General features: G+C 59.7%; 38 protein-coding genes and 1 pseudogene. 17 read left to right on the top strand and 22 right to left on the bottom strand.

Annotated features, from left to right (window positions below; translation table 11 throughout):
• Window positions 1-66: 66 nt before the first annotated feature.
• From GE543_RS26455 to fadD2, 6 genes are all read right to left on the bottom strand, one after another.
• The gene (locus GE543_RS26455; RefSeq protein WP_046235735.1) at window positions 67-1,194 is read right to left on the bottom strand and encodes a GNAT family N-acetyltransferase; all 1,128 of its coding nucleotides are present in this window, start codon (window positions 1,192-1,194) and stop codon (window positions 67-69) included.
• Between the two features lie 39 nt (window positions 1,195-1,233).
• Entirely contained in the window at window positions 1,234-6,129 is a 4,896-nt protein-coding gene (locus GE543_RS26450; RefSeq protein WP_153222723.1) for an NEL-type E3 ubiquitin ligase domain-containing protein, read from the bottom strand.
• Between the two features lie 120 nt (window positions 6,130-6,249).
• Window positions 6,250-7,371 carry a beta-ketoacyl-ACP synthase III gene (locus GE543_RS26445; protein WP_003412820.1) on the bottom strand — a complete coding sequence of 374 codons (1,122 nt, stop codon included), beginning with the start codon at window positions 7,369-7,371 and terminating at the stop codon, window positions 6,250-6,252.
• A gap of 241 nt (window positions 7,372-7,612) precedes the next feature.
• Entirely contained in the window at window positions 7,613-11,524 is a 3,912-nt protein-coding gene (gene hrpA, locus GE543_RS26440) for an ATP-dependent RNA helicase HrpA (protein WP_153222726.1), read from the bottom strand.
• Window positions 11,525-11,947: 423 nt separating this feature from the next.
• Window positions 11,948-13,639 carry a long-chain-fatty-acid--CoA ligase FadD1 gene (gene fadD1, locus GE543_RS26435; protein WP_003418434.1) on the bottom strand — a complete coding sequence of 564 codons (1,692 nt, stop codon included), beginning with the start codon at window positions 13,637-13,639 and terminating at the stop codon, window positions 11,948-11,950.
• A 354-nt stretch (window positions 13,640-13,993) separates the two neighbouring features.
• Window positions 13,994-15,682: a long-chain-fatty-acid--CoA ligase FadD2 gene (gene fadD2, locus GE543_RS26425; RefSeq protein ID WP_153222721.1), complete on the bottom strand. Its 1,689-nt coding sequence runs from the start codon at window positions 15,680-15,682 to the stop codon at window positions 13,994-13,996.
• 368 nt (window positions 15,683-16,050) lie between these two features.
• On the opposite strand from fadD2, the gene GE543_RS26415 reads away from it, so the two are divergent.
• Both GE543_RS26415 and GE543_RS26410 read left to right on the top strand, forming a co-directional pair.
• On the top strand, window positions 16,051-16,521 hold the full coding sequence (locus GE543_RS26415) for a MaoC family dehydratase (protein WP_003314447.1): 471 nt from the start codon (window positions 16,051-16,053) through the stop codon (window positions 16,519-16,521).
• Window positions 16,522-16,691: 170 nt separating this feature from the next.
• Window positions 16,692-18,317 (top strand): type III helper protein HopAK1, encoded by a 1,626-nt coding sequence (locus GE543_RS26410; protein WP_153222720.1) that lies wholly within the window; start codon window positions 16,692-16,694, stop codon window positions 18,315-18,317.
• Window positions 18,318-18,535: 218 nt separating this feature from the next.
• Here the strand turns inward: GE543_RS26410 and GE543_RS26405 are convergent, their stop codons facing one another.
• Both GE543_RS26405 and GE543_RS26400 read right to left on the bottom strand, forming a co-directional pair.
• The gene (locus GE543_RS26405) at window positions 18,536-18,694 is read right to left on the bottom strand and encodes a hypothetical protein (RefSeq protein ID WP_011268687.1); all 159 of its coding nucleotides are present in this window, start codon (window positions 18,692-18,694) and stop codon (window positions 18,536-18,538) included.
• A gap of 100 nt (window positions 18,695-18,794) precedes the next feature.
• Window positions 18,795-19,136: an aspartate-semialdehyde dehydrogenase gene (locus GE543_RS26400; RefSeq protein WP_153222725.1), complete on the bottom strand. Its 342-nt coding sequence runs from the start codon at window positions 19,134-19,136 to the stop codon at window positions 18,795-18,797.
• Window positions 19,137-19,368: 232 nt separating this feature from the next.
• On the opposite strand from GE543_RS26400, the gene rapA reads away from it, so the two are divergent.
• Both rapA and GE543_RS26385 read left to right on the top strand, forming a co-directional pair.
• Window positions 19,369-22,215, top strand: a complete 2,847-nt coding sequence (gene rapA, locus GE543_RS26395) for an RNA polymerase-associated protein RapA (RefSeq protein WP_153222719.1) — start codon at window positions 19,369-19,371, stop codon at window positions 22,213-22,215.
• A gap of 350 nt (window positions 22,216-22,565) precedes the next feature.
• Complete coding sequence (locus tag GE543_RS26385; RefSeq protein ID WP_153222718.1) at window positions 22,566-24,857, top strand: bifunctional diguanylate cyclase/phosphodiesterase; 2,292 nt, start codon at window positions 22,566-22,568, stop codon at window positions 24,855-24,857.
• A 150-nt stretch (window positions 24,858-25,007) separates the two neighbouring features.
• Here GE543_RS26385 and GE543_RS26380 read toward each other — a convergent pair whose 3' ends face one another.
• Window positions 25,008-25,313 carry a DUF2288 domain-containing protein gene (locus GE543_RS26380; RefSeq protein WP_153222717.1) on the bottom strand — a complete coding sequence of 102 codons (306 nt, stop codon included), beginning with the start codon at window positions 25,311-25,313 and terminating at the stop codon, window positions 25,008-25,010.
• On the opposite strand from GE543_RS26380, the pseudogene GE543_RS26375 reads away from it, so the two are divergent.
• The 8 genes and pseudogenes from GE543_RS26375 to GE543_RS26340 form a co-directional block, all read left to right on the top strand.
• Window positions 25,312-25,563, top strand: a pseudogene (locus tag GE543_RS26375) (hypothetical protein); the annotation flags it as partial. The gene GE543_RS26380 and the pseudogene GE543_RS26375 overlap by 2 nt on opposite strands.
• A 75-nt stretch (window positions 25,564-25,638) precedes the next feature.
• Window positions 25,639-26,763: a branched-chain amino acid ABC transporter substrate-binding protein gene (locus tag GE543_RS26370; RefSeq protein WP_153222724.1), complete on the top strand. Its 1,125-nt coding sequence runs from the start codon at window positions 25,639-25,641 to the stop codon at window positions 26,761-26,763.
• A gap of 227 nt (window positions 26,764-26,990) precedes the next feature.
• Window positions 26,991-27,914 (top strand): high-affinity branched-chain amino acid ABC transporter permease LivH, encoded by a 924-nt coding sequence (gene livH, locus GE543_RS26365; RefSeq protein ID WP_003314436.1) that lies wholly within the window; start codon window positions 26,991-26,993, stop codon window positions 27,912-27,914.
• A complete protein-coding gene (locus tag GE543_RS26360) occupies window positions 27,911-29,176 on the top strand; it encodes a high-affinity branched-chain amino acid ABC transporter permease LivM (RefSeq protein ID WP_003412838.1) in 1,266 nt (421 codons plus the stop codon). The genes livH and GE543_RS26360 overlap by 4 nt, the downstream gene beginning before the upstream one ends.
• On the top strand, window positions 29,173-29,940 hold the full coding sequence (gene livG, locus GE543_RS26355) for a high-affinity branched-chain amino acid ABC transporter ATP-binding protein LivG (RefSeq protein WP_003314434.1): 768 nt from the start codon (window positions 29,173-29,175) through the stop codon (window positions 29,938-29,940). Before GE543_RS26360 ends, livG begins: the two co-directional genes overlap by 4 nt.
• Window positions 29,941-30,642, top strand: coding sequence for an ABC transporter ATP-binding protein (locus GE543_RS26350; protein ID WP_003314433.1), 702 nt, complete (start codon window positions 29,941-29,943; stop codon window positions 30,640-30,642).
• A 256-nt stretch (window positions 30,643-30,898) separates the two neighbouring features.
• A complete protein-coding gene (locus tag GE543_RS26345) occupies window positions 30,899-31,579 on the top strand; it encodes a COG3650 family protein (RefSeq protein ID WP_003412840.1) in 681 nt (226 codons plus the stop codon).
• Between the two features lie 97 nt (window positions 31,580-31,676).
• Window positions 31,677-33,290 (top strand): NAD(P)/FAD-dependent oxidoreductase, encoded by a 1,614-nt coding sequence (locus GE543_RS26340; RefSeq protein WP_153222716.1) that lies wholly within the window; start codon window positions 31,677-31,679, stop codon window positions 33,288-33,290.
• A 106-nt stretch (window positions 33,291-33,396) separates the two neighbouring features.
• Here the strand turns inward: GE543_RS26340 and GE543_RS26335 are convergent, their stop codons facing one another.
• The 5 genes from GE543_RS26335 to dinG form a co-directional block, all read right to left on the bottom strand.
• A complete protein-coding gene (locus GE543_RS26335) occupies window positions 33,397-33,861 on the bottom strand; it encodes a glycine zipper 2TM domain-containing protein (RefSeq protein ID WP_003412844.1) in 465 nt (154 codons plus the stop codon).
• 147 nt (window positions 33,862-34,008) lie between these two features.
• Window positions 34,009-34,656 carry a pyridoxamine 5'-phosphate oxidase gene (pdxH, locus tag GE543_RS26330; protein WP_153222715.1) on the bottom strand — a complete coding sequence of 216 codons (648 nt, stop codon included), beginning with the start codon at window positions 34,654-34,656 and terminating at the stop codon, window positions 34,009-34,011.
• Between the two features lie 296 nt (window positions 34,657-34,952).
• Window positions 34,953-36,089, bottom strand: a complete 1,137-nt coding sequence (locus GE543_RS26325) for an OmpA family protein (RefSeq protein WP_046235743.1) — start codon at window positions 36,087-36,089, stop codon at window positions 34,953-34,955.
• Window positions 36,090-36,242: 153 nt separating this feature from the next.
• Window positions 36,243-37,391: a serine hydrolase domain-containing protein gene (locus GE543_RS26315; RefSeq protein ID WP_100072415.1), complete on the bottom strand. Its 1,149-nt coding sequence runs from the start codon at window positions 37,389-37,391 to the stop codon at window positions 36,243-36,245.
• Window positions 37,392-37,500: 109 nt separating this feature from the next.
• On the bottom strand, window positions 37,501-39,645 hold the full coding sequence (gene dinG, locus GE543_RS26310) for an ATP-dependent DNA helicase DinG (protein ID WP_003402334.1): 2,145 nt from the start codon (window positions 39,643-39,645) through the stop codon (window positions 37,501-37,503).
• 107 nt (window positions 39,646-39,752) lie between these two features.
• Between dinG and GE543_RS26305 the strand changes: the two genes are divergently transcribed.
• The 3 genes from GE543_RS26305 (at window position 39,753) to GE543_RS26295 (ending at window position 42,418) form a co-directional block, all read left to right on the top strand.
• Window positions 39,753-40,217, top strand: a complete 465-nt coding sequence (locus tag GE543_RS26305; protein WP_003314423.1) for a CopD family protein — start codon at window positions 39,753-39,755, stop codon at window positions 40,215-40,217.
• Between the two features lie 180 nt (window positions 40,218-40,397).
• The gene (locus GE543_RS26300) at window positions 40,398-41,360 is read left to right on the top strand and encodes a nucleoside-specific channel-forming protein Tsx (protein WP_153222714.1); all 963 of its coding nucleotides are present in this window, start codon (window positions 40,398-40,400) and stop codon (window positions 41,358-41,360) included.
• 26 nt (window positions 41,361-41,386) lie between these two features.
• Window positions 41,387-42,418, top strand: coding sequence for a purine nucleoside permease (locus tag GE543_RS26295; RefSeq protein WP_003402328.1), 1,032 nt, complete (start codon window positions 41,387-41,389; stop codon window positions 42,416-42,418).
• Between the two features lie 66 nt (window positions 42,419-42,484).
• Here the strand turns inward: GE543_RS26295 and GE543_RS26290 are convergent, their stop codons facing one another.
• The 8 genes from GE543_RS26290 to GE543_RS26255 form a co-directional block, all read right to left on the bottom strand.
• On the bottom strand, window positions 42,485-43,243 hold the full coding sequence (locus tag GE543_RS26290) for a hypothetical protein (protein ID WP_003412857.1): 759 nt from the start codon (window positions 43,241-43,243) through the stop codon (window positions 42,485-42,487).
• Window positions 43,236-43,511 (bottom strand): DUF1145 domain-containing protein, encoded by a 276-nt coding sequence (locus GE543_RS26285; protein WP_003402324.1) that lies wholly within the window; start codon window positions 43,509-43,511, stop codon window positions 43,236-43,238. Before GE543_RS26285 ends, GE543_RS26290 begins: the two co-directional genes overlap by 8 nt.
• 242 nt (window positions 43,512-43,753) lie before the next feature.
• Window positions 43,754-44,701: a DMT family transporter gene (locus GE543_RS26280; RefSeq protein WP_153222713.1), complete on the bottom strand. Its 948-nt coding sequence runs from the start codon at window positions 44,699-44,701 to the stop codon at window positions 43,754-43,756.
• Between the two features lie 15 nt (window positions 44,702-44,716).
• Window positions 44,717-45,814 (bottom strand): arginine deiminase family protein, encoded by a 1,098-nt coding sequence (locus GE543_RS26275; protein ID WP_153222712.1) that lies wholly within the window; start codon window positions 45,812-45,814, stop codon window positions 44,717-44,719.
• Window positions 45,815-45,829: 15 nt separating this feature from the next.
• Complete coding sequence (locus GE543_RS26270; RefSeq protein ID WP_046235749.1) at window positions 45,830-46,993, bottom strand: acetyl-CoA carboxylase biotin carboxylase subunit family protein; 1,164 nt, start codon at window positions 46,991-46,993, stop codon at window positions 45,830-45,832.
• On the bottom strand, window positions 46,990-48,201 hold the full coding sequence (locus tag GE543_RS26265) for an acetyl-CoA carboxylase biotin carboxylase subunit family protein (protein WP_153222711.1): 1,212 nt from the start codon (window positions 48,199-48,201) through the stop codon (window positions 46,990-46,992). The genes GE543_RS26270 and GE543_RS26265 overlap by 4 nt, the downstream gene beginning before the upstream one ends.
• Window positions 48,202-48,215: 14 nt before the next feature.
• Window positions 48,216-49,103, bottom strand: coding sequence for a 2Fe-2S iron-sulfur cluster-binding protein (locus tag GE543_RS26260; RefSeq protein ID WP_371927276.1), 888 nt, complete (start codon window positions 49,101-49,103; stop codon window positions 48,216-48,218).
• Between the two features lie 24 nt (window positions 49,104-49,127).
• Window positions 49,128-49,805: a hypothetical protein gene (locus GE543_RS26255; protein WP_003412868.1), complete on the bottom strand. Its 678-nt coding sequence runs from the start codon at window positions 49,803-49,805 to the stop codon at window positions 49,128-49,130.
• Window positions 49,806-50,448: 643 nt separating this feature from the next.
• Between GE543_RS26255 and GE543_RS26250 the strand changes: the two genes are divergently transcribed.
• Window positions 50,449-50,946, top strand: a complete 498-nt coding sequence (locus GE543_RS26250) for a DUF6231 family protein (RefSeq protein ID WP_003314411.1) — start codon at window positions 50,449-50,451, stop codon at window positions 50,944-50,946.
• A 3-nt stretch (window positions 50,947-50,949) separates the two neighbouring features.
• A complete protein-coding gene (locus GE543_RS26245) occupies window positions 50,950-51,423 on the top strand; it encodes a YchJ family protein (protein ID WP_003412870.1) in 474 nt (157 codons plus the stop codon).
• The last annotated feature ends 348 nt before the right edge of the window (window positions 51,424-51,771 follow it).

Genomic DNA, 51,771 nt, shown 5'->3' with positions numbered 1-51,771 from the left:
GTACACCGCACTTGTGGGAGCTTGCTCGCGAAGAGGCCAGTGCAGTCGCTGAATGTCTTCTGGCCGTTACTCCGTCTGCCGATAAGGCAGCGCGCTGCGCGCATCCTCGGCATAGGCCATTACGCCGACTCGCTCCTGCTCCAGGAACTCGCTGACCGCGTCTTTCAGGCCTGGGTGCATCAGGTAATGCCACGAACGGGTGATCTGCGGTTCGAAGCCGCGGATCAGTTTGTGTTCGCCCTGCGCGCCAGCGTCGAAGCGTTGCAGGCCGTGGGCGATGGCGTAGTCCATACCCTGATAGAAACAGGTTTCGAAATGCAGCCGGTCAAACTCGGCCAGGCAGCCCCAGTAGCGCCCATAGAAACTGTCGTCGCCAATAAGGCTGAAAGCCATCGCCACAGGCCGTGAGCCCTGCAGCGCGATGACCACACGGATCGATTCGGGCATGCGCTCGGCCAGCAGGCTGAAGAACTCACGCGTCAGGTAAGGCGCCTGCCCGCGCACCTCGTAGGTATTGGAGTAGCACGCATACACGAAGTCCCACAGCACTTCGCTCATCTGCGCGCCTTCGAGCCATTCAAACTCGATGCCCTGCCCGGCCACCTGCTCACGCTCCTTGCGCATCTGTTTGCGCTTGCGCGAACTCAATGCGTCGAGGAAATCCTGGAAATCGCGGTAGCCGCGATTCTGCCAATGAAACTGGCAGCCGATACGTTGCAGCCAGCCAGGCTGGGTTTCAAGCAAGGCATCGGCCGCCGGATCGGTGAAGTTCACGTGCGCGCTCGACAGTCCCTCACGTTGCAGGTACGCCGGCAGCTCGCCGAGCAACTCGATGCCGCCCTGAGGCGTCGCGGACAGAATCCGCGAACCGCCGACCGGGCTGAAAGGCACGGCGACCAACAGCTTGGGGTAGTAGGCGATGCCAGCACGACGGCAGGCGTCTGCCCAGGCGTGATCGAACACGTACTCGCCATACGAATGCCACTTTCGGTAGGCCGGCAACGCCGCCACCAACTGATCGTTTTCGTAGTGCAGCACGTGCTCGGCACGCCAGCCTGATCGTGGTCCGAGACTGCCGCTGTCCTCCAGCGAGCTGAGAAACGCATGCCGCAGGAATGGCTGATTGCCAGGCACCAGCGCATCCCACTGGGCAGGCGCGACGGTGCCGAGGCTGTCGATTACGTGAACAGGCATGCAGGTTCCCCGATAGGCAGACAGGGTGAAGAATATCCCTTATTGAGTCGTCATGTTCATCGCCTCCGCAATCTGCCTGGAAAGAATGATCGCGAATTGGTTGATCGCCTGCTCACGCTCACGGGAGATCACGCCAATCTGCTCGAGGTACTGCTGATCGGATTGCTGGTCAGGCGGCAACTCATCCAAGGCCACCAGGCGCTGATTGAAAGGCTGCTTGATCGGCTCGAACTCCGGGGCGTAACGAATTTCCAGATAACTCATCCAGAACTCCCGGGCAATCATCGACTGGAAAAACTCAGGGGTGGCTTCGCGATCGATGATTTCGTTGTACGCCGCCTGCAAATCCGCTTCGCTCACCTTGGCAATAGCGCGGAACCACATGGTTCGCGGCTGGCCCGGCAGTTCAAGCCGCGCTTGCAAACCGACGCGGTAGGCCAGGCGTACTTCGACCTCATCGACCCTTTCGCCGCTCGCCTGACGAAACGCGATATCGCGCAGGGCAATTTTCTCCACCTGGTCCAGACGGTCCAGACTGCGGGTCATCCTGAACAGCTTGCGTGGCTGCGCGGCCGCCGGCGTGGATGACATGATCGAGAACAGCTGGACGCGCACTTCCATGTCGCCAAACACCAATGCCAGTCCATCGCCACACGTCTGCGGGTGCGCAGCAACATCGAAGAGCTGGGCACGCAGCTCGGCGTTGACCGACGCCGATTCGATCATCGACCAGACTCGCGCAATCAGCTCATCGCGGCTACTTGAGAAGTCGGCAGAGTGCGTCAGATCGTTCAGCATCTGAAAAAAATCCGCGGACCCGACACAGGCGCGCAGGTCTTGCCACAGCCTGATGCGGGTATTCACCTGCTCACGATTCAGGCCTGCAAGCCACGGCGCACTGTCAGGTCCGGCCTCAACCGGATTGACACTCTGGCTGACACCCCATCGCGGTCGCAGCCTGCCCTCGCGAAACAGCCTGATGCGTTCCAACGTGGGCGAATTCAACGGATTGCCGTTCAGATGCAGGTGCAGGCGCGAGGAACTGAGGGAGCGCTCGATGTTATCGAGCTCATCAATGGATATTTCCGAGATGCGATTGTCACGCACATCAATACGAATCAGCTCGGACCGCAGCCAGTTCCACGCCGGCAATGCGCTAATGCCGGTACCGCGCAGAAACAACAGGCGCAGCGAGTTCAGTGCAGTGATGGGGACGTCCGAGCCGAGCGAGCAAAAATTGAGGTCCAGAATTTCCAGCCGGTTCAGGTTCTGCAACGCGACGTTGGCGGACTCTGTCCAGATCAGCGGATTGTGGCTGATGGACAGCTCTGCAAGCTGAGGCATTTGCCCTATCGAGGTCGGCAAGGATCGCAGGTCATTGAAGTCCAGGCTCAGCGAACGCAGCCTATTGAAGTTTTTCAGCAATGCATTCGCTTGTGAATCGGTAAGCTGCATGGCGCGGACTTTCAGCACCGCCACATGATCGAAGTTGGCCGTGATATCCGGTAGCTCTCCGATACGCAGGTTATCCAGATCGAGCGCATACCCTAAAAAATCACCCTGAAAATTTCGGCACTGAAAGCTCAAGCGTTTCCAGCAGTCGTGAATGCGCGTCGCGGCGACCTCCCTCGGCCTGCGCAACGAAGAAAAGGGCGTTTCCGCAACCCAGGTGTCCAGGGTAACCTGAAGCGTTCGCAATTCATCGGCGAGGCCGCTCAGTCTTTGCCGGACGAAAGTCGACAACTCCCGCGCCGGCCCGGTGTGTTCGGCGCGTAACGCGCTCAGGAAGCCGGACACTTCTGCATCGGAAAAACCCGGGTACAGACTTCTTACCGCAAGTTCCGGCGAGTGCCTGGACGCGCCAATGCCCAGACGACGAAAGAAACCTCGCAACCGTCCGCTCAGCGGGTAGCCGATACGACCATGGGGCAAGCGTTGCGGCCATTTGATACCCGGCTTGATCGGCTGCAACTGCAAAAGGGCAGCCATGCGCTCACGTCGTTCCATTGCCGTATTGCGCAACAGACTGCGCAGTTGCTGCTCATCCGCGCCATCAGGCAGCTGAATGTCGAGCCGAACCTGTTCGGGAAGCGCCAGCAGCAACGCCCTGAAAAACTGCTGATCGATTTCACCGAGCGACTCACCTGACGGGTCGAAGCACTGAACACCCGCCTCGGTGCTGACCAGCAGCCGGTGCGCTGCGGCCTGATCGCTGTCGAGACTGGCGATTTCGTCGCCCTCCAGCGAATCCTTCAGCAGATCGATCGAAACATCACCCCGCCAGCCTGGCACGTACTGCAGCATGCCCAGCCCCGCCGCCTGCGTGTCCAGATTATCGGTTACCGCCCGATAGAAGCCTTCGTTGGCGCGGTTTATCCGCAGTTGCTGCTGGTACTCGCGGGCATGCTCGGCAAGGGTCAGAGGAATGCGTTCTTCCGTGGTCATCCGCGCTTTGTCAGCGTCGCTGGCCATGCCGATGAGTTCGAGCACCACGCTGCTCGGCAAGCTACCGAAGTCGCGCTGTATCAGCTGAACATGCGGGTCATCGCTGCGATCCTTGAGCGCCTGCACGTCATCCAGCAGGCGCCCCACGTGCGTCTGGGCGTAATCGGCCAGATAGCGCTTGAAGCCGCGCAGTTGAACGGCCTTGTCGGCACTGTCGCTCCCGGTCAGACGAGTGACTTCATCGGCGGGCAGACTTTCCAGCAACTGGCCGAGCACTTGACTGAGGTGCCCGGTCGGCCCTGTGACATGGGACGACAGCGTCATCTGCGATCCCGCGTTCCAGGATTCCAGCAGCGCCCCTTGGGCGTCGATGAGTAACAGGCCGCGAGGCTCATGCCAGCGCGGTGACGACACCAGCAGCTTCAGCCACGGCTCAAGATGAGAAACGTGGACCTCAGACACGTCGACGGCCTGAAGAGCGTCGATGCAGACGTGCAGCTGCCGTTCTGTTTCAACGCGCTGAATCGCGTCCTTCAGCAGGGCCGGAGGCTGGAGGTTCTCGACATGTATCTGGCGCAGCAAGGCCTCATGAGTGCCGGTAATGCGCAGGACTTTCTGAATGTCCTCTTCCGGGAGCGCATGACACGTCGGGTTCAGGCGCTTGAACGCCGTTACCTCGTCCCAACCCATCGGGTTTTCCCATTCATGGCGCCAGGCGCCGGCACCGTTGTGCTTGAGCTTCGGCGCGTACGAACGCTCATTCAGTGGATGTCTGATTTGCCATTGGGTGCCGGCGGCATCGGACTCGACGCGATACAGTTTGCCGTCCAGTGGCAGCCAGGTCTTGCCATCGTGCTCATAAAGCCCAAGGGCGTTGCTGCTCAGGTTGTCAGGCAACGACACCGCATGCGCATAGGCATCGATGCTCGGCTTGCCGAGACGTACGGCCCCGTCGACACGCCGTTGCACCAGGCTTTCGATGAACATCGAGGGTTGCAACCCGCTCACCGCACCCACGACGCCGCCTACCACCAGCATCTGTGCAACGTTTTCGCCGATGTTGTAGACATGTTGCATGGCGTCTTCGACTTCATCGTGCTTCCAGTCTTCGTAAGCAACGAACGCTTCGCTGGCGAGTTGATAGAGGGCGACCACGGACATGATTTCACCCAGCACCGGCACAAAGAACCCGGCCACGTTGAGCAGGTTCATGCCATTGTTTTCAAGGCTTTCGATCAGGGCATCGTGAGCCTGCTGGTCCACCTGAGCGGAAGGCACCGCGATAGCCTTTGAGTCGTCATAGGTTTTGGCCAGCAAATGGTCGTACAGCAGCTCGAATGGCGGTTTCGAGAATGGCTGTGCCTGCACGACCAGATCGGCGTCGGGGTCCAGCTTGCGATCCCCGGCCGGATACAGCCGCGCGTCCAGCTTGGCAAAAAATGCCGGAGCCTGGCTGAGGCTGACGAAACGGCTGAAGTAGCGTCGATAGTGTTCGCCGCCCAACGCCGTCACCAGCCAGGCGTTGAAGGCCCGCAACGATGCGAACTGCTTGATCGGATGCGAGGGCTCGGAAGGCAGGTAGACCAGACAAGGACCGTCATCGGGCCTGGCGCCATCTTGCTGTATGAGCAAAGCACCCCGTAACAGCGAGCCGGGGAACGTATAGGTGTCGAGCATGTGCAACTGGCAATAACGCACGCCCTTGCCATCCCATCGCGGCTGGTCAACGGACTTCACCATGTCCAGCAGGGTCTGGTACGCCGCTTCCGTGATATCGCCTTTCATCACGGCGATATGCGCAAGCACCTCGACGGCAGCCCGCTCGCTGTCCATGAATGCGCTGGCAACCGCTTGCGCAGCCGGGCCTGGCGGCTTGAACACGCTGTCCAGATGGGTCTGATACTGACGGCCCAGATCCAGCTCATGGCAAAAATCAGCGAACTGCTCGAGATCGATCGCCTGACGGTCGCGGTATTCCACCTTGTAGCGGCGCTGGGCGCTGTCGATCAGCCAGTAGCGCAGGCCACCTGTACGCAGGATTGCCGAGTAGGGATCGAAGCGGCTTCTGTTGCTCGGAGCGAAGTTCTGCAAGGCCGCCTGGAGCAAGGTCTGCTCGAGCGGGGCCGGGTTCCAGGTGCTGTCGTAGCGCCAGGTCATCAGTTGAAAGCCTTCAACGTCGAGGTCAAGCTGGAAACGTTCGACAAAGGCTTTCGACAGCAAGGGCGCTGCAAACTGCTGCGCCGATAACAGCCGGTTGCGCACCGGCTCCAGCGCCTGCGCGTAACGGCGCGCGCCTTGCTGGCTGGCATGCAGCGCCTGGCGCAGTGCCGTGGGCGCAGCCACATACCAGTCTGGCAGGTTGAGCCTGATGAACTCGGTGTTGGCGTGCTCCGCTTCGAACGGCGCAGAGTCCTGCGATGGAGGCGTTACAGAGGCGTGTGCAACGGACGATTCTAGTGTTTCAAAGGGGTTGTATCTGAGGGTGAACATGGTCGATACCGCTAATGGCTTTGTGAATAGCCAATACGATAAAGACCCAACGGCCTGCACATGACATAACGGGATATGACAGGTAGCGCCCGTTTCAAGAGCGCTACCCGTCGAACGCGATCAGCGCTTGCGCAGAATCACGCTGCCGATCGAGTAACCAGCGCCAAACGAGCTGAGTACTGCCAGCGCGCCTTGCGGCAAGTCATCCTGATAGGTGTGAAACGCAATCACCGAACCCGCCGAACTGGTATTGCCATAGGTGTCGAGAATCACCGGCGCTTCTTCGACGCTGGCGTCGCGGCCCAGCAGCTTCTTGACGATCAGATGGTTCATGCTCAGGTTGGCCTGGTGCAGCCAGAAGCGTTTGACGTCAGTGATGTTGATGCCGTTGTCCTGTAAATGCGCAGCGACCAGCTCGGCGACCATCGGGCACACCTCGCGGAATACCTTGCGGCCTTCCTGCACGAACAGCTTGTCCGGCGCACTCTGGCCCTCGTCCGAGGTACGGTTGAGGAAACCGAAATTGTTGCGGATGTTGTTGGAGAACTGGGTCAGCAGCCGGGTGCTGACGATATCGAACTGATAAGGCGATGTGGCAAGGTCGGCGCGCTCGACCACCACCGCCGTGGCACCGTCACCAAAGATGAAGTGGCTGTCACGGTCACGGAAATTAAGGTGCGCGGTGCAGATTTCCGGGCTGATCACCAGCAAGGCGCGAGCCTGACCCAGTTGCACGCTGTTGCAGGCTGCCTGAATGCCGAAGGTGGCCGACGAACAGGCCACGTTCATGTCAAACCCGTAACCAGCAACACCCAGCGCTTGCTGAATCTCGATGGAGATCGCCGGATAAGCCCGTTGCAGGTTGGAGCAGGCAACGATCACACCGTCGATGTCGGCCGCGGTTTTGCCGGCGCGTTGCAGCGCCTGTGTGGCGGCAGCTACACCCATCTCACAGAGGATCGACCATTCGTCATTGCTGCGCTCCGGAAGGTTGGGCTTCATGCGCTGCGGATCGAGAATGCCCTCCTTGTCCATGACGAAGCGGCTTTTGATACCCGAAGCCTTTTCGATGAAAGCGGCGCTGGACTCACTTAGCGCCTGCACGTCGCCACGTTCGATAGCGGCGGCATTATCGCTGTTGAACTGTGCAACATAGGCATTGAAAGACTGCACCAGCTCTTCGTTGGAGATGCTGTTGGCCGGGGTAAACAGGCCTGTGCCGCTGATGACGACGTTGTGCACGGTCGTTCCTCTCTTATTGAGTTGCAGGTAATGACCTGCTCACGCACGGAAACTGAAGGCCCACTGCTTTTTGGGACCTGCGTACCAGTGCGACTGTAAAAGCTGCCCGTAACCGGGAGCAGCATTTCATGACACGGTGAAGACAGGCGCGGAGTGTGCCACAGAGCCCGGTTTTGGCGCTATCGGGCCAATGAATATAGGCACGATAGACGCCTTTTACTTCGTGACAGGAAGCAGCGGATCAGCTCTCCACCTGACTCCACTGCTTGCTCAACCGTTTGTCCGACACCGGCATTTTGGTGCCCAGTTGCTGGGCGAACAGCGAAACGCGGTATTCCTCCATCCACCAGCGGTACAGCGCCAGTTCCGGGTCGCGCTTGCCTTCTTGCGCGTGCTTGTCGGCGCGTGCCTGGTATTGCGTCCACAGACCTGCCAGCTCGATGCTCCACACCCGGTCCTTCTGCACCTGAGACGGCAGTTTTTCCAGACGCATCTCGATGGCCTTCAGATAACGCGGCAGCTCCTTGAGCCATACCGCCGGGGTCTCGCGGACGAATCCGGGGTACACCAGCTTGCTCAGTTGCGCCTTGATATCGTTGAGCGCCACCGCCTGGGACAGGTCGATCTTGCCTTTGAAGCGCTTTTGCAGACCGTGCCACAGCTTGAGAATTTCCAGCGTCAGCTTCGCGAGCCGCTCGGCATGCTCGGTCCAGTCGGCGCGCTTGCGCTCAGCCAGCGACAGCAGGCCGGCACCGTCGCGCGGCAACTCGGCTTCACCTTCCAGCACGCAACTGTCGAGGCTGGCCAGCAGGATGTCTTCGATCAACGCATCGATGCGCCCCAGTTCGCGATGCAACAAGGCCAGCTCGGTCTGCCCCGGCAATTTGTTGCGCAGAAACTTGGCGGGTTCGGCCAACTGCTGCAACAGCAAACGCTGCAAGGCACGGCGATGCTGATACTCGGCCTCGGCCTGGGTCGAGAACCGACCTTCCTTGACCGCGCAGCCCTCTTCGACCAGCGCCGGATAAACTGTCATCGACAGCCCGGCGATGTTCTGCTGGGTTTTCTGCGCCACCGCTGCAAAGGCCTTGGCCTGTACTGGCTGCTGGCTTTTTGCGGTTTGCGGCACGGCCAGCGCGGCCTGGCTCGCCTCGGCAAAGCGCGCGGTCAGCTCGGCCAGATCACGCCCCTCACCGAGAAACTTGCCGCTGCCATCGACGATTTCCAGGTTCATTTTCAGATGGCCTTCAAGCTGCTGTGCCGCCTCGGCCCAGGCTTCGTCGCTGACCCGTACACCGGTCATCCGCAGCAGTTCACGGCCCAGCGCCTGAGGCAACGAGCCTTCGCCGAAAGTCATGCGCTGCAACGCCGCCTTGATGAAATCCGGGACCGGCACGAAGTTCTTGCGCACCGCCTTGGGCAGGTTGCGGACCAGCGCGATGCACTTGGTCTCGAGCAACCCCGGCACCAGCCACTCAAGGCGCTCGGCAGGCAGCGACAGCAACAACGGCGCGGGAACGCGCAAGGTCAAGCCGTCACGCGGGTGGTTGGGTTCAAAGTGGTAGCTCAGCGACAGGCTCAGGTCACCCAGACGCAAGGTATCCGGATACTGCGCGGCGGTGACTTCGCTGGCCTCGCGCGCCAGTACGTCCTCTTCGCGCATGATCAGCAGCTGCGGATTCTTCTGGCTTTCGGTCTTGTACCAGCTGTCGAAGGTGGCCGTCTGATGAATCTCGGCCGGAATGCGCGCTTCATAGAAGCTGTACAGGGTGTCTTCGTCAGCCAGAATATCGCGGCGTCGAGCCTTGGCTTCCAGCTCGTCGAGCTGTTCCAGCAAGCGGGTATTGGCGCTCAGGCACTTGGCCCGCGACAGGATATCGCCACGCACCAGGCCTTCACGAATGAACAGCTCGCGCGAAACCACCGGGTCGATAGGCCCGAAATGCACCGGGCGACGGCCCACCACGATCAGGCCAAACAGCGTGATCTGTTCGAACGCCACGACCTGCCCGCGCTTCTTCTCCCAGTGTGGCTCGAAGTGATTTTTCTTGATCAGGTGGCCGGCCAGCGGCTCGATCCAGTCCGAATCGATCTTGGCGACCATGCGCGCGTACAGTTTGGTGGTTTCCACCAGTTCGGCGGTCATCAACCACTGTGGACGCTTCTTGCCCAATCCGGAGGACGGGTGAATCCAGAAGCGCCGCTGCCGTGCGCCGAGGTAATCGCCCTCGTCGGTCTTTTGCCCGATCTGACTCAGCAGACCGGAAAGAATGGCCTTGTGAAACTTCGGGTAATCGGCCGGCTCCTTGTTGACCGTCAGTTGCAGGTCGCGACAGATCAGGCTCAATTGCCGATGGGAATCGCGCCATTCACGCAGGCGCAGGTAATTCAGGAAATTGCGTCGGCACCAGTTACGCAGCGGACTGGCAGTCAGGGTCTGGCGCTGCTCTTCGAAGCCGCGCCACAGATTGACCATCCCGGCGAAGTCCGAGTCGGCGTCCTTCCATTGCGCGTGAGCCTGATCCGCAGCCTGCTGACGCTCGGGCGGGCGCTCGCGCACGTCCTGTACCGACATGGCGCTGGCGACGATCAGCACTTCCTGCAGGCTGCCCTGCTTCGCCGCTTCCAGCAGCATGCGGCCCATGCGCGGGTCCACCGGCAGACGCGCCAGTTGGCGGCCCAGCGGGGTCAGCTGATTCTCGCGGTTGACCGCCGAGAGCTCCTGCAACAGGTTGAAACCGTCGCTGATCGCCTTGCCGTCCGGCGGCTCGATGAACGGGAAGTCGGTGATCTCGCCCAGGCGCAGGTGCAGCATCTGCAGGATGACTGCGGCCAGGTTGGTGCGCAGGATCTCGGGGTCGGTAAACTCCGGCCGACCGTTGAAATCCTCTTCGCTGTACAGACGCACGCACAGGCCGGGCTCGACCCGTCCGCAACGGCCTTTGCGCTGATTGGCGCTGGCCTGCGACACCGCCTCGATCGGCAGGCGCTGGACCTTGGCGCGATAGCTGTAGCGACTGATGCGCGCCGTACCGGTGTCGATCACGTAACGGATGCCCGGCACAGTCAGCGAGGTTTCAGCGACGTTGGTCGCCAGTACGACGCGACGACCAGGGTGCGATTGAAAGATACGCTGCTGCTCGGCCGGCGAGAGACGCGCGTACAGCGGCAGAATCTCGGTGTGCCTGAGCTGCGCCTTGCGCAGCACCTCGGCGGCATCGCGGATCTCGCGCTCGCCAGGCAGGAACACCAGCACATCGCCCGGGCTCTTGCGCTCGCTGCGCTCGAAGGCCGCCAGTTCGTCCAGCGTGGCCAGAATCGCCTGATCGACGGTCAGGTCCTCTTCAACGCTGTTGCCGTCTTCGTCCTGCTCGCTGGTCAGCGGGCGATACCAGACGTCCACGGGGAAGGTACGCCCGGACACTTCGATCACCGGCGCATCGTTGAAGTGCTCGGAAAAGCGCTGCAGGTCGATGGTCGCGGAAGTGATGATGACCTTCAGGTCCGGACGACGCGGCAGCAGGGTTTTCAGATAACCCAGCAGGAAATCGATGTTCAGGCTGCGTTCGTGGGCTTCGTCGACAATGATCGTGTCATAGCGCTCAAGAAAGCGGTCGTGCTGGGTTTCGGCCAGCAGAATACCGTCGGTCATCAGCTTGATCAGGGTATTGCTGTCGCTCTGGTCCTCGAAACGCACCTGATAGCCGACCAGCGCACCCAGCGGCGTACCGATTTCCTCGGCAACCCGGCTGGCCACGCTGCGGGCGGCGATCCGGCGCGGCTGGGTATGACCGATCAGACCGTGCTGACCGCGACCGATTTCCAGGCAGATCTTCGGCAACTGGGTGGTCTTCCCGGAGCCGGTCTCGCCGGCAATGATCAGCACCTGGTGCTTGAGCAGCGCCTCCTTGATCTCGTCACGTTTGGCCGCGATGGGCAGGTTATCGTCATAACGAATCGCGGGCACACTTTCACGCCGCGCCGTGACCTGCGCACAGGATGCCTGCACGCGCGCAACCCACTGCGCCAGCTTCGCCTCGTCGGGCTTTTTGCGCAGGTCGTGCAACTGACGGCGCAGACGATGACGTTCGCTGATCATCGCTTGGTCGAGGTTTTTCAGAAGTTGGTCGATAGAGGGCGATTCGTCGGTCATCAGGCGCGCAGGGTCTTTTTTCAAATGGCAGATGCGGATTGTCGCAGATTGCGGTGGGTCGTGACGATGGTCTGAGGTTCGGGCAGTACGCAGTATCATCCACTGGACTCCCCCTGGCGCTCAGATCCATGCACAAATCTGACTGCCTATCGTGCCAATGCTCCGCGTTGGCATGCAGTTCGTGACGCTCTGCGTCACAAATCTTCAGTCTGGCGAGACCGCGCGCATAAACGAAACTCTGGCTTTAGTGGTGCCGGCATCTGGTACAGCCCGAAGCAGGCGTCAGCGCTTTAGCGTGTGACGCAGAGCGTCACGAAAGGCATTCCCACGCGGAGCGTGAGGAACGAGAGGTGTCCGGGAGAACACTCTCGTGACGATGTGCCTGGCGTGGAAATGAACGTCAATCCGGGGTCTGGCCTGCCCTTACTTCTTCACACCCAGTTTCTTCAATTCTTCATCACGCAGCTCGCGACGGAGGATCTTGCCGACGTTGGTGGTTGGCAGCACGTCGCGGAATTCGACGCTGCGCGGCACTTTGTAGCCGGTCAGGTTGGCGCGCATGTGCGCCATGACCTGTTCCTTGGTCAGGGTCACGCCCGGTTTGGCCACCACGAAGACCTTGATGGTCTCGCCCGACTTCTCGTCCGGGACGCCGATCGCCGCGCATTGAAGCACGCCGGGAAGTGTCGCCAGGACGTCTTCCAGTTCGTTGGGGTACACGTTGAAACCGGAGATCAGGATCATGTCTTTCTTGCGATCGACAATCCGGATGTAACCATCAGGCTGGATGATCGCGATGTCGCCGGTCTTCAGCCAGCCTTCGCTGTCGATCATTTCGTCGGTCGCTTCCTGGCGCTGCCAGTAGCCTTTCATGACCTGCGGCCCCTTGATGCACAGCTCGCCGGTTTCACCAAATGCCAGCTCGTTGCCCGCATCGTCGATGACCTTGCACAGGGTCGACGGCACCGGAATACCGATGCTGCCCATCTGCACGTGCTGAGAGGGATTGACCGTGGCTACCGGACTGGTCTCGGTCATGCCGTAGCCTTCGCAGACCTGGCAGCCCGTCACCTGCTTCCAGCGCTCGGCAGCAGCCTGCTGCAAGGCCATGCCGCCGGACAAGGTGACTTTCAATGCCGAGAAATCGAGGTTGCGGAAGCCTTCGCTATTGCACAGGGCCACGAACAGCGTGTTAAGGCCGACAAAGCCGCTGAACTTCCATTTCGACAGTTCCTTGACCATGGCCGGCAGGTCACGCGGGTTGCTGATCAGGATGTTGTGATTGCCAAGCAGCATCATCGCCATGCAATGAAAGGTGAAGGCATAGATGTGATACAGCGGCAGCGGCGTGATGATGATCTCACAGCCTTCGTCCAGATTGGACGCCATCAGCGCGCGGCATTGCAGCATGTTGGCGATCAGGTTGCGGTGCGTGAGCATTGCCCCCTTGGCCACACCGGTGGTGCCGCCGGTGTACTGCAGCACGGCAACATCGGCGCTGCCAGGCGACACCTCGGTCACCGGCTGACCACGGCCCTTGCCAAGCACATCGTTGAATTTGACGGCCTTGGGCAAGTGGTAGGCCGGGACCATTTTCTTCACGTACTTGATGACGCTGTTGATCAGCAAGCGCTTGAACGGTGACAGCATATCGGCCACTTCGGTGACAATCACCTGCCTGATCTGCGTCTTGGGTACGACCTTCTCGGCCAGGTGGGCCATGTTTGCCAGACACACCAGCGCCTTGGCACCGGAGTCGTTGAACTGGTGTTCCATTTCCCGCGCGGTGTACAGCGGGTTGGTGTTGACCACGATCAGCCCGGCGCGAATCGCACCAAAAACGGCAATCGGGTACTGCAAAACGTTGGGCAACTGCACGGCGATACGGTCACCCGGCTGCAGGTCGGTATGTTGCTGAATCCAGGCGGCAAACGCGCCGGACAACTCATACAGTTCGCCGTAGGTGATGGTCTTGCCCAGGTTGCTGAACGCCGGCTTGTCGGCGAAGCGCTGGCAGGACTGCTTCAGGACCGCCTGGACGTTAGGGTACTCGTCGGGGTTGATATCGGCAGGGATACCGGACGGGTACTTGTCCTTCCAGAAGTTATCAATCATTCAGTCGGCTCCGTAGCGATAGCGAATTCTTCACATCGCCTGAAGCGATGATTTTCTTGTGCTTGGAATTATGCAGTAGACGCTTTTTCCGCTTTATGACTGATCAAAAAGCGCGCCGAGAGTAGCAGCTTTGCCAAAGGTCGACTAGAGGCAGAAGAAGGCCGCACAGTCACTAATGAGACTAAAAAATAACAAATGGTCACTTTAAATACACTTAATAAAACTTCATCAACACCTCAAAAGCACCGGACCAGAGCGGCCCCTCAGCATAATCGCCTTTTTCCGAAAAAAATCGACCCCGCTTGCAGCACTCTGCAAACGGGGTCAGGTACACAGATGGAGACGATTAAAGGGTCAGGCGATGTCCCGAAGCTCGCGGCGCAGAATCTTGCCCACCGGAGTCATCGGCAATGAATCACGCAAAACAATTTGCCTGGGCACCTTGTAGCCGGTGAAATTCTCTTTGCAGAAGGCATTGAGCTCTTCAATGCTCAGCCCCGGGTCTCGCGCCACCACGAACAGCTTCACGGCCTCCCCCGAGCGCTCGTCCGGCACGCCAATACAGGCGCAGTTGGCGACTTTAGGATGAGCCATGACCACGTCTTCGATTTCGTTGGGATAGACGTTGAAACCGGACACGATGATCAGGTCTTTCTTGCGGTCGACGATACTGACGAACCCGTCAGCGCCAATCACGGCAATGTCACCGGTCTTGAACCAGCCTTCGGCGTCCAGGCATTCGGCTGTGGCATCAGGCTGGTTCCAGTAGCCTTTCATGACCTGCGGCCCCTTGATGCACAGTTCGCCACGCTCGCCGAAAGGCAACTCGATGCCATTGTCATCGATGACTTTCATCGCGGTGCCGGGCACGGGAATGCCCACGGTTCCCAGGCGCGCCAGAGTGCCGTAGGGATTGGCACTGGCAACAGGCGATGTTTCGGTCAGGCCGTAACCTTCGACAATCGTGCAGCCGGTGATCTGCGCCCAGCGCTCGGCCGTGGCCTTGACCAGTGCAGTGCCGCCGGAGTTGGTGCTTTTCAGCGCGGAGAAATCCAGATTCTTGAATTCCGGATGGTTCATGAGCGCAACGAACAGTGTGTTGAGGCCGATCATGGCAGTGAACTTCCACTTGCCCAGTTCCTTGATGAAGCCGCCGATATCGCGAGGGTTGGTGATCAGAATGTTGTGATTGCCGCTGATCATCATGCACATGCAATTCGCCGTGAACGCGTAGATGTGATAAAGCGGCAGCGGCGCAATCATCACCTCTTTGCCTTCTTCAAACAGCGATCCGCCTTGCGGCCCTTGCTGGCGCATGCAGGCGTAGACCTGTTGCATGTTGGCGACCAGATTGCCATGGGTGAGCATCGCGCCCTTGGCCAGCCCCGTGGTGCCACCGGTGTACTGCAGAACGGCAACATCCTGCAGACCTCGCGGTACGGCCTGCATGCGGCTGTCGCGCCCCAGGCGCAGCGTTCGCTTGAAGCCGACGGCCTGAGGCAGATGGAATTCAGGGACCATCTTCTTGACCTTGTCGACAATGGTATTGACCAGCCAGCCCTTGGCAGCCGATTGCATGTCGCCCATTTTCACTTCGATCAGGTATTCGATGGCCGTGTCCGGCAGCACTTCCTGCACCAGCTTGCCGAACAGATTGAGGTAGACCAGCGCCCGGGCACCGGAGTCCTTGAATTGATGGCGCATCTCGCGCGCGGTGTACAACGGATTGGTGTTGACCACCGTCAGACCGGCACGCATCGCACCGAATACGGCGATCGGGTACTGCAGGATATTGGGCATCTGTACGGCAATGCGGTCACCCGGCACCAGTTGCGTGTGCTGCTGCAAATACGCGGCGAAGGCGGCGGAGTGACGCTCGAGCTCCGCGTAGGTCAGCGTCACGCCCATGTTGCTGAACGCAGGCCGGTCGGCGAATTTCCTGCAGCAGCGCTCGAACACCTCGACGACCGATTGGTAGGTCTGCAGATCCACCTCGGCGTCGACACCCGCCGGACGCTTGTCATCCCAGAAGTCAGCTTGCATTATTTTTATCCTTTTTCCCTGCATAGGTCTGGGCGGACGTTAGCAGTTAAAGTGCCTCAGGCAAATAATCGTCCGGGCCTCATCAGCAGCATGAATCTTGTCTCTGTTCAGACTGAAATCTGTCGTCGGCGATACACTGCTCACGGCAATCGGGCTGGTAAAGATACTTGCCCGATAGCGCAGTAGCCGTATTCACACGACGTTTGCTTATTATTTGCCTTGAATGTGATCCGGGGAGCGCCAGCAAGCGTCTGAATGATCTTGTCCGCGCATTGGCGGCGACAGGTCATCAAGTGTTACAAATCAAGGCCAGGTCGGATTGCACGAACCGGCGCGCTTCAATTCATTTTTATTGTCAGGACAGCCACATGACTCAAGTCACCAACACGCCTTACGAAGCCCTTGAAGTCGGTCAGACCGCCAGCTACAGCAAGACAGTGGAAGAGCGTGACATTCAACTGTTCGCCGCCATGTCCGGAGACCACAACCCGGTCCACCTGGACGCCGAATACGCCTCCAAGACCATGTTCAAGGAGCGTATTGCCCACGGCATGTTCAGCGGCGCACTGATCAGTGCGGCGGTTGCCTGCGAGTTGCCTGGCCCCGGCACCATTTATATCGGTCAGCAGATGACCTTCCTCAAGCCGGTAAAACTGGGCGATACCCTGACTGTGCGCCTGGAAATCCTGGAAAAACTGCCGAAGTTCCGCGTGCGCATCGCCACCCGCGTTTTCAATCAGAACGATGAGCTGGTTGTAGACGGCGAAGCCGAGATTCTCGCACCGCGCAAGCAGCAGACCGTCGACCTGACCGTATTGCCCGAGATCACTTTCGGCTGATACCGCGCACAGGCGTGTGCCACGCAGCGCGCACGCCAGACTCGCCAGTGGCCTGAACAAAAAATTCATGATGCAACCGGAACTGCTTTCCTGCGCTTTCCACTCAGGGAACCAGTAGCGCTCCCTATCCGGGTCACGAATTGTTCATTTCACAGGCGGGGAAATCAGCCATGAATACGATCAACAGAAACTATTACCCCGTTTCCGGGGTTTCTGCGCAGGATGCCCCGGCACAGACCGATCAACTGCAGCCTCAAGGCCAAGGCATCAAGCCGGGCCACAATAGCAACCTGATCGACTTCGGCCTGACACAGCAGGCCAATGGCCCGCACTCCTCGCTGAATACACTAGGCTCCAGAGTCCAGCCGACTGACACGAGCACGTCTTCAAACGCGATGGGGGGCAACGGTGAGCAAGTACTGAACAAACTTGTGCAAGCGATCCGCAACATCCTCAACAACCTGCTCTCGCTGCTGGAAGGCAATCTACACAACGGCTCTGGGCCTGCACAGCCTCAAAGCGAACAGACGCCGACGCTCGCTCAATCGCCCTCTTCCCCTTCCTCGTCGACGCCTTCAACACCTCAGGGCAACGCAGAAAAACCCTTTGTGGTGCAGAGCGATCACCCTTCAGAACAACCTGTATCACTGCAAAAAAATACAGAGCCGACGCCCGCTGCGCCGTCACAAACAGCACCCCGGACGGCCGAGCCAAGCAGTGCCACCCCAGACAAGACACCCGCCAGACCCGATGCGCTAAACCCGGCAGTGGTCCATGATCCTGCGTTGCCGAAAACTTCGACGGACACCACCGCCAAAACCGATAACCCGGTTAAAGCAGCAAAAACCGCGACCCCGGCGGCGCATGGCCAGGGTGCGGACATGTCCGGCATCGTGGGTTTCGCCAAAGAGGCCAACACCACCGGCGGTAACGGTGGCGAAGTCGTCACGGTCAATACCGTGGCGGACCTCAAGAAGTACATGGAGGACGACAAAGCCCGTACCGTCAAACTGGGGGCCAACCTGTCTGCCGACAGCAAGGTGACCATCAACTTTGGCGCCAACAAGACCCTGCTCGGCACCGACAAGGGTAACAGTCTGCACAACATCTACCTGGCCAGCGGCAAGACCGCCAGCAATGACATCTTCCAGAACCTGAACTTCCACCACGACAGCCGCTATCGCGAAAACGGCGACATGCAGATGTTCATCAGCAGCGGTCAGAAATACTGGATCGACCACAATACCTATTCAGGCACCAAGGATCAGAACGCCAAAGGTCTGGACAAGCTGCTCTATGTCGGCGGGACGGCAGACAACGTCAGCCTGACCAACTCGAAATTCCAGAACAACGAATATGGCGTGATTCTCGGTCAGCCGGACGACTCCGCTCAAGCCAAGGCCGAGTACAAGGGCTACCCGCGCATGACCATCGCCAACAACGTGTTCAGCAACCTTGATGTTCGGGCACCTGGCCTGATGCGTCACGGGCAATTTGATGTGTTCAACAACTCGATCGACGACTTCCACCTCGGCTTCACCGCGACGGGGGATGCGACGATCCTTTCGCAGGCCAACTATTTCGCAAAAGGCGTGGATGTTTCCAACAAGGCCAGCAACTCCGGCGTACTGGATGACTATGGCGATGCGCACTTCAAGGACATCGGCAGCAATGTCAGCTTCACCCAGAAGTCACCGGTGACCGCCTGGACGCCGAGCTATCAGCGCGACATCAAGACCGCCGAAGCCGCCAGAGCCTATGACCTGGCCCATGCCGGCGCCAACACCGTGAACTGATAACGCCCGACGCTCGATACAGGGCGTGGCATACAGACGAAAAAAAGGGCGACCGAAGTCGCCCCAAGTGCCTTGCGTGCTCATTGAATGCAGTCAGGCGAGTGTCCGCCTACAGCGCATCCGATGGAACAAGATTAAGGCAGCGTGCATAAGGGCGAGTTGATCCAGATCAGCTGTTGTAAAACCAGACTGATCAGATCAAGGGTGTGACGGCGGGATCAGCGCTTTTTAGGCTTTTTGCCGGACTTTTTCTGCTTGCCCAGCGGCATGGCCTGCTCGAAGGCATTGCGTACTTCATTGAGGCGCTTGTCATTCAGATCGTGGATACGCTTGGCGCGCTCGGCGCCCAGGTCGATCAGTTGTGCATCGTCGCTCATGGCTTGCGGTTCTCGAACACGGGAAATCAGGGCCAATAATGCTCAATCGCAGCAGCCCTGACCAGTCCCGTGACCCGTACAGACATGGGCGGTGCAGCGATCAGATCTGAATATCCACCCAAAGCCCCTGGCGCGGCTCGTCGTCGATGAGCGGTACGACGGGTACGGTATTGTCGGCGTTCAGCGAATCACCCGGGACCACCAGCCCCACGTATTCCTCGGCTTCTCCGCCGCCAGGAGCCTGCTGCTGTTGCTGCTGGCGCTGTTGCTCTTCACGCAACAGCAACGCGCTGCGCTCAGTATCTTCATTGTGCAGGTCGATGGAGGTCTCGCTGGAGCTCTGCTGCACCGGCGCTACAGGTGGGATGTCCGGCATGCGTTTGGCCGGATCCAGCTGTGATGTCACAGGTACCACACTTAACGGAAGCATAGGTTGCAGCATGGTTTTATCTCCTCTTACCGGGGTTTCGGCCGTGCACGAGGCAACTTGAACCGGGCTGAATAGCCAGTGGTGGTTTATAAGATCTTTTTTGACCCCTCTCAGTGAAATAAGTGTCATGGAACCAAAAATTCGATAGGTTCCGGCGCTGACCATGAGTTTTTTCACGCTGCCTTTGGCCTTCGGGGCGCGTTCCGTTAACATACTCAGCTTTTTCAAGCGGGAGACAGGCAGCATGGCGCAGCAGTATCAACCGGGGCAACGCTGGATTAGTGACAGCGAAGCCGAGCTGGGTTTGGGCACCGTTCTGGCACAGGACGGCCGCTTGTTGACCGTGCTCTATCCGGCCACTGGCGAAACACGTCAGTACGCACTGCGTAACGCGCCGCTGACCCGCGTGCGCTTCTCCCCTGGCGACGTGATCACGCACTTCGAAAACTGGAAAATGACCGTTCGCGAAGTCGACGATGTCGATGGCCTGCTTGTCTACCACGGCCTGAACGCGCAAAACGAAGTGGTCACGCTGCCGGAAACCCAGTTGTCTAACTTCATCCAGTTCCGTCTGGCGACCGATCGTCTGTTCGCCGGCCAGATCGACCAGCTGTCATGGTTTTCGCTGCGCTACAACACGCTCGAGCACACCAGCCGTCAATTGCAGTCCTCGCTCTGGGGCCTGGGTGGCGTGCGGGCACAGCCTATCGCCCACCAGTTGCACATCGCTCGCGAAGTCGCGGACCGTATCGCGCCACGCGTTCTGCTGGCCGACGAAGTGGGCCTGGGTAAAACCATCGAAGCTGGTCTGGTGATCCATCGCCAACTGCTGTCGGGCCGCGCCAACCGCGTACTGATCCTGGTCCCGGAAAACCTCCAGCACCAGTGGCTGGTGGAAATGCGTCGCCGCTTCAACCTGCAGGTTGCGCTGTTCGACGCCGAGCGTTTCATGGAAAGCGATGCCGGCAACCCGTTCGAAGATACCCAGCTTGCGCTGGTTGCCCTGGAATGGCTGGTCGAAGACGAAAAAGCCCAGGACGCCCTGTTTGCGGCAGGCTGGGACCTGATGGTGGTTGACGAAGCGCACCACCTGGTCTGGCACGAAGACAAGGCCAGCCGCGAATATTCGCTGGTCGAACAACTGGCCGAAGTCATTGCCGGCGTACTGCTGCTGACCGCGACGCCGGAACAACTAGGCCAGGACAGCCACTTTGCCCGTCTGCGCCTGCTGGACCCAAACCGTTTCCACGACCTCAAGGCCTTCCGCGCCGAGAGCGAGAACTATCGCCCGGTGGCCCAGGCCGTTCAGGAGTTGCTCGACAAGGGCAAGCTGTCCGCAGCAGCGCAGGAGACCATTCACGGCTTCCTGGGTGCCGAAGGCGATTCGCTGCTGGCCGCAGTGAATACCGGCGACGAAGAAGCCAAATCGCGCCTGATTCGCGAACTGCTCGACCGTCACGGCACCGGCCGCGTGCTGTTCCGCAACACCCGCGCCGCGGTGCAGGGCTTCCCGGAGCGCAAGCTGCATCAATACCCGCTGCCCTGCCCCGTCGAATACCTCGAATTGCCGGTCGGCGAGCACGCCGATCTTTACCCGGAAGTCAGCTTCCAGTCGCAATCGGAAGTCAGTGAAGAAGAGCGCTGGTGGCGCTTCGATCCACGCGTCGACTGGCTGATCGATACCCTGAAAATGCTCAAACGCGTCAAGGTGCTGGTCATCTGTGCCCACGCCGAAACCGCCATGGACCTGGAAGACGCGCTGCGTGTGCGCTCCGGCATCCCCGCGACGGTGTTCCACGAAGGCATGAACATTCTCGAGCGCGACCGTGCAGCGGCCTACTTTGCAGACGAAGAGTTCGGCGCCCAGGTGCTGATCTGTTCGGAAATCGGCAGCGAAGGCCGCAACTTCCAGTTCTCCCACCATCTGGTCCTGTTCGATCTGCCGTCGCACCCGGACTTGCTGGAGCAGCGTATCGGGCGTCTGGACCGGATCGGCCAGAAGCACACCATCGAGCTGCACGTCCCGTTCCTGGAAACCAGTCCGCAGGCCCGTCTGTTCCAGTGGTATCACGAAGCGCTCAACGCGTTCCTCAATATCTGCCCGACCGGCAACGCCCTGCAGCATCAGTTCGGCCCGCGCCTGCTGCCGCTGCTGGAAAGCGGTGACGACGACGAGTGGCAAACCCTGATCGATGAAGCCCGCAGCGAACGCGAGCGCCTGGAAAGCGAACTGCATACCGGTCGCGACCGTTTGCTGGAACTCAATTCCGGCGGTGCTGGCGAAGGCGAAGCGCTGGTCGAAGCGATCCTCGATCAGGACGATCAGTTCAGCCTGCCGATCTACATGGAAACCCTGTTCGACGCGTTTGGCATCGACAGCGAGGACCATTCGGAAAACGCCCTGATCCTCAAGCCGAGTGAAAAGATGCTCGACGCCAGCTTCCCGCTGGGCGACGACGAAGGCGTGACCATTACCTACGACCGCAATCAGGCGCTGTCCCGCGAGGACATGCAGTTCATCACCTGGGAGCACCCGATGGTGCAAGGCGGCATGGATCTGGTGCTGTCCGGTTCGATGGGCAACACCGCCGTGGCGCTGATCAAGAACAAGGCGCTCAAGCCTGGCACCGTTCTGCTGGAACTGATCTACGTCAGCGAGGTGGTTGCGCCGCGCTCGCTGCAACTGGGACGTTATCTGCCGCCTGCCGCGCTGCGCTGCCTGCTCGACCCGAATGGCAACGATCTGGCCAGCCGTGTGTCGTTCAACACGCTCAATGATCAGCTCGAAAGTGTGCCCCGTGCCAGCGCCAACAAGTTTATCCAGGCACAACGCGACCAACTGACCCCGAGGATCAACGCGGGCGAAGAGAAAATCACGCCGAAACACGCAGAGCGCGTCGCCGAAGCCCAGCGCCGCCTGGCAGCCGACACCGAAGAAGAGCTGGCCCGCCTGACGGCATTGCAAGCGGTCAATCCGACCGTGCGCGACAGTGAACTGGTAGCTCTGCGCGCGCAACGTGAACAGGGGCTGGCCATGCTTGAAAAAGCGGCCCTGCGTCTGGAAGCCATCCGGGTACTGGTCGCAGGCTGAAGACCGGTTACACACCCACCTGCCACGCCCATGCGCCGCATGGGCATGGCGCTCCTGCTCAGGCTATGACGCAGAGCGTCATGAAAGGCGTTCCCACGCTGGAGCGTGAGGAACGATGTGTCCCGTAGCGCCTAGATATCCGCAACCCCCCCTATCGTGCCCATGCTCCGCGTGGGCATGCCTTTCCGGACGCTCTGCGTCCTCCCAATCATGGAGCCTGAACACGCCAGCCATCACTTTGATGCCAAATTGGCACCTCGTGTATTGGCAGGTTGTAAACAGCTTCTATACTCAGCTTACAACGCCAGGCTTTCAGCCCTGGCGCCCTTGCAGTGAGAATAGGGCAAGCTATGGATTGGCTGGGTTTGAACGTATTCGCTGACCCACCAGCGGACGTGCAATTGTTGATCGACTGTAGTCACAACCTGTTTCTGGTCGCGCTGGCTTACGGCGTGGCCTGTGCTGCGTGCTTTGCCACGCTGGACATTGCGGACCGTGTCATCCAGGTCGACGCCCTCAAAAGCCGTCGCCTCTGGAAAGCGCTGGGCGCGCTATGCCTGGCCGGTGGCGTATGGGCGATGCACTTCATCAGCATGCTGGCCTTCCAGGCACCGCTCAAAATCGCCTATGACCTCTCCATCACGCTGACTTCCCTGCTGATCGTATTGATCACCGCATTGGTGGCCATGCGAGCACTGACTATCCCCGAGCTGACCTTGAGGCGCTGCCTGATCAGCGCGGTGGTAATGGGGATCGGCATCAGTGTCATGCACTACCTGGGCATGTCGGCCATGCGCTCCACTGCCACGCAGTACTACGAGCCGCGGATGTTTGCCCTGTCGATTGTGGTGGCGGTCCTTTCCAGCATTGCGCTCCTGACCCTGTCCCGGCACTTGCGTCAGTACAGCGGCATGTTTCATCAGATGTTCCGTTACGCGGTCAGCCTTCTGCTGGGCGCAGGCCTGTTGACCATGCACCTGATGGGCATGAAGGCGCTGCGGCTGGTGGTACCCGAAGGCACTGAACTGCACGGCCCCACCACCGAAAACAGCCTACAGCTGGGGCTTACCATCGCGGCCATCGCCCTGCTGATCATCGCCGGCAGCATCAGCGCGGCAATGGCCGACAAGAAACTGCAAGGCAAGGAGCATGATCTGCAGCGGGTCAATGCACTGCTTACCCAGCTGGATCAGGCACGCGTCTCGCTTCAGCAGGTTGCGCATTACGACCCGCTGACCAATCTGATCAACCGCCGCGGTTTCAATCAGATCTTCGCCGAGAAGCTGCAGGAGCACACCTACACCAAAGGCATGCTCGCAGTGATGTTCCTCGACATCGACCACTTCAAGCGCATCAACGACAGCCTGGGCCATGATGCGGGTGACGAGCTGCTCAAGGTGATCGCCGAGCGCATCCGCAGTGCTACCCGCGCCCAGGACGTGGTAGCCCGTTTCGGCGGCGACGAATTCTGCATTCTGCTGAGCATTCCGGACTACGAAGAGGCACGGCATCTGGCTCATCGGGTCATGCACAAAATGAAGGAGACCATCGCGCTGGCAGGCAGGCGCATGGTCATGACCACCAGTATCGGCATTGCCGTGTTCCCGCGTGACGGCTCGACCTGCGATGAGCTGCTCAAGCACGCGGACCTCGCGCTTTACCAGTCAAAGGACAAAGGGCGCAACGGCGTCAACTTCTTCAACCCGGCGCTCAAGACCAAGGCCAGTCTGGAGCTGCAACTGGAAGAAGAGCTGCGCAATGCCCTGCGCGAGGGCACGGGGCTGCAGGTGTATTACCAGCCTATCGTCGACATGCGCACCGGCCACGTTGCCAAGCTCGAGGCGCTGGTACGCTGGAATCACCCGCACCACGGCCTGCTGGTACCAGCACGCTTCATCGGCATTGCCGAGGCCAACGGCCTGATTGCCGAACTGGACAACTGGGTGCTGCGCCGCGCCTGTCACGACCTGCGCACTTTGCATCAGGAAGGGCTGGAACAGCTGATCATCTCCGTCAACTGCTCAGCGCTGACGCTGGGCCGCAACGAACTGGTCGAGGAGGTTGAGCGGGCGCTGGCCGATGCCGACGCAGCGCCTGGACGGCTGGAACTGGAGGTGACCGAAAATGCCTTGATGGGCAACATCAGCAACACCATCCTGATGCTCAAGCACATTCGCAGCCTGGGTGTTTCCCTGTCGATCGACGACTTCGGCACGGGTTACTCGTCGCTCGCCTATCTCAAGCGGCTGCCACTGGATACGCTAAAGATCGACCGTTCGTTCATTATCGACATCCCCCAGTCCCCGCAGGACATGGAAATCGTTCAGGCAATCCTCGTCATGGCGCATACGCTGCGCTTGAAAGTCGTGACCGAAGGCGTCGAAACCCAGGATCAGCTGGAGTTTCTCAGGCAGTTTGGCAGTGATTACGTACAAGGTTATCTGTTCAGCAGGCCCCAGCCGCTGGAGCGCATCCTGCCCCTTGCCAGACAGATGAACCAGCGCGAACCCACGACCCGCTGGTCTGCCCTGCCACAACAGCACAGCCAGGAGCCGGACAGCGAAACACCGGACATTCCGGATGTGTTTGCCGAACTGTCTGAGAATGACGATTTCGCCAGCCCCAGACCTGTTCGTACCTGAAGGCGCAGCGCACGGCGCCATCGTCGAAAGAAACAGTGCAGCCCGCGAAAACCGAGACCTCCACGGTGTGGTTTTACGCTACGCGGGCTGCCGAAGAGTTACCTTCCAACTCACTCCGGAAAGCCGTAAGGCACCTGACTGGTGCGCAAATCAGTCCTGCGCCCTGTTTTGAATCAAAACCCAAGGTGCCACTACCACAGCCCAGAGCAGCGGATCTGTCTCCACCAGCCCAAGCGCCTTGGTTTCAGACACCTTGCCAACCCGCCCCTCAGCCAGCCATGCAGACACCCTGGCTGCATCATTTTCGGCCACTGCCTCGGCGACTTCGATCAAATCCAGAGGCAACTCGACCCACAACAGGGCACCCTTGGCAAAGAATGGTTGCAATTCAGTCCAGGTAATTGAGGCGGTTTCGCCAAGCAGTTTGGCATAGAGGGTGCTAGGTTCTTGCGTCATGGGTTTCACCAAAAAGAAAATCGGCGCAATGATAGCGCTGACTTTCCCACCGGCAAGCCCAGAAGCAGGCGATTTATCGCAGGGAAGTGCAGATAACCTTATGGATCTGAAGTGATTTCAGACGCTCAAGCGGTTCGATTCTGTAACTTTCTTTCGATTAAGCGACACCCACAGGTTTGTCCCCAGACGCCCGGCTTTCCAAGCCAGCGAACCGCGCTCTAAACTGTTCCGGTACAGTTGGCGGCGTGGGACAACCGGTGATCGAATCGGTCCTGGAGCCTTGGCCATCAGGATTATAAAAACTACAACGCAAGAGTGGAGCATCATGACTAAGGGTACCAATAAGCTTTCAAGGCTGTTTGCCGCACTGGTTATGGCGGGGGTTGCCAGCCATTCGTTCGCAGCTGACACCATCAAGATCGGCATCGCCGGCCCCAAGACCGGCCCTGTCGCCGAATACGGCACCATGCAGTTCAATGGCGCCAAGATGGCCATCGAGCAGATCAACGCCAAAGGCGGCGTGGATGGCAAAAAGCTTGAAGCCGTCGAATACGATGACGCCTGCGATCCGAAACAGGCCGTTGCGGTCGCCAACAAAGTGGTCAATGACGGCGTGAAATACGTGGTCGGCCACCTCTGCTCCAGCTCCGCTCAGCCAGCCTCCGACGTTTACGAAGACGAAGGCATCATCATGGTGACCCCGGCTGCCACCAGCCCGGAAATCACCGCGCGCGGCTACAAACTGGTGTTCCGCACCATCGGTCTCGACAGCGCCCAAGGTCCGGCCGCTGGCAACTACATTGCCGACGTCGCCAAGCCGAAAATCGTTGCAGTCATCCACGACAAGCAGCAGTACGGCGAAGGTATCGCGACAGCCGTCAAGCAGACGCTGGAGAAAAAAGGCGTCAAGGTTGCACTGTTCGAAGGCATCAACGCTGGCGACAAGGACTTCTCCTCGCTGATCCAAAAACTCAAGCAGGCCAACGTCGACTTCGTCTACTACGGCGGCTACCACCCTGAACTGGGCCAGATCCTGCGACAGTCCAAGGAAAAAGGCTTGAACGCCAAGTTCATGGGCCCTGAAGGCGTCGGCAACGAGTCGATCTCGCAAATTGCTGGCGAAGCTTCCGAAGGCCTGCTGGTCACCCTGCCAAAATCCTTCGACCAGGACCCGGCCAACAAGGCACTGACCGAAGCCTTCAAGGCCAAGAGCCAGGACCCGAGCGGCCCTTTCGTGTACCCGTCCTACTCCGCCGTGCAGGTCATTGCTGACGGCATCGCGGCCGCCAAGTCCGAAGACACCACCAAGGTGGCTGCTGCCATTCATGCCGGTACCTTCAAGACGCCAATGGGCGAGCTGAGCTACGACGAAAAAGGTGACCTGAAGAACTTCCAGTTCGTGGTCTACGAGTGGCACTTCGGCAAACCCAAGACCGAAGCCGCCAAATAAGCTGCTTGCGTCAACCCTCAAAGCCCACTGCCAGCGCAGTGGGCTTTGTTTTACGAATCCAGGCCCGTACGCACGTTTCGGCGACCCGAACGGCATGCACGAGGCCCCCTGAAAATCTTAAAACCGTCAATAGCGGTTCCTTGGCAGCGCAACAGGCTACGCATCGACAGAATGCCACCCCGGCGCAGGTCAGAGAAATGCAGATCAGGTTTTTAGGAGCGCGGTAAATGCCCGAGTTATTCCACTACATGCAGCAGCTGGTCAATGGCCTGACCATTGGCAGTACGTATGCATTGATCGCCATCGGTTACACGATGGTGTACGGCATCATCGGAATGATCAACTTCGCCCATGGCGAGGTGTACATGATCGGTTCCTATGTAGCTTTCATGGCACTCGCCGGTCTGGCGATGCTGGGGATTCACAGCCTGCCGTTGCTGATGATTGCCGGTTTTGCCGCTGCGATCATCGTGACCAGTGCCTACGGATACAGCATCGAGCGCGTAGCCTACCGTCCGTTGCGCAACAGCAACCGTCTGATTCCACTGATTTCTGCCATCGGCATGTCGATCTTTCTGCAGAACTCGGTCCAGCTTTCCCAGGGCTCCGGCAACTTCGCCATCCCCAACCTGCTGCCCGGCAGCCTCTCGTTCGGGCCCGGTGGCGCAGAGGAAGTGCTGATTTCCTACATGCAGATCGTGGTGTTCGTCGTCACCCTGGTGGCCATGACCGGTCTGACCCTGTTCATCTCCCGCTCGCGAATGGGTCGCGCCTGCCGCGCCTGCGCCGAGGACATGAAGATGGCCAATCTGCTCGGGATCAACACCAACAACATCATCGCCCTGACCTTCGTGGTCGGTGCTGCACTGGCCGCCGTCGCCGCCATGCTGCTGAGCATGCAATACGGCGTGATCAACCCCAACGCCGGTTTCCTCGTCGGCCTGAAAGCCTTCACGGCTGCGGTACTGGGCGGTATCGGTTCGATCCCGGGCGCCGTGCTCGGTGGCCTGGTGCTGGGCGTCGCCGAAGCCTTCGGTGCCGATATTTTTGGTGATCAGTACAAGGACGTCGTGGCTTTCGGCCTGCTGGTCCTGGTGCTGCTGTTCCGACCGACCGGCATTCTGGGTCGTCCGGAGGTTGAGAAAGTATGAGCAAGTCTTTCAAACAGGCGCTGTTCAGCGCCGCACTGGTCTGGGCTGTGGCCTACCCGGTGTTCGGCCTGAAACTGGCCTTTTCCGGCGTCACCCTGCAAGTGCAGAACGCCAGCCCGCTGACCCTGACCATCATTGCCGTGTGTTCGGTCCTGCTGTTTCTGCGCGTATTGTTTGCCGAGCAGATCAGCGGCCTGCGTCGCGGCTCCGACAAACCGCTGATCCCGCAAAAGACCAGCGACTTCCTGACCCAGCCGAAAACCCAGCGCTGGGGCCTCGCGGCGCTCATCGTGCTGGCCTTCATCTGGCCATTCTTCGGGTCGCGCGGTGCGGTGGACATTGCCACGCTGATCCTGATCTACGTGATGCTCGGCCTCGGCCTGAACATCGTGGTCGGCCTGGCAGGTCTGCTTGACCTGGGCTATGTCGGTTTCTATGCGGTCGGCGCCTACAGCTATGCCCTGCTGTCGCACTATTACGGGCTCGGTTTCTGGATCTGCCTGCCGATCGCGGGGTTGATGGCGGCGCTGTTCGGATTCCTGCTGGGCTTTCCGGTGTTGCGTCTGCGCGGCGACTATCTGGCCATCGTGACGCTGGGGTTCGGCGAGATCATCCGCATCTTCCTGCGTAACCTGACCGATATCACTGGCGGTCCGAACGGCATCAGCAACATCGAAAAGCCGACCCTCTTCGGTCTGACCTTCGAGCGCAAGGCCGCTGAGGGCATGCAGACCTTCCACGAGTTCTTCGGCCTGCCGTACAACTCGATCAACAAGGTCATCTTCCTCTACCTGATCGCCCTGCTGCTGGCACTGGCGGCGTTGTTCGTCATCAATCGCCTGCTGCGCATGCCGATCGGCCGGGCCTGGGAAGCCCTGCGCGAAGACGAAATCGCCTGCCGCGCACTGGGTCTGAACCCGACCGTAATCAAGCTCTCGGCCTTCACCCTTGGCGCTGCATTCGCAGGCTTCGCGGGCAGCTTCTTTGCTGCACGTCAGGGTCTGATCACTCCGGAATCGTTCACTTTCATCGAGTCGGCAATCATCCTGGCCATCGTGGTGCTGGGTGGCATGGGCTCGCAACTGGGTGTGATCCTGGCAGCCATCGTGATGATCCTGTTGCCTGAGCTGATGCGTGAGTTCAGTGACTACCGCATGCTGATGTTCGGCGCGCTGATGGTGCTGATGATGATCTGGCGTCCACAAGGCTTCCTGCCGATGCAGCGCCCCGAAATGAAATTGAAAGCGGAGCTGCCGAAATGAGCCGCCCATTACTGCAAGCCACTGGCTTGAGCATGCGTTTTGGCGGCCTGCTGGCGGTCAATGGCGTTGCCCTGACCGTCAATCAGGGGCAGGTCGTGTCGATGATCGGCCCCAATGGCGCCGGCAAGACGACAGTTTTCAACTGCCTGACCGGTTTCTACCGGCCGAGCGCGGGCACGATTCTGCTCGACGGTGAGCCGATCCAGGGCCTGGCTGGCCACCAGATCGCGCGCAAGGGCGTGGTGCGTACGTTCCAGAACGTGCGCCTGTTCAAGGAAATGACCGCGGTGGAGAACCTGCTGGTTGCCCAGCACCGGCATTTGAACACCAACTTCCTGTCCGGCCTGTTCAAGACGCCCGCGTTCCGCCGCAGCGAACGTGAAGCCATGGACTACGCCGAGCACTGGCTTGAGGCGGTCAACCTACGGGAATTCGCCAACCGCCCTGCCGGGACGCTGGCCTACGGTCAGCAACGCCGCCTGGAAATCGCCCGCTGCATGATGACGCGTCCGCGCATTCTGATGCTCGACGAACCGGCAGCGGGTCTGAACCCCAGAGAAACCGATGATCTGAAAGCACTGATCGGCGTGTTGCGCAGCGAGCACAACGCGACGGTCCTGTTGATCGAGCACGACATGAAACTGGTGATGAGCATTTCCGACCACATCGTGGTGATCAATCAGGGCACGCCTCTGGCCGATGGCACGCCGGAACAGATTCGTGACAATCCCGATGTGATCAAAGCCTACCTGGGGGAAGCGTAAATGCTGCAGTTCGAAAACGTTTCCACCTTCTACGGCAAGATCCAGGCGCTGCACAGCGTCAACGTGGAAGTACGCCAGGGTGAAATTGTCACCCTGATCGGCGCCAACGGCGCGGGCAAGTCCACCCTGCTGATGACCCTGTGCGGCTCGCCGCGCGCCCAAAGCGGCAGTATTCGCTACATGGGCGAGGAACTGGTCGGGCTGGAGTCGTCGATCATCATGCGCAAGAGCATTGCCGTGGTGCCGGAAGGCCGTCGGGTGTTTGCGCGTCTGACCGTTGAAGAGAATCTGGCGATGGGCGGCTTCTTCACGGAAAAAGAGGATTATCAGGAACAGATGGACAAGGTTCTGCACCTCTTTCCCCGCCTCAAGGAACGCTTCAATCAGCGCGGCGGCACCATGTCCGGCGGCGAACAGCAGATGCTGGCCATTGGCCGTGCACTGATGAGCAAGCCCAAGCTGCTGTTGCTGGACGAACCTTCGCTGGGTCTGGCGCCGATCATCATCCAGCAGATTTTCGAGATCGTCGAACAGCTGCGCCGCGATGGCGTGACGGTGTTTCTGGTCGAACAGAACGCCAACCAGGCCCTGAAAGTCGCCGACCGTGCCTACGTACTGGAAAACGGCCGCGTGGTCATGCAAGGCACAGGTGAAGAACTGCTGGTCGATCCGAAAGTACGGGACGCGTATCTGGGCGGCTAAGCTCACATAACGTCCCGAGAGGCCGAAACGGTTTTGCAGGCGCGAATCGGGCGACGCTTCGCTTGTTCGCGAAGACGTTCGTTTAAACGATGTATTTTCGTCGAACAAAACGGCCCCTTCGCGAACAAGATCGCCCCTATGGTCAGAGCCAAACCTGAACGATAGTCAAAGCCACTGCTCGCGCGATAAGCATCCCGACCCTTGTGATGCACCTCCAGTCTGAGTAACGTGGCGGCACTTGTCTGGAGACCACATCATGTTCGCTGCCCGTTCCGTCCTCGTATTTGCTCTTCTACCGCTGTTTGCCGGGTGTCAGTTGCTCGGTAAACAGGCCGAGGAACCGAAGGTTTCCACCGCGGGCATGCTCCGTATGCAGGGCGACCTGACCGGGGAAAACGGCCAGTTGCTGTTCAAGCCGTGTAACGAGCAGCGTCGCTACGTGGTCAAGGATCGCGGCAACACCGGCATTCTGCAGGAAGCGGCCTCGCTGGCAGACAGCAAGGGCACGGTGTTTGCCGATCTGCGCGGCAGCTTTGCCGCAAGCAAGGCGGCCAACAGTGACGGTCAGCTGGACCTGCATCAGCTGTACCGCGTCGAACGCCCCGGTCAGGCCTGTGAAGACCTCAATTTCAAACGCCTGACATTGCACGTCAATGGCAACAAGCCCGCCTGGAACGTCAATGTCAGCGGCAAGGGCATGGTTCTGGAGCGCGAGGGCGTTGCGCCACTGGCGCTGCCCTACGTGGAAGAGAAGCTGCCGGACGGCAGTTTCAGCGTCAGCAGCGAAGCCAACAACCAGCGCATCGAGATCTGGGTCGCGCCACAGCGCTGCGTCGACAGCGTCGACGGCTCGGTGCAACACCTCACCGCAGAGCTGCGCATCAACGGCCAGGCCCAGCGTGGCTGCGGTTATTACGGCGGTTCACGCGACGACTGATCGCCCAGGCTCGCCGCCAAAGGGGTTCAGCGCTTATAATCGCCGGTTCTTGTAGTGCTGTCGGGCTGAACCTGCGGCCCGAAAACTGGACCCCTTAATGTTACGAATCACCGAACTCAAGCTGCCGATCGATCATCCGGAAGAAGACCTGCGCGTTGCGCTCTTGAAGCACCTGGGTATCGACAGCGGCGAACTGCTGGATTTTACCCTCTTCAAGCGCAGCTACGACGCGCGCAAAAAGTCTTCCGAGCTGTGCTTCATCTACACCATCGACTTCCAGGTCAAGGATGAAGAAGCACTGCTGCGCAAGCTGGCCAATGACCGCCATGTCGGCCCGGCACCTGATGTCAGCTACAAAGTCGTCGGTCACGCTCCAGAGGGGCTGACAGAGCGCCCGATCGTTGTGGGTTTCGGCCCCTGCGGTATCTTTGCCGGCCTGCTGCTCGCGCAGATGGGCTTCAAGCCGATCATCCTTGAGCGCGGCACCGAAGTTCGCCAGCGCACCAAGGACACCTGGGCGCTGTGGCGCAAAAACGTCCTCAACGCCGAGTCCAACGTGCAATTTGGCGAGGGCGGTGCCGGGACCTTTTCCGACGGCAAGCTTTACAGCCAGATCAAGGACCCGAAATTCATCGGCCGCAAGGTGCTGCACGAGTTCGTGAAGGCCGGCGCGCCGGATGAAATCCTCTATGTCAGCAAGCCGCATATCGGCACGTTCCGCCTGACGGGCGTGGTCGAGAACATGCGCCATCAGATCGAAGCGCTGGGCGGCGAAGTGCGCTTTCAGCAGCGCGTGACCGACGTGATGATCGAGGACGGCCAATTGCTGGGTGTGCAACTGGACAGCGGCGAACAGATCGAGTCCCGGCACGTGATTCTGGCGCTGGGCCACAGTGCCCGTGACACCTTCCGCATGCTGCACGGCCGTGGCGTGTTCATGGAAGCCAAGCCGTTCTCGGTGGGCTTCCGCATCGAACACCCGCAATCGTTGATCGACCGCGCGCGACTGGGCAAGTACGCCGATCACCCGAAGCTCGGCGCAGCCGATTACAAGCTGGTGCACCACGCCAGCAACGGCCGCTCGGTCTACAGCTTCTGCATGTGCCCTGGCGGCACGGTCGTGGCAGCCACGTCAGAGCCAGGCCGAGTGGTCACCAACGGCATGAGCCAATACTCACGCAACGAACGCAATGCCAACTCGGGCATCGTGGTCGGTATCTCGCCGGAACAGGACTACCCTGGCAGCCCGCTGGCCGGTATCGAGCTGCAGGAGCGTCTGGAATCCCACGCCTATCTGCTCGGCGGCAGCAGCTACGAAGCGCCTGCGCAACTGGTCGGCGACTTCATTGCAGGCCGGGCCTCGACCGCTCTGGGCAGCGTTGAACCGTCCTACAAGCCGGGTGTGAAGCTGGTGGACCTTGCCGAGGCCCTGCCCGCCTTTGCCATCGAAGCCATTCGTGAAGCGTTGCCTGCGTTCGACAAGCAGATCAAAGGCTTCTCGCTGCACGACGCTGTGCTGACCGGCATCGAAACCCGCACCTCGGCACCGCTGCGCATTACCCGCGGGCCGACTCTGCAAAGCCTGAACACCAAAGGCCTTTACCCGGCCGGTGAAGGCGCTGGCTATGCGGGCGGGATTCTCTCGGCTGGCGTAGACGGCATTCGGGTGGCCGAAGCGCTGGTGCGCGACATGCTGGGGATCGAGGGCTGACCCCGGTCTGACTATCGTTATACATAAGCCTTGTGGGAGCATTCACGCCCGGCAATAAAAAACCCCGAGCATTGCGGCTCGGGGTTTTGCTGTGCGGTGTTGCAGATCAGTGGGTAACGCGGCTGGTGCCGTTGACGCTCATGATGCGCACGCGCTCGCCAACCCGGAAAATCTCGTTTTCCTGAACCTGCTGCACGTAGGCACGCATGCTGCCGTCATCCTCACGCACGGTGATTTCGACACCTTGCGTACGGGTCAGGCCTTCCTCGGTCGCCGAACCCAGCAGGCCACCGGCCACTGCACCGATGACCGCTGCCACGATACTGCCGCGACCGCCACCGATAGCGCTGCCGCCCACACCACCAACAACTGCACCCGCCGCGCCGCCGATCGGGGTCTTGGTGCCCTCGATCTTGACCGGACGCAAGGATTCGATCGTCCCCATGCGAACTGTCTGTACGGTCCTGGCCTCGTCACGGGAATAGGAATCACCGGTCAGATTCGAGGTACAACCGCCCAGCATCAGAGCCATGGCAGTGAACGAAGCAACCAGAAGAGCAGACTTGCGCATAAAAGGAATCTCCAGAGGAATCAGTGGCCATTAGACTACCCGACAAAGGTGCTGTCACGGCCCCGAGCCTGCAAATTAAATTGATTCAGGCCTCATACAGCCACGGCCCGTATAACGCTCAGACGATTGGCCAAACGAATAATTCAATCAGGGTGCAAGGCGCTCGAGTGTCCATCTGTCGTCTATCAAACGATAGTTCAAACGGTCGTGAAGTCGACTGGAGCGACCCTGCCAGAACTCGATCCGCTCGGGCAAAAGACGATAGCCACCCCAGTGCTCGGGGCAGTGTGGCTGGGTGTCTGCGAAGCGTTGTTCCGTCTGTCTGATCAGGCCTTCCAGTTCGTCGCGATCCGCGATCACGCGACTCTGTGGCGAGGCCCATGCACCCAGACGGCTGCCCAGAGGGCGCACCTGGTAATAAGCGTCGGATTCTTGCGCAGAGACTTTCTCCACCCGACCCTCGATACGCACCTGGCGCTCCAGTGTCGGCCAGAAGAAAGTCATCGCGGCAAATGGACGTGCAGCGATCTGCTGGCCCTTGGCGCTCTCGTAGTTAGTGAAAAACGTGAAGCCCTGAGTGTCCAGGCCCTTGAGCAGCAAGACGCGGCAATGTGGACGTCCTTGCTCATCGACCGTCGCCAATGTCATGGCGTTAGCCTCGACCGGCGGCTGCTCGGTGTTCACCGCGTCGGCAAACCATGCATGAAAGAGTGCAAAGGGCTCGTCCGGCGATTGCGCTTCGGTCAACCCGTCGCGCGTGTAATCACGGCGCATGTCGGCCAGGGTCTGAGTCATGGTTTCATTCCTGCGCAGATATCATGAACGTTAGCTAACTCTCGTTACGAGGCTCGGCGCTCGCCGTTATCACACATTCGTTTTTGATTCTGGCCGAAGGCCGTGGGAGCGAACTTGTTCGCGAAGACGGTGATTCAGACGATACATTTCGCAGACTGTACCGGCCTTTTCGCGAACAAGTTCGCTCCCACGCCCTCCGGGCAGAAGCCTGAAAGCCTTGTTTTTCAGGCTATTCAGGACTTGTGCACAACGCAAAGCGCGGAGCGTGGAGACGAAAGTCGTGAGGTAACCAGGCCTCAGTTACTGGCCTGGCTGTCATCTTTCTTGGCGGGCGCCTTGGCCTTGGTCGCTGCTGGTTTTTTAGCTGCTGCGGTGGTCTTGGCAGGCGCTGCCTTTTTGGCAGTGCTGGCCTTGGCCGGCGCTTTCTTGGCAGTGTCTTTCTTCGCCACGGCGGCTTTCTTGGCAGGCGCGGCAGCAGGTGCTGGCGCTACTGGCTTGACGTCCTGGGTGGCAACCATGACCGGAGCAACCGGCGGCAGCGCATAACGGGCCATCAGCGCGCGCATGGTGTCCTGCGGCGTCATGAGGATCTCGACCCGGCGGTTGAGCGCACGGCCCTGCAGGCTGTCGTTGGCGGCACGCGGCATCACCGCACCCATGCCACGCTGGCTCAGGCGGTTACGCTCCAGGCCACTGAGACGGAAAATCGCGGCAACCGACTGCGCGCGCTCCTGGCTGATCTTCTGGTTGGCTTCGGTAGGACCCGAAGTGTCGGCATGACCGAGGATCAGCACGGCAGTTTTCTGATCGCCTTCGACCACCTTGGCCAGACGGGTGATCGGACCCAGCGTGTTCGGCAGCAGCATGGCCGGACGGTCAGGGTTGAACGAGCTGTCGACTGGCGCGGTGATTGCCAGCAGGTCTTCGCGACGCTCAAGCTGGAACGGGCTGTCCTTGATTGCAGCGCGCAGGCGCGGCTCGTACTCGTCCAGCCAGGCCTGGGTCACTTTCGGATCAGGCATCGGCAGCGCTTTCGGCTCGTCCTTGGCGGAATCGTTGCCAAACGGCCACCACCACTTGGTGTCAGTCTCCGATTTGGCAACCATCGCCGGCGCAGCGGGCTTGGCTGCCGGCTTGTCGGCCACGGCATCAGGTTTGGCCTGCGCGTTATCGTTCGAACCGAACGGCCAGTACCACGGCGCGCTGTTTTCAGCACCTGCCGCAGGTGCCGGCGTTGCAGCAGCCTTGGCAACCGGAGCGGGCGCCGGGCTCGGTGCCGGGGCCTTGGCAGCGGTGCCTGCGTCAGCGGACTCGCTGCCGGAACCGAACTGCCACCAATGGCCTCCGGTTGCAGCAGAGTCGGATTGTGGGGTTTGGGCACAGCCGGTCACGGCGATGCACAGGGCGAGAACGAGGCTTTTATTAGACGACATGGGTAACCCGCAACGGTTTTGATCAGACAGAAGGACGTAACTACGCCGGTATAACATGCATAAAGATGCAGTTGGAAAAAGAAACCGTCGTACGGTTCCTGTTACAGCCATTTAACTGACAGTCGGTATGAAACAAGCACTTATAGCCGATACTTACTGCAAACACTCACGCAGAACCCCGACCAGTTTCTGAGCACGTGGGTCCATCAAAATGTAGGGCCCCAACGTATTGGTAACGAAGCCAAAGGCAACCTCGTGATCAGGATCGGCAAAACCTACCGAACCGCCCGCCCCCGGATGGCCAAAGGCTTTGGGCCCCAGGCCGTAGGTCGCGTTGGCAACGCCCGGCTGATCGAGCATGCAGCCCAGTCCCAGACGGGTCGAGGTCAGCAATGTCTTGTCCTGGCCGAGGCTGTGTTCCCGAGTCAGCTCATTGAGCATGTCTGCTTCAAGCAGGCTGCCATCGAGCAGACCGTTATAGAAACCGGCAAGACTGCGCGCATTGCCGTGGCCGTTGGCCGCCGGTTGCTGCATGCGGCGCCACTCCGGTTTGTTGGTGCTGGTCATGATCGACGGCGGGTTGGTAAACGCCTTGGCAGTGATCGAAGCCGGCTCACGCATCGTCGCCTGCAGCACGCGCTGGGCAGCGTCGTCACCGGCATTGCCTTTGCCGCGTGCGATGTGGGCCACGCGATGAAACTGGTCATCCGCCAGGCCCACATGAAAATCCAGCCCCAGCGGGCGGGCGATACGCGCAGCAATGGACTCCCCCGGGCCTCGACCATCGGCGCGGCGCAGCATCTCGCCCACCAGCCAGCCATAGGTGATCGCCGCATAACCATGCCCCTGACCCGGTGTCCACCAGGGTTCTTCGGCTGCCAGGGCGGCGGTCATGGTGTCCCACTGGTAAAGCGCTTCGGCAGGCAATGGTTCACGCAACGCGGGCAGCCCGGCCTGATGGCAGAGCAATTGGCGCAGAGTGATGGAAGCCTTGCCCGCCGCGGCGAATTCAGGCCAGAGCCTGGCCACGGGTTCGTCCAGCTTCAACTTGCCCTCTTCGACCAGTTGCAGAACGGCCACGCTGGTAAAAGTCTTGGTGCAGGAGAACAGGTTGAGAATGGTGTCGGTGTGCCACGCCTCGGCACCGTCCTTGTCGGCAGTGCCCGCCCACAGATCGATGACGGTCTGCCCGCCAACCTGAATGCACAAGGCAGCGCCGCGCTCCTGAGGGTCGTCAAAGAGCGCCGCAAAGGCTTCACGTACTGCTTCGAATTGAAGTTCGTAATGACCCTGGATCTGCAACGGCTGACTCCTGACTGGCAACATGAGCCCGACGACAGGCTAAATGGCGCGTATTGTTTCAGCGATCGAGCGCTTTGGGAACAGATGTGAAACGCTCTTCATCTTTGGCTCAGGTTATTTCCCGGCGGAACGGTGGCAGCGCATTGAGAATCGCCTTGCCATAGCGCTGAGTGACCACGCGTCGGTCCAGCAGCGTGATGGTGCCGCGGTCCTCTTCGGTACGCAGCAAGCGGCCACAGGCCTGCACCAGACGCAACGAGGCGTCGGGCACGGCGATCTCCATGAACGGGTTGCCACCACGCGCCTCGATCCACTCGGCCAGCGCGGCCTCGACCGGGTCATCCGGCACCGCGAACGGGATCTTGGCGATGACCACGTGTTCGCAGTAGGCGCCGGGCAAATCCACACCCTCGGCGAAGCTGGCCAGCCCGAACAGTACGCTGGACTCGCCGCTGTCGACACGTGCCTTGTGCTTGTTGAGGGTTTCCTGTTTGGACAGGTTGCCCTGAATGAACACCTGCTTGCGCCAGTCACGGTCCAGGCCGTCGAAGACATCCTGCATCTGCTTGCGCGACGAATACAGCACCAGCGTGCCTCGCGAACCTTCCACCAGACCGGGCAGGTCGCGAATGATCGCGGCGGTATGCGCCACCGAGTCACGCGGATCGGCCTTGAGGTCCGGCACGCGCAGCACACCGGCATCTGCGTGATGGAACGGGCTTGGTACCACGGCGGTCACCGCCCCTTTGGGCAGGCCGGCACGCATGCGATAGCGGTCGAACTTGCCCAGCGCGGTCAGGGTCGCTGAGGTGACCAGCGCCCCGTAGGCGATGTTCCACAAGTTGCGGCGCAGCATTTCCGCCGCCAGGATCGGGCTGGCATTGACCTCGATATCGAACATTGCACCGCTGTCGGCCAGGGTCAGCCAGCGCGCCATTGGCGGGCTGTCTTCCGGGTCTTCCGCGGTGAAGGCTGTCCATAATTCCCAGTTGCCATGCGCGCGGGCCAGCAGGCTGCCGAACAGCGGATACCATTCTTCGGCCTGATGGCTGGCGATGCCGATGTTGACCTCACCGTCCATGCCTTCCTTGAGCAGCTCGGTCAAACGCGTGAACAGGTCGTCGAGGCGCGCGAAGCCCTTCTTGAGCTCGATACCCATCTCGCGGATGTGCTCGGGAATCACGCCGCCGACAAAGCGGTGACGTGGACGCTCGCGGCCCTGCATGTCTTCACCGGCGCGGAAATCCGCCAGTTGCTCGCAGGCACCGAACATGAACTGCTGATGGCCTTTGATTTCGCGCGCCAGCTCCGGCACCTGCTCGATCAGCTTGCCCAGATCGCCGGGCAGCGGATGCTGGGCCAGCAGCTTGGCGAGGTTCTTGGCGGTCTGTTCCAGCCAGTCGGCGGTCGATTTCAATCGGGTGTAGTGGGCAAAGTGGCCGATGGCCTTGTCCGGCAGGTGATGCCCCTCGTCGAATACATACAGGGTGTCACGCGGGTCCGGCAGCACCGCACCGCCGCCCAGTGCCAGGTCGGCCAGCACCATGTCGTGGTTGGTGACGATCACATCGACCTTGCCCATGCCTTCACGCGCCTTATAGAAGGCGCACTGCTGAAAGTTGGGGCAGTGCCGGTTGGTGCACTGGCTGTGATCGGTGGTCAGACGCGCCCAGTCCTGATCGGCGAGTTCCTGCGGCCAGCTGTCGCGATCGCCGTCCCACTTGTTGCCCGCCAGCTTCTGCAACATGCTGGTGAAAAGCTTCTGACTGGCCTCATCGACTTCGATCTTGAAGCCTTCTTCCTCGAACAGCTGCGCGGTCGCGTTGGTCGCGTCACTTTCCTGCAGCAATGCGTCGAGCTTGGACAGGCACATGTAACGCCCGCGCCCCTTGGCCAGGGCGAAGGTAAAATTCAGACCGCTGTTGCGCATCAGGTCCGGCAGGTCCTTGTAAACGATCTGCTCCTGCAGGGCGACGGTCGCGGTGGCGATCACCAGCCGCTTGCCGGCCGCCTTGGCGGTGGGAATCGAGGCGATGGCGTAGGCCACGGTCTTGCCGGTACCCGTTCCGGCCTCGACCGCCACTACCGCAGGATCGCCCGAACGACGGCCCTCTTCATCGGTGTCAATGTCCCCCAGCACCTTGGCGACTTCAGCGATCATCAATCGCTGGCCATAGCGTGGCTTGAGGCTCTTGGCTTCGAGGAAACGCGAGTAAGCGCCCTGGATCTGGGTTTTGAGTTCGGTACTGATCATTGGCTTCGGTTCGGGGGCACGGCTAAAAAGGCTGGATAAATTTTCAGTAGTTCTGAGTGGGCGCTATCATAGCGCGCTAAATCCATCCGCGCAGAACGGAGTGTCCGATGACCGCTTTTTCTACTGTCTATACATTGCATCTGCTGGCTGCCCTGGTGTGGGTTGGCGGCATGTTTTTCGCCTGGATGGTGTTGCGCCCAGCAGTCATTGCAGCACTTGAAGGCCCTTCTCGCCTGAAAGTGTGGGTCCAGGTGTTTCCGCGCTTCTTCGCCTGGGTCTGGGCTGCGGTGGTGCTGCTGCCGATAACCGGCATCGGCATGATTCAGCTCAACTTCACCGGCTTTGAAACCGCGCCGCGTTATGTGCAGATCATGATGGGCCTGTACGTCGTCATGGTTGCGCTGTTCTTGCGTATCCAGTCATTGCAACTGCCGGAGCTGCGTCGTGCCGTGGAAGCCGAGCAGTGGGCCGAGGGCGCGGCGGCATTGGGCAATATCCGCCGCCTGGTCGGCATCAATCTGATTATCGGTCTGGCCGTGGTCATGCTGGCGGCGGCGCGTCCGGGCCTTTGAGGCAAAACGGAACATCGCGGGGCACTGGCGGTGACACCGCGCACAGCTTGCGGGCGTTTTCCTGCCCGATCGGTCATCTTCTGTGCCTGATATCCAAGGCATTCAACATCTTGAAACAGTTTGGCATGGGCTGTGCAAACGCTTGCGATCAGCAGTACGCGCCCACGAAAAGGAGCTTCAATGCCACAGCCGCCGTTCACTCCACCCGCAACGCCCTCAAGATTCTTTATGCCCCTGCTGTTCGCTGCCGCCGCCGCAGCGCTGCCCTGTACCAGCGTCCTGGCACAGCCCGCCGCGGCCGAAGACTCGGCGCAGGGCGAAGCACTCAGCCCGCCCGCCTCGCCCAAGGAAGGTAAAGGCGCGTATTTTTCAGACTGGTTCAATCAGGACCTGACGCTGATCGGCAGCAAGGACATCAGCTTCGGCCCCAAGCCCAACGATGACATCTACCTGGAGTACGAATACTTCGGCCGCAAAGGGCCGTTCGAGCTGTATGGCTATGTCGACGTACCGAAGATCCTCGGCATCGGCAATGATAATGACAAGGGCGTCTGGGACCATGGCTCGCCGCTGTTCATGGAGCACGAGCCACGCGTCTCGATCGACTACCTCGCCGGGCGCAGTCTGGCCATCGGACCGTTCAAGGAATGGTACGTCGCCTTCGACTGGATCTACGACCACGGCAGCAATACGGCGAACCGGGCCAACACCCTGTACAGCGGCCTGGGCACCGACATCGATACCCACTCGCGGGTCAATCTGTCGGCCAACTTCTATGGCCGCTACCAGTGGGAGAACTACGGCGCCAGCAACGAGTATTCGTGGGACGGCTATCGCGCCCAGCTCAAATACATCGTACCGATCAGCACGTTCGACAACGGCGCCTCGCTGACCTACATCGGCTTCACCAACTTCGATTTTGGCTCGGACCTCAAGAACGATCCGGCACGCACCGGCAACTCCACGGTCGCTACCAATGTGCTGCTTTACGCCTTCACGCACCTGCGCTTCACCCTGGTTGGCCGCTACTTCCACAATGGCGGCAACTGGCAGGACGGCAGCGAGCTGAACTTCGGCGATGGCAACTTCCGCGCGCGCTCCGACGGCTGGGGCTATTACGCAGGCGTGGGTTACCAGTTCTGAACCTTATTATGACGACAGGAGTTTTCATGAAACACACCACTCGCAACACACTGTGCGCCACGCTGGCACTGCTCAGCCCGGCTGTCTGGGCGGCTACCGCACCGGTTGCACCGGTCACGCCCAAGGTCATGCTGGTCGCCATGTTTGCGCCCGAAGCACAGAACTGGATCGACCGGCTGCACTTGACCAAGGAAATCCAGGTGCCCGGTCTTGCCGCCGAGTACCCGGCCATCCGCTGCAATGATCAGGACGTCTGCCTGCTGGTCACCGGCATGGGCCAGACCAACGCTGCGGCATCGACCCTGGCGCTGGCCCTGTCGCCGCAATTCGACCTGCGCAAGACTTACTTCATTGTCGCGGGCATTGCCGGCATCAACCCGCACCGCGGCACACTCGGCACCACTGCCTGGGCGCATTATCTGGTGGAGTTCGGCACGCAGTGGGAAATCGACTCCCGCGATGTGCCCAAGGACTGGCCGACCGGTTATCTGGGCATCAACACCAAAGGCCCGAACGAGAAACCGCCGCTGGACTACAAGACCGAAGTCTTCGAGCTCAACCCCAAGCTGCAGGCCAAGGCGTTTGCCCTGTCGCACAAGGTGACACTCAGCGAAAGCAAGGAATCCGCGGCCTGGCGCGTCAAATACCCTTATGCGCCTGCCAACCAGCCGCCGCAGGTCACGCAGTGCGACACGCTGGCAGGTAATACCTGGTTTTCCGGGACGCGTCTGAGCGAGCGTGCGGAAGTCTGGACCAAGCTGCTCACCGACGGTAAGGGCGAGTATTGCACCACGCAGCAAGAGGATAACTCCACCTACGAGGCTCTGCTGCGAGCGAGCAAGGCCGGCAAGGTCGATGTCAATCGCCTGGCTGTCGTGCGCGCGGGCTCCGACTTCGATCGTCCGTATCCGGGTTACAGCGAAGTGGACAACCTGCTCAAGTACGCCGATCAGGGTGCCTTCGTCCCGGCGCTGGAAAACCTCTACCGCACCGGTAACCCGCTGGTGCAGGCAATTGTCGGCGACTGGAAGAATTGGGAAAAAGGCGTACCGCAATAACGTGATGTGAAGCGATTCGCGACTGTCCGGATCATGGCCTTGCGCCTGATCCGGACAGCTCGCAGGTTACAGACGTTGCAGGATCAACGCGCCTGCCGGTCCCGGAGCACCTGGCAGACCGGGCTCACCCTGTCTGCCAGCCTTGCCGCCCTCAGCGCGGTAGACGATGCAGCCTTTGGACGCACCGCCCTTGCCTGCCTTGCCGCCTTCGCCAGCCTTGCCCGCTGCGCCACCTGCGACATTCACCTTGATGCGTTCGGCCGGATAGCTCTGTGGCAGTTCAAGACGAACCTGCGCGCCCGCAGCGCCGTCATGCCCATTACCGCCGCTGTCGCCGTTATAACCACGCCCGGCCTGGCCCCAGGTGCAACCAGGGTCTTCGCCCGTGCCGCCGTCCAGCCCGGCATAGCCTGGGCTGCCTGCACCACCGCGGGCGTCAATCGACAGTTCTTCGGCATTCAGGCTCTGCAGGCGCAGGGTCAGGTTGCGCCCTGGCCGTGCCGGTTTCTCGAAAGTACCCGGTGCGCCGCGTGCGGTGATCTGGCTGCCGGTGCCGAACTCACCGTGCAGCACGACCATGTTGAACGCCTGCACACCAGGAACGATGGCAATTCGCGCTTCATGCCCCAGCACCAGCTCGCCAATCTTCACATCATCGATACCGGCCGGAATCAGCAGAGTGCCGTAGTCGGCCACTTCAAGGCGCTCGACCTGCAGAACGCTGCTGTTACCAGGCAGACGCATCAGCGAGTGCGGAGCAACGATAATTGCCTGGGCCATGGCCAGAGGGCTGAACAATGCTGCCAACAGAACGAGCTTACGCATGAGTGTGCCCCCTGACCGGACGGCCGATGGATTGAACGTGAAAGATGCCGAACAGGATGATTTTGCCCCGGTCGCGCCACGGATGCCGGCGACCGCGCAGGCTGCCGTTGAACAGAATCAGCTCCAGCAAATGAGTCAACAACAGCACCGCGCCGGCCATGTCGATCATCACGCCAAACGGGCTGGGCGCCTCGATCGCCGCGTTGACCAGCACCACCAGCCAGAAGCCCAGCATCAATATCTTTCCCAGCCCCCAAAACACCTTCATTGCCCGCCCACCCCTTGTCATGATCCGTTACGAAATTGCAGTCTTCGCATGCTTTTCGTCGCCGCACAGTAGACGTGCTGTACGCCGAATATGCCAGCGGTGTGTTGAAAAAGATCCGGAATGATCTCGACGCAAGACAATGTTTGTGTGCGGCAGTACCGCAATCAAGGATAGCGGACACCAAAAAGCCCTGTCACAAAGGATGCAGGGCTTTTTGCAGGATCTCTGGTGTATCGAGCCTGTCAGGCCTCGCTGGGAGTCTTGGCCTGGACGACTGGACGCACCACCGGCACCGGACGCTTGTACCACCAGACACCTACCAATACCGCAGCAACGCCAACCCACTGCACGAACGTGAGCTGCTCATCGAAAAAGAAGAACCCGATCAGAATCGCCACCACCGGACGGGCCAGTGCCGAAACAGAGGCCAGCACCACATCGACGTGCCTGAGTGCATACGCCATCAGGCCATGGCCCAGAAGCTGGCTGATCAGCGCGAGCAACGCAATGACCACCCAGCCCTGCACGGTGTCCGGGAGAATCTTCGGACTGGTGAGCAAAGCGATGGGCAGTAACAGCACTGCACAGGTAAAGCTGTTCCAGATAATGATCTTGCGAGATGTGAAGCAGTCGCGCAACGACTTGATCAGGATCAGGTAGATCGCATAGAAAAGCGCGGAGTTGAGGGCCAGCAGGTCGCCGGTCACGCTCTGACTGGAAAACGCCACGCTGGCACTGCCGTCAAACACCAGCAGACACGCCCCGCCGATACTCAGGGCCAGCGCCAACACTTGATAGACGCCGATTTTTTCTTTCATGAACAGATAGGACAGCAGCGCCACGAACACCGGGGACAGGTTCATCAGGACCGAGGTGTTGGCCATGCTGGTCAGCTTGACCGCCCAGTGATTGGACAGCAGATCCACACACGACACCACGCCCGACAATACCAGCAGCCAGAGCATCGCCCGCCGGCTGCGCGCCGTACCGACAGTCCCGGCCTCAGTGTTTTTACCTGCTGGCCACGCAGCCAGCGCAGAGGCCATACCGCCCGCCATGAACATTCGCAGCATCAGGGTAGACGTGGCATCCACTTCACTGAGCTTGACGAACGCAATGGCGGAGGCCACACCGATGGTACTTATGACCAGTGCCAGAACAGGCAGAAACGCCTTATTGCCCACTTTCATGACGATCCCTCGAAATTATAGGAGTTGAGTGGCGCAATGAATGCCGCCGAACTGCTTTTGATGTTCTGTGCAGGCGATCAGATGAACATGACAGTCAAGCTCAGCCAGCTGATCAAGCAGGCGTACCGGTGCGTTTTGATCGATCCAGACATGATTGCCCAATGAAAATGCATTCGCGCACCATGCCGCCATCATTTCGTCGTCCAGCGGTATCAGCCCGATACCCGCTACCTGTGCTGCCTGGCGAAACGTCAGGTCCTTGCCAGTCAGTTGCCAGCCCGATGACATGCGCCGATAAACGCTGACCAGGGAACGGTCGGCTGCGTCCGCTCTTGTCGCGTCGATCAGCAGGGCGTCGCGCAGCAGGCAGGCGTAGTGATCCAGGTGAAACTGTTCGGGATTACGCCATATGTCCTGCACCGCCAGCACAACCTCGCCCTTGAGCAGGTTTGAAGCCAGCAAGAACTCGAGCACCGGGGCCTCGGTACGAAAGCCGGTGTTGATCACGGATACGTGTTCGTTTTCCAGATAATCACCGCCCTCGAGCACCTGATCGAGTTCGACAGGAACGTGACCATGAGCAGCGACCACCTGCTTCACCACGTCCACCTCGCGCGCCCTGTCCTGACGCTTCAGGCGCCCAAAAACCGGCTGCCCGCCGACGTTCATGAAGTGGTCCCGCGGAAACAGAAGCCCGTACAGCGGTTGAATGCGGTAGCTCTCGTAGGTAGCGTCCGGACTGATTCGGCCCAACTCGTCATCGTAATGCAGCCGTAGCTCGGGCTGGTTGATGATGATCTCGGCCAGCTCCTGCCGACTGCAGCGGAGCAATTGCTGGTGAGCAAGCTGCTGGCGCCCGTGTTCGACATTGTCGGCAAAGCGCAACGCACGCCTTGCCAACTGCCGCATGTCCTCAATGGCCACCTGCGGACCGTCTTCGCTGAACAGCGCATCGGACAGGAAAACGGTCGGGAAACCCGCTGCATTGAAAGAGCTGGCCAGAGCCATGACATCGGCATCTGCCTGCCGAAGCGAATACGGCTGCTGCGATTCCATGAATACCGACATGGAAACAGGCTGCACGACAGAGGGAAGCTGCAGGAGCACTTTCATTCAGGGTTCCAGAAATCAGGTTGCGCGAATCGACGTCTGCAAAATATTCATGCACTGCACAATGGCCTGCTCTATCGCAGCCTGGCTGTCGGCGGCGAAGTGCAATCTGGCGGGGATATCCTCGTAGCTGAACGCATTTGAATCGCCCTGGGACTGCACGCTGCTATAGGTCAGCAGCGGATGGGAGAGTTCCATCAGCGGATCGAAGGTGAACCCGCCGCGGAACGGATTGGGCATCATCAGAAAACCGGTGATTCGGGTGTCTACCGGAGCGATAGCCACTTCCAGCGCGGCGCGGGTCCAGAGCTCATACAGGTCGATCCCCTCGCTGCGTAACGCGACAAACGGAATCTCACCGCCGCCGACTCGACCGCCGATCTCCAGAAACACCAGCTCGCCACGACGTTCGATGATTTCCAGGTGAATGGCCTGGTTGTGCAAGTTGAGACGCAGGCAGACTTCTTCGGTGAACGCGCGCACTCGCGCGATGAACGCCCGGTCATCGACTGTGACCGAGCCGAGCGGCAGGCCGTTGCGAAAGTCCAGGCAGGTGTTCAGGTACTTGGACACCTTGAAGTACGGCATGCTGTCGGCCGCCAGTATCGCGTCGACATGATAGATATCGCCTTCTATATATTCTTCGACTTCGTAACCATTGAAATCCGGCAGGTCGGGTATGTCTTCCAGGCGCTCGATCTTCACCACGCCGTCCGAGGCCGCGCCAACCTGGGGCTTGAGGATGACCGGAAAGCCGTGCTCATGACAGAAGGCTTCGACGCCGCCACGCGACGCTACATTCCGATACTGAGGATAACGAACCGAAGAACCGGTCAATGCTTCCTTCATGCTCGCCTTGTTACGGCACAGCAGGTTATCGGCGACCTTGGCACCGGGTATGTCGAATTCGGTACGCACCAGCGCCGCGGCGTCCAGATCGTATTCCGAAAAGGCGATCACGAAATCGACAGACTGACGACGATGAATGGCCCGCGCTTCCTGAAGTATCAGATCGGCGTCCAGTGCGTTGACTTCGACCACGTTGGCGCTGACCTGCGGATCAATCAGCCGCGAGTGCCCTGCCAGTGATATGTAGGAGACATCGACCTGTGAGTGATCGATGTAGTTGCGGTAGTCCGAAAGCTCGTCGTCATAGCGGTTGATGATCAGGACATGCTTCATACGATTCCAACCTCTGTGTGTACCCGCCCGACAAGGCTTCTTACAAGCGCCTCGTCGGCACCGCCGAACATGACGTAGCCGATTCTTGAGGTCCAGTCCTGATCGGAGCCCAGAGCGTCGCCGGATCGGTAATAGACCTGATGCGAAAGGTAATAAGGACTGTCGAAAATGTCGGAGAGCCCCTGCAGCTCGGTAAATTCGCTCTTGTCGCCTCGGGGGATGAAGGCGATGGCACTGACGCCGTTCGCACATGGCACGGCCCGACTGTCGATGTCCAGGTACTCACACAGCGTCTCTTTGGCAAGGTCAATGCCGCTGGCACGCCTGATCAGCTCGACGATATTGTCGCCTGGAAGGCGGGCCGCCAGTTCAACCGCTACCGGCTGGCCTTGTGGCGTGACGCGCAACTCCAGATGGAAGGGCCCGACGTTCAGCTTTATGGCCTCAAGCACCGCCAGCGAATAGTCGGTCAGCACCCTGCGAAACCCTTCGTCATAGCCCTGGCCCACGATGTGACCGACTTCGACGAAGTACGGCTCCGAGCCGAGCAGTTTTTCCGTTATCGACGCAAGGGTGACGCTGCCATCGCTGCGCACGATGCCTTCGACACTGTATTCAGTGCCGGGAATGTACGCTTCGACAATCAGCCGGCCACTGGCAGTAAAGCCGATGTCGTCGGGCAGTGATTGACGAAACGTCTCCACCGCTTCGATCAACTCTTCATGGCTGTAGAGCTTGCGCACACCGATGCTGCCCGCCATATCGATCGGCTTGACCACCGCCGGAAAGCTGAAGCCCTCCGACACAGCTACCGGCGCATGGGCATCCAGAAGGAAAAAGCCGATCGTGCTCAGCCCCGCCTCAGTCAGCCGGCTGCGGAAATTGAATTTGTTGCGCACTTTCTCTACTGCACTGTCGTGCAGATGCGTTGTGCCTGACGCAGCCCCCAGGCGCGCGGCCATGGGCACGGCGTACTCCACACCGGGAAGAACGGCGCGGATGTCTCCCAACTCATTGATTTTCTTCAGCTGTGCATCAAAATCACCGGTGTCGATTTTGATCACCTGACGTACCTTGGCCCGCAACTCTGCGTTGAGCTCCTGCTCGCCACCGTCACAGGAAAACACATAGACACCGACGCCCAGTTGCTGCGCCGCATTGATATAGTTAATGCCGGATGAAACAGGATCAATGACAACGATGGACATGGCTCAGTCTCCGACTATCCAAAACTTTCAAGTTCACATAAGGGAAGGTTCTTTAACTTGCCGATCACCCCATCCGACCCGACGCCGATGGTGAGCGTGTCGTGCATCAAGTGGTCGCCAATGGCGAAGTCAGGGTGGGTCCATTCGGAAAAGGGAAAATTGGTTACATGAACGTCGCATTCAACCGTCTTGCGGAAAATCTCTATACACCCTGCGTGATAATCGCTGAGGCCTGCACGATTGACGGCGTAAATGGCAACTTCACTAATACCGTACTTCGCCACCAGTTCCTGCGCACGACTCAATGCGGCGCCCATTCCACTTCCACCGCTCACGACATTCAAACGACTCAGGGACTGCTCATAAACAGGCAAGGCAGGACTTGCAATTGAATACTCCAGCGGTTCGCCCACTGGCCACTGCACCAGTAACGCCGAGAACAAGCCTCCCTCACGCAACTTCACATGGCAGGTCAGGCTGTCGTAATCCTTGCCACCCAAGGTGACCACGGAATAACTGCGCACCGCTGAACCCTCGGGGTATTTCAAGCTGATGACCGACTTGGCGTTATAGAAAACCTTTTTTACCTCAAGCACGACTTCCATGATTTGCCCGGACAGCATCCGTTTGCTTTTCAGCCTGGCCTTATGAAAGGTGCTGATCGCAACACGGATATCAATATCCGTTTCAGCACGACTGACGCATGGCAGAAAGGCTTCATTCAAGGCAACGACCTTTCCCTGTTCCAGAACGCGCCCCGAAACAAGTGTGCACTTGCACACTCTGCACACCCCTTTGAGACACCCCCTTACCAACGCTTCATGAGGAAGGGCATCGGTAAGGGGTTGCTGACTCTCGGCGGTGTAAGTCTGGTCTCCAATACGAACACTGTAGATTGCCATTACACCAACCCTGAGTAAGGTGTATTAAAGCGTTGCTGCACGCAGGGCCTGGAAGTACTCACCGACCATCGGTATGAATGCCTTGATATGAACGACAGCCTTTTGCAGATCCTTCTCGTCCTTGATAACCGACGCCAGCATGTTGTTCATCATGCCGCTGTGGTCCTCGGCTTCGTCGAAAGCCACGTGCGAAGCCGCTCCGCTGACCGCTGGCTGGCCCATGCTGGCACTGGCCTTCTGGGTGATGAACGAGCTGTACTTGTCGCCGTAGTATTCGAGGAACCAGTCCCAGGTAATCGAGGACAAAGGCCCGAACTTGCTGACGCAGAAGTTCAGGTAACCCATGAGTTTCCAGGTTTCCGGAAAGGCGAACTGCGCCTGAACATCGGAAGGAGAATAGCCGTACGTGATGAGGTCCTGACCGAACATTTCGTCGTGGCCGAACTCATCATACAAATAGTAAGACAATTGTTTGGCGGCGGAAATGTTGTCGACTGCCGCAACCTGTACAGCACGTGCGTCCAGTTCGTTGTTCATGTGAATGCGGATCACGCACTCCAGGATATGACGCTTGTAGTAAGACTCATTGAACCAGTCGCCTTTATGGAACTCGCCCATGACGGTGTCTTTTTTGAATTCTGCTTCCAGGCAGGCATCAACAGTGCTTTCAAGCGTCTTTAGCATCTCAGCGGTGGATATCATCGGTTGCTTCTCTCCATGTTAATCATTAATGGCTTAATGATATTTAATATTCAGCGCCCTGCTGAATCGTGTTATCCGTAGCACAACAAAACAAATGACCGACGGCCAGAACCGCGAGCGAAAGCTGATCGATAGGTCAAACAACGATTGCGTAAAATAAAAAAATGACGTCAAACCAGTGCCCTTGCCTATTGCCAGAGGCGGCAGCTAAACAACCGGTGTTTTTTAACAGCCGTCACTGACACGCACCCGAATGGCCCGGGCAATATCATCGCTTTACGTATTCAAGGCGCACAGAAAGACGGTCCATAATAATGAACGTTGCACGTCTAATAGCCCATGGCCAGAATATTCTGCGTGCCCGCCGGACACACAGCACATACCACGCCTTTATCAAGGCATCGCAGAGATTACAATTGAGTTACATAGTAGGTGTTTATACGTCGCGTCCATGCAGCCACTCTTGGGATCCAATTTGTGTTGCGGATCCTAATGCGTCTGAAAACAGCTTGCAAGTAACTTTATAATCTAAGTATCTGCCAAATGGCTTAATAACTCGGTCGCTGCAGCTGAAAGCCCGTGAACGATGCTTTCCAGACCTCGCCGGGCAGGCTAGTCTTGTCAGCTAACCAGAGGACTTTCAATGACCGTCGGCTACTCGAACCGTACGCCCCAACAAGCGCTGGCTGCCCTGCTCGATCGCTACGCGCCGCAGCGCCTGCTGTTGATCGGCGCTCAGGCGTTTCCGGCGTTGCAAGCCTTTCAGGAGGCCCACCCGCAGACCGAGGTCGCGCTGGCCGAACCCGGTGCGCTGCCTGCTCATCTGGCCGCACAACGTTTCGATCTGGCGCTGGTGGTCGATTGTCTGGAACACATCCCCAAGCGCACCGGCCTGGAATTGTTGGGTGGCATCCGCAACCTCAACGCCAGCCGCATCGCGGTGCTCGCCGACTTGCAGGCCTGCGGTTGGCAGGAGACGGATTTTTTCTCGCTGGCGCTGCAGTCCAGCGAACGCTTCGCCCGTGACGAGCAGGTGCTGAACCTGTTTACGTACGACTTGCGTGAGTACAAACAGGTGCCCGACTGGCTGAACGCGAAGTACTGGGCCAACCCGGAGAATTTTGGAAAGTATTGGTGGTGACCTATGAGTAGTGCCATTTGCCCCTGCGGCAGCGGCGATCTGTTGCTGGCCTGCTGCGGTCGCTATCACGCAGGTCAGCCTGCCCCCGGTGCGGAAACGCTGATGCGCTCGCGTTACAGCGCCTATGTGCTGGGGCTGACTGATTATCTGGTCCAGACCACGCTGCCGGTGCAGCAAGGCGGGCTGGACCGTGAGGCTATCGCTCAGTGGAGTGCGCAGAGCACTTGGCTGGGGCTGGAGGTAGAAAGCTCGGAGGTGTTCGGCGGCAAGCCGGAGCATGCGTTCGTGACGTTTACCGCTCGCTGGCATGATGGCAATGGTGAGCACAGTCACAAGGAGCGTTCGTCGTTCGTGCAGAATCAGGGGCGCTGGTATTTTATCGATTCAACCGTGCCGTTGAAGGCTGGGCGTAATGATGCGTGTCCGTGTGGCAGTGAGCAGAAGTTCAAGAAATGCTGTTCGGCTTATGTGGACTGAGTTGCGGCTCTTTGCTTGAACGTCGAGAACTCCGCGGTTGACTATCGTTCCCATGCTCCGCGTGGGAATGCAGTTCGTGACGCTCTGCGTCACACGGCGGTTCTGTGATGTCAGGTGGATTGAGGTTCGGCTCAGGTCACCTTTCGCCCCCTGCCTATCGTTCCTCACGCTCCGCGTGGGAATGCAGTTCGTGACGCTCCGCGTCACACGGCAGTTCTGTGATGTCAGGTGGATTGAGGTTCGGCTCAGTTCACCTTTTCGCCCCTCGGCGACCTACTTTGATGGGGCCAAAGTAGGCAAAACCCGCAGCTCCGTTTCCGGCCCGACTTCGTCGGGTTCCTTCGCCCT

It is taken from the genome of Pseudomonas sp. SZ57, assembly GCF_009495975.1.
Taxonomy (GTDB): Bacteria; Pseudomonadota; Gammaproteobacteria; order Pseudomonadales; family Pseudomonadaceae; genus Aquipseudomonas; species Aquipseudomonas syringae.
The sequence above is the reverse complement of the archived record's forward strand: the minus strand, read 5'-3'. Positions and strand labels throughout refer to the sequence as shown.

Bases quoted from the DNA above. Each gene is read 5' to 3' on its own strand.
- GE543_RS26450 (WP_153222723.1), bottom strand. From the start codon at position 6,129: ATGTTCACCCTCAGATACAACCCCTTTGAAACACTAGAATCGTCCGTT.
- GE543_RS26370 (WP_153222724.1), top strand. From the start codon at position 25,639: ATGACTAAGGGTACCAATAAGCTTTCAAGGCTGTTTGCCGCACTGGTT.
- hrpA (WP_153222726.1), bottom strand. From the start codon at position 11,524: ATGACCGACGAATCGCCCTCTATCGACCAACTTCTGAAAAACCTCGAC.
- GE543_RS26350 (WP_003314433.1), top strand. From the start codon at position 29,941: ATGCTGCAGTTCGAAAACGTTTCCACCTTCTACGGCAAGATCCAGGCG.
- GE543_RS26400 (WP_153222725.1), bottom strand. From the start codon at position 19,136: ATGCTGCAACCTATGCTTCCGTTAAGTGTGGTACCTGTGACATCACAG.
- GE543_RS26455 (WP_046235735.1), bottom strand. From the start codon at position 1,194: ATGCCTGTTCACGTAATCGACAGCCTCGGCACCGTCGCGCCTGCCCAG.
- GE543_RS26415 (WP_003314447.1), top strand. From the start codon at position 16,051: ATGACTCAAGTCACCAACACGCCTTACGAAGCCCTTGAAGTCGGTCAG.
- livH (WP_003314436.1), top strand. From the start codon at position 26,991: ATGCCCGAGTTATTCCACTACATGCAGCAGCTGGTCAATGGCCTGACC.
- livG (WP_003314434.1), top strand. From the start codon at position 29,173: ATGAGCCGCCCATTACTGCAAGCCACTGGCTTGAGCATGCGTTTTGGC.
- GE543_RS26360 (WP_003412838.1), top strand. From the start codon at position 27,911: ATGAGCAAGTCTTTCAAACAGGCGCTGTTCAGCGCCGCACTGGTCTGG.
- GE543_RS26275 (WP_153222712.1), bottom strand. From the start codon at position 45,814: ATGAAAGTGCTCCTGCAGCTTCCCTCTGTCGTGCAGCCTGTTTCCATG.
- GE543_RS26380 (WP_153222717.1), bottom strand. From the start codon at position 25,313: ATGACGCAAGAACCTAGCACCCTCTATGCCAAACTGCTTGGCGAAACC.
- GE543_RS26385 (WP_153222718.1), top strand. From the start codon at position 22,566: ATGGATTGGCTGGGTTTGAACGTATTCGCTGACCCACCAGCGGACGTG.
- GE543_RS26255 (WP_003412868.1), bottom strand. From the start codon at position 49,805: ATGATATCCACCGCTGAGATGCTAAAGACGCTTGAAAGCACTGTTGAT.
- GE543_RS26295 (WP_003402328.1), top strand. From the start codon at position 41,387: ATGAAACACACCACTCGCAACACACTGTGCGCCACGCTGGCACTGCTC.
- GE543_RS26270 (WP_046235749.1), bottom strand. From the start codon at position 46,993: ATGAAGCATGTCCTGATCATCAACCGCTATGACGACGAGCTTTCGGAC.
- GE543_RS26300 (WP_153222714.1), top strand. From the start codon at position 40,398: ATGCCACAGCCGCCGTTCACTCCACCCGCAACGCCCTCAAGATTCTTT.
- pdxH (WP_153222715.1), bottom strand. From the start codon at position 34,656: ATGACTCAGACCCTGGCCGACATGCGCCGTGATTACACGCGCGACGGG.
- rapA (WP_153222719.1), top strand. From the start codon at position 19,369: ATGGCGCAGCAGTATCAACCGGGGCAACGCTGGATTAGTGACAGCGAA.
- GE543_RS26245 (WP_003412870.1), top strand. From the start codon at position 50,950: ATGAGTAGTGCCATTTGCCCCTGCGGCAGCGGCGATCTGTTGCTGGCC.
- GE543_RS26280 (WP_153222713.1), bottom strand. From the start codon at position 44,701: ATGAAAGTGGGCAATAAGGCGTTTCTGCCTGTTCTGGCACTGGTCATA.
- GE543_RS26410 (WP_153222720.1), top strand. From the start codon at position 16,692: ATGAATACGATCAACAGAAACTATTACCCCGTTTCCGGGGTTTCTGCG.
- GE543_RS26340 (WP_153222716.1), top strand. From the start codon at position 31,677: ATGTTACGAATCACCGAACTCAAGCTGCCGATCGATCATCCGGAAGAA.
- GE543_RS26325 (WP_046235743.1), bottom strand. From the start codon at position 36,089: ATGTCGTCTAATAAAAGCCTCGTTCTCGCCCTGTGCATCGCCGTGACC.
- dinG (WP_003402334.1), bottom strand. From the start codon at position 39,645: ATGATCAGTACCGAACTCAAAACCCAGATCCAGGGCGCTTACTCGCGT.
- fadD2 (WP_153222721.1), bottom strand. From the start codon at position 15,682: ATGCAAGCTGACTTCTGGGATGACAAGCGTCCGGCGGGTGTCGACGCC.
- GE543_RS26260 (WP_371927276.1), bottom strand. From the start codon at position 49,103: ATGGCAATCTACAGTGTTCGTATTGGAGACCAGACTTACACCGCCGAG.
- GE543_RS26345 (WP_003412840.1), top strand. From the start codon at position 30,899: ATGTTCGCTGCCCGTTCCGTCCTCGTATTTGCTCTTCTACCGCTGTTT.
- GE543_RS26335 (WP_003412844.1), bottom strand. From the start codon at position 33,861: ATGCGCAAGTCTGCTCTTCTGGTTGCTTCGTTCACTGCCATGGCTCTG.
- GE543_RS26250 (WP_003314411.1), top strand. From the start codon at position 50,449: ATGACCGTCGGCTACTCGAACCGTACGCCCCAACAAGCGCTGGCTGCC.
- fadD1 (WP_003418434.1), bottom strand. From the start codon at position 13,639: ATGATTGATAACTTCTGGAAGGACAAGTACCCGTCCGGTATCCCTGCC.
- GE543_RS26405 (WP_011268687.1), bottom strand. From the start codon at position 18,694: ATGAGCGACGATGCACAACTGATCGACCTGGGCGCCGAGCGCGCCAAG.
- GE543_RS26290 (WP_003412857.1), bottom strand. From the start codon at position 43,243: ATGCGTAAGCTCGTTCTGTTGGCAGCATTGTTCAGCCCTCTGGCCATG.
- GE543_RS26305 (WP_003314423.1), top strand. From the start codon at position 39,753: ATGACCGCTTTTTCTACTGTCTATACATTGCATCTGCTGGCTGCCCTG.
- GE543_RS26285 (WP_003402324.1), bottom strand. From the start codon at position 43,511: ATGAAGGTGTTTTGGGGGCTGGGAAAGATATTGATGCTGGGCTTCTGG.
- GE543_RS26265 (WP_153222711.1), bottom strand. From the start codon at position 48,201: ATGTCCATCGTTGTCATTGATCCTGTTTCATCCGGCATTAACTATATC.